The 55,331-nt window shown below is 65.8% G+C and carries 58 protein-coding genes and 2 pseudogenes (1 of these 60 running past the window's edge); 42 read left to right on the top strand and 18 right to left on the bottom strand.

Annotation, left to right across the window (positions count from 1 at the left end; genetic code table 11):
• On the top strand, window positions 1-889 hold the 3' portion of the coding sequence (gene zapE / locus VIR62_RS09695) for a cell division protein ZapE (RefSeq protein ID WP_431870788.1). Its footprint begins 242 nt before the window's first position; the window shows 889 of its 1,131 coding nt (coding positions 243-1,131); its start codon lies off the left edge, out of view; the stop codon is at window positions 887-889.
• Window positions 890-931: 42 nt separating this feature from the next.
• On the top strand, window positions 932-1,429 hold the full coding sequence (locus VIR62_RS09690; RefSeq protein ID WP_431870786.1) for a hypothetical protein: 498 nt from the start codon (window positions 932-934) through the stop codon (window positions 1,427-1,429).
• Here the strand turns inward: VIR62_RS09690 and VIR62_RS09685 are convergent.
• On the bottom strand, window positions 1,330-1,731 hold the full coding sequence (locus VIR62_RS09685) for a helix-turn-helix domain-containing protein (protein ID WP_431870858.1): 402 nt from the start codon (window positions 1,729-1,731) through the stop codon (window positions 1,330-1,332). The two genes, VIR62_RS09690 and VIR62_RS09685, sit on opposite strands and share 100 nt — an antisense overlap.
• Before the next feature lie 423 nt (window positions 1,732-2,154).
• Here VIR62_RS09685 and VIR62_RS09680 point away from each other — a divergent pair, with 423 nt between their 5' ends.
• The 5 genes from VIR62_RS09680 (at window position 2,155) to odhB (ending at window position 8,771) form a co-directional block, all read left to right on the top strand.
• A complete protein-coding gene (locus tag VIR62_RS09680; protein WP_431870784.1) occupies window positions 2,155-2,334 on the top strand; it encodes a hypothetical protein in 180 nt (59 codons plus the stop codon).
• Window positions 2,335-2,471: 137 nt separating this feature from the next.
• Complete coding sequence (mdh, locus tag VIR62_RS09675; RefSeq protein ID WP_431870782.1) at window positions 2,472-3,437, top strand: malate dehydrogenase; 966 nt, start codon at window positions 2,472-2,474, stop codon at window positions 3,435-3,437.
• A 308-nt stretch (window positions 3,438-3,745) separates the two neighbouring features.
• On the top strand, window positions 3,746-4,630 hold the full coding sequence (gene sucD / locus VIR62_RS09670) for a succinate--CoA ligase subunit alpha (RefSeq protein WP_431870780.1): 885 nt from the start codon (window positions 3,746-3,748) through the stop codon (window positions 4,628-4,630).
• Between the two features lie 57 nt (window positions 4,631-4,687).
• Window positions 4,688-7,489 carry a 2-oxoglutarate dehydrogenase E1 component gene (locus VIR62_RS09665; protein WP_431870778.1) on the top strand — a complete coding sequence of 934 codons (2,802 nt, stop codon included), beginning with the start codon at window positions 4,688-4,690 and terminating at the stop codon, window positions 7,487-7,489.
• Between the two features lie 13 nt (window positions 7,490-7,502).
• On the top strand, window positions 7,503-8,771 hold the full coding sequence (gene odhB, locus VIR62_RS09660; protein ID WP_431870776.1) for a 2-oxoglutarate dehydrogenase complex dihydrolipoyllysine-residue succinyltransferase: 1,269 nt from the start codon (window positions 7,503-7,505) through the stop codon (window positions 8,769-8,771).
• Here the strand turns inward: odhB and VIR62_RS09655 are convergent.
• Window positions 8,707-9,714, bottom strand: a complete 1,008-nt coding sequence (locus tag VIR62_RS09655; RefSeq protein ID WP_431870774.1) for a S41 family peptidase — start codon at window positions 9,712-9,714, stop codon at window positions 8,707-8,709. The genes odhB and VIR62_RS09655 overlap by 65 nt on opposite strands.
• Complete coding sequence (locus tag VIR62_RS09650; RefSeq protein WP_431870772.1) at window positions 9,711-10,172, bottom strand: MarR family winged helix-turn-helix transcriptional regulator; 462 nt, start codon at window positions 10,170-10,172, stop codon at window positions 9,711-9,713. The genes VIR62_RS09655 and VIR62_RS09650 overlap by 4 nt, the downstream gene beginning before the upstream one ends.
• 106 nt (window positions 10,173-10,278) lie before the next feature.
• Here VIR62_RS09650 and lpdA point away from each other — a divergent pair, with 106 nt between their 5' ends.
• From lpdA to VIR62_RS09635, 3 genes are all read left to right on the top strand, one after another.
• Window positions 10,279-11,673 carry a dihydrolipoyl dehydrogenase gene (gene lpdA, locus VIR62_RS09645; RefSeq protein WP_431870770.1) on the top strand — a complete coding sequence of 465 codons (1,395 nt, stop codon included), beginning with the start codon at window positions 10,279-10,281 and terminating at the stop codon, window positions 11,671-11,673.
• Between the two features lie 66 nt (window positions 11,674-11,739).
• Window positions 11,740-12,378: a hypothetical protein gene (locus VIR62_RS09640; RefSeq protein ID WP_431870768.1), complete on the top strand. Its 639-nt coding sequence runs from the start codon at window positions 11,740-11,742 to the stop codon at window positions 12,376-12,378.
• 23 nt (window positions 12,379-12,401) lie between these two features.
• Entirely contained in the window at window positions 12,402-13,025 is a 624-nt protein-coding gene (locus VIR62_RS09635) for a trimeric intracellular cation channel family protein (RefSeq protein ID WP_431870766.1), read from the top strand.
• On the opposite strand, the gene VIR62_RS09630 is transcribed toward VIR62_RS09635, so the two are convergent.
• Both VIR62_RS09630 and sppA read right to left on the bottom strand, forming a co-directional pair.
• On the bottom strand, window positions 13,022-13,564 hold the full coding sequence (locus tag VIR62_RS09630) for an N-acetyltransferase family protein (protein ID WP_431870764.1): 543 nt from the start codon (window positions 13,562-13,564) through the stop codon (window positions 13,022-13,024). The genes VIR62_RS09635 and VIR62_RS09630 overlap by 4 nt on opposite strands.
• Window positions 13,564-15,438, bottom strand: coding sequence for a signal peptide peptidase SppA (gene sppA, locus VIR62_RS09625; RefSeq protein ID WP_431870762.1), 1,875 nt, complete (start codon window positions 15,436-15,438; stop codon window positions 13,564-13,566). The genes VIR62_RS09630 and sppA overlap by 1 nt, the downstream gene beginning before the upstream one ends.
• 247 nt (window positions 15,439-15,685) lie before the next feature.
• Between sppA and groES the strand changes: the two genes are divergently transcribed.
• Both groES and groL read left to right on the top strand, forming a co-directional pair.
• On the top strand, window positions 15,686-15,973 hold the full coding sequence (groES, locus tag VIR62_RS09620; RefSeq protein ID WP_431870760.1) for a co-chaperone GroES: 288 nt from the start codon (window positions 15,686-15,688) through the stop codon (window positions 15,971-15,973).
• A gap of 97 nt (window positions 15,974-16,070) precedes the next feature.
• Entirely contained in the window at window positions 16,071-17,714 is a 1,644-nt protein-coding gene (gene groL / locus VIR62_RS09615) for a chaperonin GroEL (protein ID WP_431870758.1), read from the top strand.
• 76 nt (window positions 17,715-17,790) lie between these two features.
• On the opposite strand, the gene VIR62_RS09610 is transcribed toward groL, so the two are convergent.
• The 3 genes from VIR62_RS09610 to VIR62_RS09600 form a co-directional block, all read right to left on the bottom strand.
• Window positions 17,791-18,027, bottom strand: coding sequence for a hypothetical protein (locus VIR62_RS09610; RefSeq protein WP_431870756.1), 237 nt, complete (start codon window positions 18,025-18,027; stop codon window positions 17,791-17,793).
• 109 nt (window positions 18,028-18,136) lie between these two features.
• On the bottom strand, window positions 18,137-18,412 hold the full coding sequence (locus VIR62_RS09605; protein ID WP_431870754.1) for a hypothetical protein: 276 nt from the start codon (window positions 18,410-18,412) through the stop codon (window positions 18,137-18,139).
• Between the two features lie 127 nt (window positions 18,413-18,539).
• Window positions 18,540-19,451, bottom strand: a complete 912-nt coding sequence (locus VIR62_RS09600) for an MlaA family lipoprotein (protein WP_431870752.1) — start codon at window positions 19,449-19,451, stop codon at window positions 18,540-18,542.
• A gap of 128 nt (window positions 19,452-19,579) precedes the next feature.
• Here VIR62_RS09600 and VIR62_RS09595 point away from each other — a divergent pair, with 128 nt between their 5' ends.
• The 7 genes and pseudogenes from VIR62_RS09595 to VIR62_RS09565 all read left to right on the top strand — a co-directional run bounded on the left by VIR62_RS09595 (window position 19,580) and on the right by VIR62_RS09565 (window position 27,656).
• Window positions 19,580-20,536 (top strand): ArsR/SmtB family transcription factor, encoded by a 957-nt coding sequence (locus VIR62_RS09595; RefSeq protein ID WP_431870750.1) that lies wholly within the window; start codon window positions 19,580-19,582, stop codon window positions 20,534-20,536.
• A complete protein-coding gene (metF, locus tag VIR62_RS09590) occupies window positions 20,533-21,462 on the top strand; it encodes a methylenetetrahydrofolate reductase (RefSeq protein WP_431870748.1) in 930 nt (309 codons plus the stop codon). Before VIR62_RS09595 ends, metF begins: the two co-directional genes overlap by 4 nt.
• Complete coding sequence (locus VIR62_RS09585; RefSeq protein ID WP_431870746.1) at window positions 21,459-22,505, top strand: homocysteine S-methyltransferase family protein; 1,047 nt, start codon at window positions 21,459-21,461, stop codon at window positions 22,503-22,505. The genes metF and VIR62_RS09585 overlap by 4 nt, the downstream gene beginning before the upstream one ends.
• A gap of 40 nt (window positions 22,506-22,545) precedes the next feature.
• Window positions 22,546-25,152: a methionine synthase gene (metH, locus tag VIR62_RS09580; RefSeq protein ID WP_431870744.1), complete on the top strand. Its 2,607-nt coding sequence runs from the start codon at window positions 22,546-22,548 to the stop codon at window positions 25,150-25,152.
• A 103-nt stretch (window positions 25,153-25,255) separates the two neighbouring features.
• Window positions 25,256-25,606 (top strand): annotated as a pseudogene (locus VIR62_RS09575) (YciI family protein); the annotation flags it as partial.
• 104 nt (window positions 25,607-25,710) lie between these two features.
• Entirely contained in the window at window positions 25,711-26,370 is a 660-nt protein-coding gene (locus tag VIR62_RS09570) for a dihydrofolate reductase family protein (protein ID WP_431870742.1), read from the top strand.
• A 41-nt stretch (window positions 26,371-26,411) separates the two neighbouring features.
• Window positions 26,412-27,656, top strand: coding sequence for an RNA polymerase sigma factor (locus VIR62_RS09565; RefSeq protein ID WP_431870740.1), 1,245 nt, complete (start codon window positions 26,412-26,414; stop codon window positions 27,654-27,656).
• A 200-nt stretch (window positions 27,657-27,856) separates the two neighbouring features.
• Here the strand turns inward: VIR62_RS09565 and VIR62_RS09560 are convergent, their stop codons facing one another.
• The 3 genes from VIR62_RS09560 to VIR62_RS09550 all read right to left on the bottom strand — a co-directional run bounded on the left by VIR62_RS09560 (window position 27,857) and on the right by VIR62_RS09550 (window position 30,275).
• Window positions 27,857-28,507: a hypothetical protein gene (locus VIR62_RS09560; protein WP_431870738.1), complete on the bottom strand. Its 651-nt coding sequence runs from the start codon at window positions 28,505-28,507 to the stop codon at window positions 27,857-27,859.
• Between the two features lie 257 nt (window positions 28,508-28,764).
• Window positions 28,765-29,070 carry a hypothetical protein gene (locus VIR62_RS09555; RefSeq protein WP_431870736.1) on the bottom strand — a complete coding sequence of 102 codons (306 nt, stop codon included), beginning with the start codon at window positions 29,068-29,070 and terminating at the stop codon, window positions 28,765-28,767.
• 302 nt (window positions 29,071-29,372) lie between these two features.
• Window positions 29,373-30,275: an IS1595 family transposase gene (locus tag VIR62_RS09550; RefSeq protein WP_431870734.1), complete on the bottom strand. Its 903-nt coding sequence runs from the start codon at window positions 30,273-30,275 to the stop codon at window positions 29,373-29,375.
• Window positions 30,276-30,400: 125 nt separating this feature from the next.
• Here VIR62_RS09550 and VIR62_RS09545 point away from each other — a divergent pair, with 125 nt between their 5' ends.
• The 5 genes and pseudogenes from VIR62_RS09545 (at window position 30,401) to VIR62_RS09525 (ending at window position 33,220) form a co-directional block, all read left to right on the top strand.
• The gene (locus VIR62_RS09545) at window positions 30,401-30,940 is read left to right on the top strand and encodes a glycoside hydrolase family 108 protein (protein ID WP_431870732.1); all 540 of its coding nucleotides are present in this window, start codon (window positions 30,401-30,403) and stop codon (window positions 30,938-30,940) included.
• Between the two features lie 62 nt (window positions 30,941-31,002).
• Window positions 31,003-31,416, top strand: a complete 414-nt coding sequence (locus tag VIR62_RS09540; RefSeq protein WP_431870730.1) for a holin family protein — start codon at window positions 31,003-31,005, stop codon at window positions 31,414-31,416.
• A 139-nt stretch (window positions 31,417-31,555) separates the two neighbouring features.
• Complete coding sequence (locus VIR62_RS09535) at window positions 31,556-31,864, top strand: ArsR/SmtB family transcription factor (protein WP_431870729.1); 309 nt, start codon at window positions 31,556-31,558, stop codon at window positions 31,862-31,864.
• Entirely contained in the window at window positions 31,861-32,409 is a 549-nt protein-coding gene (locus VIR62_RS09530; protein WP_431870727.1) for an SRPBCC family protein, read from the top strand. Before VIR62_RS09535 ends, VIR62_RS09530 begins: the two co-directional genes overlap by 4 nt.
• 26 nt (window positions 32,410-32,435) lie before the next feature.
• A pseudogene (locus tag VIR62_RS09525) lies at window positions 32,436-33,220 on the top strand (DUF899 domain-containing protein).
• A gap of 296 nt (window positions 33,221-33,516) precedes the next feature.
• Here VIR62_RS09525 and VIR62_RS09520 read toward each other — a convergent pair.
• Together VIR62_RS09520 and VIR62_RS09515 are read right to left on the bottom strand one after the other, a co-directional pair.
• Window positions 33,517-35,400: an autotransporter domain-containing protein gene (locus VIR62_RS09520; protein ID WP_431870725.1), complete on the bottom strand. Its 1,884-nt coding sequence runs from the start codon at window positions 35,398-35,400 to the stop codon at window positions 33,517-33,519.
• Between the two features lie 92 nt (window positions 35,401-35,492).
• Window positions 35,493-36,689 (bottom strand): Yip1 family protein, encoded by a 1,197-nt coding sequence (locus VIR62_RS09515; protein ID WP_431870723.1) that lies wholly within the window; start codon window positions 36,687-36,689, stop codon window positions 35,493-35,495.
• Between the two features lie 120 nt (window positions 36,690-36,809).
• Here VIR62_RS09515 and hslV point away from each other — a divergent pair, with 120 nt between their 5' ends.
• The 4 genes from hslV to VIR62_RS09495 all read left to right on the top strand — a co-directional run bounded on the left by hslV (window position 36,810) and on the right by VIR62_RS09495 (window position 40,447).
• Window positions 36,810-37,352 carry an ATP-dependent protease subunit HslV gene (gene hslV / locus VIR62_RS09510; protein ID WP_431870721.1) on the top strand — a complete coding sequence of 181 codons (543 nt, stop codon included), beginning with the start codon at window positions 36,810-36,812 and terminating at the stop codon, window positions 37,350-37,352.
• A 35-nt stretch (window positions 37,353-37,387) separates the two neighbouring features.
• The gene (locus tag VIR62_RS09505) at window positions 37,388-38,482 is read left to right on the top strand and encodes an FAD-dependent oxidoreductase (RefSeq protein ID WP_431870719.1); all 1,095 of its coding nucleotides are present in this window, start codon (window positions 37,388-37,390) and stop codon (window positions 38,480-38,482) included.
• Between the two features lie 56 nt (window positions 38,483-38,538).
• A complete protein-coding gene (gene hslU, locus VIR62_RS09500) occupies window positions 38,539-39,840 on the top strand; it encodes an ATP-dependent protease ATPase subunit HslU (protein ID WP_431870717.1) in 1,302 nt (433 codons plus the stop codon).
• 127 nt (window positions 39,841-39,967) lie between these two features.
• Window positions 39,968-40,447, top strand: a complete 480-nt coding sequence (locus tag VIR62_RS09495) for a hypothetical protein (RefSeq protein ID WP_431870716.1) — start codon at window positions 39,968-39,970, stop codon at window positions 40,445-40,447.
• A 66-nt stretch (window positions 40,448-40,513) separates the two neighbouring features.
• Here the strand turns inward: VIR62_RS09495 and VIR62_RS09490 are convergent, their stop codons facing one another.
• A complete protein-coding gene (locus VIR62_RS09490) occupies window positions 40,514-40,732 on the bottom strand; it encodes a hypothetical protein (RefSeq protein WP_431870714.1) in 219 nt (72 codons plus the stop codon).
• Window positions 40,733-40,882: 150 nt separating this feature from the next.
• On the opposite strand from VIR62_RS09490, the gene VIR62_RS09485 reads away from it, so the two are divergent.
• From VIR62_RS09485 to VIR62_RS09460, 6 genes are all read left to right on the top strand, one after another.
• On the top strand, window positions 40,883-41,458 hold the full coding sequence (locus VIR62_RS09485; protein WP_431870712.1) for a hypothetical protein: 576 nt from the start codon (window positions 40,883-40,885) through the stop codon (window positions 41,456-41,458).
• A 63-nt stretch (window positions 41,459-41,521) separates the two neighbouring features.
• Entirely contained in the window at window positions 41,522-41,911 is a 390-nt protein-coding gene (locus VIR62_RS09480) for a hypothetical protein (protein ID WP_431870711.1), read from the top strand.
• Window positions 41,912-41,972: 61 nt separating this feature from the next.
• Entirely contained in the window at window positions 41,973-42,353 is a 381-nt protein-coding gene (locus VIR62_RS09475; RefSeq protein WP_431870709.1) for a hypothetical protein, read from the top strand.
• Window positions 42,354-42,395: 42 nt separating this feature from the next.
• Entirely contained in the window at window positions 42,396-42,569 is a 174-nt protein-coding gene (locus VIR62_RS09470; RefSeq protein ID WP_431870707.1) for a peptide ABC transporter permease, read from the top strand.
• A gap of 20 nt (window positions 42,570-42,589) precedes the next feature.
• On the top strand, window positions 42,590-43,489 hold the full coding sequence (locus tag VIR62_RS09465; RefSeq protein ID WP_431870705.1) for a hypothetical protein: 900 nt from the start codon (window positions 42,590-42,592) through the stop codon (window positions 43,487-43,489).
• Between the two features lie 70 nt (window positions 43,490-43,559).
• Window positions 43,560-44,480: a hypothetical protein gene (locus VIR62_RS09460; RefSeq protein ID WP_431870703.1), complete on the top strand. Its 921-nt coding sequence runs from the start codon at window positions 43,560-43,562 to the stop codon at window positions 44,478-44,480.
• Here the strand turns inward: VIR62_RS09460 and VIR62_RS09455 are convergent.
• Window positions 44,477-45,460, bottom strand: coding sequence for a cytochrome D1 domain-containing protein (locus tag VIR62_RS09455; RefSeq protein WP_431870702.1), 984 nt, complete (start codon window positions 45,458-45,460; stop codon window positions 44,477-44,479). The genes VIR62_RS09460 and VIR62_RS09455 overlap by 4 nt on opposite strands.
• Before the next feature lie 200 nt (window positions 45,461-45,660).
• Between VIR62_RS09455 and VIR62_RS09450 the strand changes: the two genes are divergently transcribed.
• The 3 genes from VIR62_RS09450 (at window position 45,661) to VIR62_RS09440 (ending at window position 47,584) form a co-directional block, all read left to right on the top strand.
• Entirely contained in the window at window positions 45,661-46,284 is a 624-nt protein-coding gene (locus VIR62_RS09450) for a D-Ala-D-Ala carboxypeptidase family metallohydrolase (protein ID WP_431870700.1), read from the top strand.
• Window positions 46,285-46,355: 71 nt separating this feature from the next.
• Window positions 46,356-46,874 (top strand): hypothetical protein, encoded by a 519-nt coding sequence (locus VIR62_RS09445; protein WP_431870699.1) that lies wholly within the window; start codon window positions 46,356-46,358, stop codon window positions 46,872-46,874.
• 2 nt (window positions 46,875-46,876) lie between these two features.
• Window positions 46,877-47,584 carry a hypothetical protein gene (locus tag VIR62_RS09440; protein ID WP_431870697.1) on the top strand — a complete coding sequence of 236 codons (708 nt, stop codon included), beginning with the start codon at window positions 46,877-46,879 and terminating at the stop codon, window positions 47,582-47,584.
• Between the two features lie 11 nt (window positions 47,585-47,595).
• Here the strand turns inward: VIR62_RS09440 and VIR62_RS09435 are convergent, their stop codons facing one another.
• A complete protein-coding gene (locus VIR62_RS09435) occupies window positions 47,596-50,019 on the bottom strand; it encodes a DUF305 domain-containing protein (RefSeq protein ID WP_431870695.1) in 2,424 nt (807 codons plus the stop codon).
• 188 nt (window positions 50,020-50,207) lie between these two features.
• On the opposite strand from VIR62_RS09435, the gene lepA reads away from it, so the two are divergent.
• Both lepA and VIR62_RS09425 read left to right on the top strand, forming a co-directional pair.
• A complete protein-coding gene (lepA, locus tag VIR62_RS09430; RefSeq protein ID WP_431870693.1) occupies window positions 50,208-52,028 on the top strand; it encodes a translation elongation factor 4 in 1,821 nt (606 codons plus the stop codon).
• 150 nt (window positions 52,029-52,178) lie between these two features.
• The gene (locus VIR62_RS09425; protein ID WP_431870691.1) at window positions 52,179-52,619 is read left to right on the top strand and encodes an NIPSNAP family protein; all 441 of its coding nucleotides are present in this window, start codon (window positions 52,179-52,181) and stop codon (window positions 52,617-52,619) included.
• Window positions 52,620-52,906: 287 nt separating this feature from the next.
• Here VIR62_RS09425 and VIR62_RS09420 read toward each other — a convergent pair whose 3' ends face one another.
• Window positions 52,907-53,110: a hypothetical protein gene (locus tag VIR62_RS09420; RefSeq protein WP_431870689.1), complete on the bottom strand. Its 204-nt coding sequence runs from the start codon at window positions 53,108-53,110 to the stop codon at window positions 52,907-52,909.
• A 237-nt stretch (window positions 53,111-53,347) separates the two neighbouring features.
• Here VIR62_RS09420 and VIR62_RS09415 point away from each other — a divergent pair, with 237 nt between their 5' ends.
• Window positions 53,348-53,578, top strand: a complete 231-nt coding sequence (locus tag VIR62_RS09415; RefSeq protein ID WP_431870687.1) for a hypothetical protein — start codon at window positions 53,348-53,350, stop codon at window positions 53,576-53,578.
• Between the two features lie 11 nt (window positions 53,579-53,589).
• On the opposite strand, the gene VIR62_RS09410 is transcribed toward VIR62_RS09415, so the two are convergent.
• Window positions 53,590-54,093, bottom strand: coding sequence for a DUF4440 domain-containing protein (locus tag VIR62_RS09410; protein ID WP_431870685.1), 504 nt, complete (start codon window positions 54,091-54,093; stop codon window positions 53,590-53,592).
• A gap of 129 nt (window positions 54,094-54,222) precedes the next feature.
• Here VIR62_RS09410 and VIR62_RS09405 point away from each other — a divergent pair, with 129 nt between their 5' ends.
• Both VIR62_RS09405 and VIR62_RS09400 read left to right on the top strand, forming a co-directional pair.
• On the top strand, window positions 54,223-54,597 hold the full coding sequence (locus VIR62_RS09405) for a hypothetical protein (protein WP_431870683.1): 375 nt from the start codon (window positions 54,223-54,225) through the stop codon (window positions 54,595-54,597).
• Window positions 54,598-54,992: 395 nt separating this feature from the next.
• Window positions 54,993-55,226, top strand: coding sequence for a hypothetical protein (locus VIR62_RS09400; RefSeq protein WP_431870681.1), 234 nt, complete (start codon window positions 54,993-54,995; stop codon window positions 55,224-55,226).
• Window positions 55,227-55,331: the final 105 nt, after the last annotated feature.

Raw genomic sequence — 55,331 nt, 5'->3', positions numbered from 1 at the left:
CGACATCTCGCCCAAGCGCCGCGTCCATTTCCACGAATTCATGATCGAGGTGCACGATCGCCTACGGGTGGAGCGGGCGAAGGAGAGCGGCGATCCGATCGCTCCGGTGGCGGAAGCCATCGCGGCTGAGGCCAAGCTGCTCGCCTTCGACGAGATGGTGATCAACAACAGCGCCGACGCGATGATCCTGTCGCGGCTCTTCTCCAGGCTGCTGGAGGAGGGCGTGACCGTCGTGACCACCTCCAACCGGCCGCCGCGCGACCTCTACAAACACGGCCTCAACCGCGAGCTGTTTCTGCCTTTCATCGACCTGATCGAGAAGGAGATGGACGTGGTGCCTTTGAACGGGCCGACCGACTACCGGCTGGAGCGCCTTGGCGGCATGCCAACCTGGTATGTGCCGAACGGTCCGATCGCGACGGTGGCGCTCCGCGACGCCTTCTTCCGCCTCACCGACTTCCCGCCGGAGGACCGGGCGCATGTTCCGTCCGAGGATATTCCGGTCCACGGCGGCCGCACCCTGCACGTGCCCAAGAGCCTGAAGGGCGTCGCAGTCTTCTCCTTCAAGCGCCTCTGCGGCGAAGCGCGAGGGGCGCCGGACTATCTCGCCGCCGCGCGGCGCTATCACACGATGATCGTGGTCGGCATCCCCAGGCTCGGCCCCGAGAACCGCAACGAGGCGGCGCGGTTCGTGACGCTGATCGATGCGCTTTACGAGTATAAGGTGAAGCTGCTCGCCGCCGCCGACGCGGCGCCGACGGAGCTTTACGCCGCGGGCGACGGCGTTTTCGAGTTTGAGCGCACCGCATCCCGCCTGATAGAGATGCAGGGCGCCGAATATCTCGCCCGTGGTCACGGCAAGCAAATCGAAGGCGAAGGCCACGGGTAAGCGGCCCGGCGGGCAGGGAAGAATTCTCGACAGGGGGAAGCCATGGGCCAACCGCGAAAACGACTCATTGCCTTCGGCATCGCCATATTCAGCGGCGTGGCCGCCTTATCGATGCTGCACGGTGGCTGGCGCGACTACAGTCTGGCGGTCGAGCTCAGGGACCGGGGCGCGCTTGCCGAAGGGCGATATCTTGGCGCCGAAATCTTTACGTCACGCGAAAGAACCTCCGCGGGACGGATAAACGCATACGAAACGGTCGAACGCGAACATGGAAGATGGTCTTATACGGTGGACGGGCGCGTCTATGGGGTTCTGGACCGGGGCCCCAACTTCACCGGCAACATGACCGTCGACCGGCTGGGCCCGGTGCGGCCGGGCCAGATCGTCTACCTGCCGGAATCGCCGGATGTGGCACAGATGCGAAATCAGATCGGTGTGGATTATCCGATGCTGTTCGGGTTCGGCGGCTTCCTCCTGCTGGTCGCGCTGGCGAGCGGCGGGATCGGAGCGTTCGTGCTCAAGCCGCGCCACGAGACCTGAGGCTCCGACCGTAGCGCCTCCTCGGCTAGGCTGTTCCTGCGCCATGTCGCGGGCGGGACGCCAAATTCGCGCTTGAACGCGCGGTTGAATGCGGCTTCCGAATTGAAGCCGACCGAATAGGCGACGCCGGAGGCGTTCCGGCCCGGTTCGCGCAGCAGGTGCGCGGCGGGCGGTGCGCATGCGCCAGCCCGCCAGATATTGCATCGGCGGCGCTCCCACCAATTGGCGGAACCGCTCGTTGAGCACCGTCTTAGACATTCCGGCTTCGCGGGCGAGGCTGTCGGCGGTCCAACTCTTCGCATAACGTTCGTGAATGACGGCCAGAGCCTTGCCGACAGCCGGATCGCCGAGGCCGGCCAGCCATCCGCCCTCGCCGGGAGCGAGGTCGCGACGTAGCGACGGATCGACTCGGCGAACAGGGCTTCGGCGACCTTGCCCACCATTTTCCGCCGAACGCGCGCGCGATCCCTGTGCCGCAAATGCAGAGACTCAGCGATCCAGCGGTCTTCCCCCTCGGCCGCCACCTCTGCCGACTCGGCAGGCTCTGGATCAGCGAATTGTCCGGCGAGGCACTGCCAAGGAAGCCGCAGTAGATTTCGGTGCGCGAGCCTTCGCCGCCCGCCCGGACCCGGGCAAGGCCGCCATCGGCCGCCACCTGGACGAGGCTGTTCGCATCGACCGGCGCGCAGGCTGCCTCGCTGAACAGGAGAAGAGGAGAGTCCAAGATGACGACTCGAGATATCGGCGCGATCGTCCACGGCCTTTGCATCGTCGCGGCCGTCATGGCCTGCTCGTCCTGGACGGTTCCGCTGTCCGAAGCCGGCATCGTGGCGATGCCGGGAAGCCCGGCCGGTCAACCATCGGCCACCCGCCCGGCTGTGCAACGAAACTATGTTCTCGCCTGACTGCGGCCAGCCGCGGCCCCGCAAATTTCCGCGCTACAGCGGTTGCCCCTCCTGCGCCTTGGGGCTAAGCGGACGCCACTATTCTCGCGGCCGTGCGCGGCCGACCCCGCTTGTAGAGAAGAAAGGCTACACTCCGCATGGCTCGGAAGAAAATCGCGCTGATCGGCGCCGGCATGATCGGCGGCACGCTGGCCCACCTCGCCGCCGTCCGCGAGATGGGCGACATCGTCCTGTTCGACATCGCCGAGGGCATTCCCGAGGGCAAGGCGCTGGACCTGGCGCAGGCCGGACCCGTCGAGGGCTATGACGTGAAGCTCAAGGGCACCAGCGACTATGCCGACATCGCCGGCGCGGATGTGTGCATCGTCACCGCCGGCATCGCCCGCAAGCCCGGCATGAGCCGCGACGATCTGCTCGGCATCAACCTCAAGGTCATGAAGTCGGTCGGCGAGGGCATCAAGCGCCACGCGCCCGACAGCTTCGTCATCTGCATCACCAACCCGCTCGACGCGATGGTCTGGGCGCTGCGCGAATTTTCCGGCCTTCCCCACGAGCGCGTGGTCGGCATGGCCGGCGTGCTCGATTCCGCGCGCTTCCGCCACTTCCTCGCCGAGGAGTTCAACGTCTCGGTCGAGGACGTCACCGCCTTCGTGCTTGGCGGCCATGGCGACACGATGGTCCCGGTCCCCGCCTACTCGACCGTCGGCGGCATCCCCATTCCCGACCTCATCAAGATGGGCTGGTCGACCCAGGAGAAGATCGATGCCATCGTCCAGCGCACCCGCTCCGGCGGTGGCGAGATCGTCGCGCTCCTGAAGACCGGCTCCGCTTATTACGCCCCCGCCACCAGCGCGATCATGATGGCCGAAAGCTATCTGAAGGACAAAAAGCGCGTCCTCCCCGCCGCCGCCCACCTCACCGGCCAGTACGGTGTCGATAACCTCTATGTCGGTGTGCCGGTGGTGATCGGCGCCAAGGGCGTCGAGCGCATCGTCGAGATCGAGCTGGACGAGACGGCCAAGCAGAATTTCCAGGTCTCGGTCGACGCGGTGAAAGAACTGCTCGTCGCCTGCAAGGGCATCGATAGTAGCCTTGATCGATGAGAGATGAATCTCGGCGCCTTAGAGCTGTTGATTTGTGCGCTCCTAATAGCCTGGATCGCGTGTGCCTTCATGTTGGCAGCATTCAGGCGAACTTGGCTGTGAGTTTTGAGTCTCGTCGTATTTGCGCCACTCGCCCTCTTCATGCTCATCGCCATAACGCGCGCCGAGCCGGAGAGCGGAGGACAGGTTTTTATAAGCCCCTTAATTGTTCCGCTCGGGCTGCTGTTATGGGGAGCCGTATTCGTGGTCTCCTTCGCAGTGTTGCTCATCAGCAAGCACATAGCCCGTCGCAAAACTAGAGAGTTGAAATGAGCATTCTCGTCAACGCGAACACTAAAGTCATTACCCAAGGCATGACCGGCGAGACCGGCACTTTCCATACGCAGCAGGCGCTCGATTACGGCACCCAGATGGTCGCCGGGGTGACGCCGGGCAAAGGCGGGCAGACGCATATCGGGCTGCCGGTGTTCAACACTGTTGCCGAGGCGGTGGAGAAGACGGGAGCGGACGCTTCCGTCATCTATGTGCCGCCGCCCTTTGCCGCCGACTCCATCCTGGAGGCGATCGATGCCGGGGTGCCGCTGATCGTCGCCATTACCGAGGGCATTCCGGTGCTCGACATGGTGCGGGTGAAGCGGGCGCTGACGGGCTCCAGGTCGCGGCTGATCGGGCCGAACTGCCCGGGCGTGCTGACACCCGATGAGTGCAAGATCGGCATCATGCCGGGCAACATCTTCTCCAAGGGCTCGGTCGGCGTCGTCAGCCGGTCGGGCACGCTCACTTATGAGGCGGTGTTCCAGACCACCAATGCGGGGTTGGGCCAGACGACGGCGGTCGGGATCGGCGGCGATCCGGTGAACGGTACCAACTTCATCGACGTGCTCGAGCTGTTCATGGCCGACGACGAGACGAAGTCGATCATCATGATTGGCGAGATCGGCGGATCGGCCGAAGAGGAAGCAGCCCAGTTCATCGCCGACGAGGCGAAGCGCGGGCGCAAGAAGCCGATGGTCGGCTTCATCGCCGGTCTGACCGCGCCTCCCGGTCGGCGCATGGGCCATGCCGGCGCGATCGTCGCCGGCGGCAAGGGCGGCGCCGAGGACAAGATCGAGGCGATGGAACGGGCTGGTATTCGCGTATCTCCGAGCCCATCTGAGCTCGGCAAGACGCTGGCCGAGCTTTTGCAGGCTTAGGCAATCGGATAAGTGAGCGCGGCCGGGGGCGGGCGCGGGCGAAGAGAGCGAGCGATCGTGGACGGTTCAGGCGAGATCGAGCGGAAGGAAGGCCCGAGCTGGGCGCGGGATAACTGGCCCTTGAGCGTGCTGGACGAGGTCAATGCCGGCCTCGATCCCACGCTGATGACGATCGAGAAGATCGCCGCCAGGGCGCGGGATAGCGCCGCCGCCGCCGGCCAATCCGAAGAGGCCATACGCCAGGCGGCCGACGATTCGATCTGCGCGATGATGCTGATCCGCACCTACCGGGTGCGGGGCCATCTCGCCGCCGACCTTGATCCCCTGGGGCTCGCCAAGCGCGATCTTCCGGACGATCTCACGCCCGAATTCCACGGCTTTACCGGCGACGCGCTCGACCGCCCCGTCTATCTGGGCGGCGCGCTGGGGCTGGAGCAGGGGACCGTGCGCGAGGTCGTGGAGATACTGCGCGCCAATTATTGCGGCCATGTCGGCCTCGAATATATGCACATCAACGACCTGGAGGAGCGCCGCTTCCTCCAGGAGCGGATGGAGGGCCGCGACGCCGCCATCCATTTCACGCCCGAGGGCAAGCAGGCTATCCTCTCCAAGGTCATCGAGGCCGAGCAGTGGGAGAAGTTCCTGGCGAAAAAGTATGTCGGGACCAAGCGCTTCGGCCTCGACGGCGGCGAATCGATGATTCCGGCGCTCGAAAGTGTCATCAAATATGGCGGCCAGTACGGCGTGAAGGAAATCGTCTTCGGCATGTCCCATCGCGGCCGCCTCAACGTTCTCGCCAACGTCCTGGGCAAGCCCTATCGCGTCATCTTCAGCGAATTCGCCGGCGGCTCGGCCAATCCGGAGGATGTCGGCGGCTCGGGCGACGTAAAATATCACCTCGGCACCTCGTCGGACCGGGAGTTCGAGGGCATCAGCGTCCATATGTCGCTGGTCGCCAACCCCAGTCACCTGGAAGCGGTCGACCCCGTCGTCCTCGGCAAGGTCCGCGCGCAGCAGACCCAGCGCGGCGACAAGGACGGCAGCGAGGTCCTGCCAGTCCTCCTTCACGGCGACGCGGCGTTCGCGGGGCAGGGCATCGTGTCGGAATGCTTCGGCTTTTCCGACCTCCCGGGCTACGACACGGGCGGCTGCCTCCATTTCATCATCAACAACCAGGTCGGCTTCACCACCAGCCCGCAATTCGGCCGCTCATCGCCTTATCCCTCCGACGTCGCCAAGGCCGTCCAGGCGCCGATCCTGCACGTCAACGGCGACGATCCCGAAGCTGTGACCTTCGCCTGCAAGCTCGCCATCGATTACCGCCACACCTTCAAGCGCGACATCGTCATCGATATGTGGTGCTACCGCCGCTTCGGCCACAATGAGGGCGACGAGCCGAGCTTCACCCAGCCGCTCATGTATGCCGAGATCAGGAAGCACCCGCCGGTCTCCGAGCTGTACGGCGCACGCCTGACCGAGGAGGGCGAGGTCGACCAGGCCTGGATCGAGGCGCACGTCGCGCAGTTCACCGAGCTGCTGGAGGGCGAGTTCGAGGCCGCCAAATCCTACTTGCCCAACAAGGCGGACTGGTTCGGGGGCCGCTGGTCGGGCCTCAGCAAGCCGGCCGGGCCGGAAACCGAGCGGCGCAACGTCGAGACCGCGATCGGCAAGGACGAGCTGCAGGCGATCGGCCGAACGTTGACGACGGTTCCCGAGGACGTCCAGATCCACAAGACGCTGGGCCGAATCCTCGACGCCAAGCGCGCCATGTTCGAGGACGGCGAAGGCTTCGACTGGGCGACGGCCGAGGCGCTCGCCTTCGGCTCCCTGCTCGCCGAAGGCTATGGCGTGCGCCTGTCGGGCCAGGACAGCGGCCGCGGCACCTTCAGCCAACGCCACTCGGTCTGGGTCGACCAGCGCGACGGCTCCCCCTATGTCCCGCTCGCCCATATCGACGGCGGGCGCTTCGAGGTGCGCGATTCGCCCTTGAGCGAATTCGGCGTGCTCGGCTTCGAATATGGCTATTCGATCGCCGACCCGAAGACCCTGGTGCTGTGGGAAGCGCAGTTCGGCGATTTCGCCAACGGAGCGCAGGTGATGATCGACCAGTTCATCGCGTCGGGCGAGGCCAAGTGGCTGCGCGCCAGCGGCCTCGTGATGCTGCTCCCCCATGGCTATGAAGGGCAGGGGCCGGAGCACAGCTCGGCGCGGCCGGAGCGCTATCTCCAGCTTTGCGCGCAGGACAATATGCAGGTCGCCAACTGCACCACGCCGGCCAATTATTTCCACCTGCTCCGCCGGCAGATGCACCGGGATTTCCGCAAGCCGCTGGTGATCATGACGCCGAAGTCGCTGCTGCGGCACAAGATGGCCGTGTCGAGCGCCGGGGACTTCACCGGCGACAGCCACTTCCGCCGCATCCTGTCCGATCCGTCGGCGCCGGCGGACAAGGACGTCAAGCGGCTCGTCCTCTGCTCGGGCAAGGTCGCCTACGACCTGATCGAAGCGCGCGACAAGGCGGGCGACAAGCACACCGCCATCGTCCGCATCGAGCAGCTCTATCCGTTCCCGTCCGATCCGCTCGTCGAGCGTCTCAGGAAGATGCCCCATCTGGAGCAGGTCGTCTGGTCGCAGGAGGAGCCGAAGAACAACGGCTACTGGACCTTCGTCGAGCCGTTCGTCGAGCATTGCATGGGCGAGGCCGGCGTGAAGGCGAAGCGGCCGGCTTATGCGGGCCGCGCGCCGTCGGCTTCGCCCGCCACCGGCCTTGCCAAGCGGCACGTCGCCGAACAGGCGGCCTTGATCGCGGAGGCGTTGGGCCATAGCAGCGAGGCCGAACCGCGGCGCAAGGCGAGCTGAAAAGAGGAAAAGAATGGCCACCGACGTAGTTGTGCCCACGCTGGGCGAGTCCATCACCGAAGCGACCCTGGGCCAGTGGCTGAAGAAGCCGGGGGACGCGGTGAAGGCCGACGAGCCCATCGCCAGCCTCGAAACCGACAAGGTCGCCGTCGAAGTGCCGTCGCCCGTGGCGGGGACGATGGGCGAGCAGGTCGTGAGCGAAGGCGATACCGTCGAGGTCGGCGCGCTCATCGCTCGCATCGAGGAAGGTGGCGCGGCACCGGCGAAGGAAAAGACCAAAGAGCCGCCGGCGAAGAAGGCGGATGCCTCGGTCAATCCCGCCGGTCCGGGCGAGACGCCCACTCCCAAGGAGGACGAAACCGCCCCTCACCCCGAGGAGCATCCGGACATGGCGCTCACCTTGTCGCCGGCGGTGCGCCGCGTGGTGCTGGAGCACGGCCTCGATCCGTCGAAGATCAAGGGCACGGGCAAGGACGGGCGGCTGACCAAGGACGACGTCCTCGCCGCGGCCAAGGCGGAGAAGGCCGAGAAGGCCGCTCCCGCCGAGGCGCCGCAACAGGCGCGGCCCGCCGTCGCGGGCGAGCGGCGCGAGGAGCGGGTGCGGATGACGCGCCTTCGCCAGACCATCGCCCGGCGTCTGAAGGAAGCGCAGAACACGGCCGCTCTCCTCACCACCTTCAACGACGTCGACATGAGCGCGGTCATGGAGGCGCGGAGCCGCTACAAGGACCTGTTCGAGAAGAAGCACGGCATCCGCCTCGGCTTCATGGGTTTCTTCGTGAAGGCCGCGTGCCTGGCGCTGAAGGATATTCCCTCGGTCAACGGCTCGATCGAGGGCGACGAGATCGTCTATCGCGACTATGTCGACGTCTCGATCGCCGTGTCGGCGCCCAACGGCCTCGTCGTGCCGGTGCTGCGCGACGCCCAGGCGCTCTCCTTCGCCGAGATCGAGAAGACGATCGCCGACTTCGGCAAGCGCGCCAAGGAAGGTACGCTCACCCTGGAGGACATGAAGGGCGGCACCTTCACCATCTCCAACGGCGGCGTCTTCGGCTCGCTCCTCTCCACCCCGATCGTCAACCCGCCCCAGTCGGCGGTGCTCGGCATGCACCGGATCGAGGAGCGGCCGGTGGTGAAGGACGGCCAGATCGTCGCCCGCCCGATGATGTATCTCGCTTTGTCCTACGATCACCGCCTGGTCGACGGCCGCGAGGCGGTCACTTTCCTAGTGCGGATGAAGGAAGCGCTGGAGGACCCGACGCGGCTGCTGATCGATCTTTGAGTGCCTTTCGCGCCAGATCGATGGCCGTGTCGAGCGCCTGACCGGCCGGGACTTCGACGTCCGGCTTGACGCCGGTGCCTTGCCAGTTCGTTCCGGTGACTGGGTTGATCGACTTGCCCTCGGGCAGGTCCACCGCGAAATGCTCGTGCACCCGTCGATATTCGAACGGATGGGCGCCGCCGCCGGTCGTCTCGCCGACGATCGTGGCGCGCCCCAGCGCTTGCAGGCTGTAGGCGACCGCTTCGGCGGCCGAAAAGGTCCTGGCCGACGTCAAGACGTAGAGCGGCTTGCTTGCCCCGAAGCGCCGTCCCGGCACCCATGAGGGCGAGGAAATGTATCGTCGCGTGTCGCTCGGCCGGTCATAGCTTCCCGTGAGCGGGCTTCCGCCTTCGAGAAGATAGCCCATCAGCAATTCCGCGGTCTCGGCGCCCCCGCCATTCTTTCGAAGGTCGATGATCAGCGCATCGCCCTGCGCCACGACGGTCATGGCGGCGGCAAACACATCGCCCGCCATTTGCGGCGGCGGGAAGACCCGGATGTCCAGCAGCATGATATTGCCGGGCAGCCGCTCGATCTTCTCGATCCCGTGGTTCAGATGGGCGCCATACCATTTTTCCATCTCGGCGGCGGTGAATCCGGCAGGATCGCCCTTAGCTATCGGCTCCTCGCTATAGCTGAGGCCGAGATGGCCGTCGCTGGAGACGCTTCGAAGCCAGCGGGTCACTTGCTCCGCGAACTGCTTCGGGTCCGTGACATCCGCCCATTTTCCGCGGGCGTTGAGAAGCGCCGCCGCGATGCGCGCGCCGTTGGCGGGATCGACATAACGCGTCTCGATGAGGCGCGCGGCATTGGTCAGAATTTCCGTCCTGCCCGCCTGGTCGAGCGGCGCCGCCGCGACGGCCCCACTCGACAGGAGGAGCATCAGCACCAGCAATCGTTTCACAAGGTATCTCCCAACTCTTTCAGGATGCGGGCGCGGAATCGCCGGCGCCGGAGCGCGGACAAGGCGGCGTCCAGAATCGCTTCCAGGCCGAGGGGCAGGTCTGCGTCCAGGTCCGCCGCAGCCCGATGCACTGCTGCCCACACGGGTCTCAATCGATCGGCCAGCTGTCGCCCGTCCTTCGTCAGCCGGACGGTCCGGGACCGCCGGTCCGGACCGGATTCGACTTCAAGAAGCCCCCGCCGCTTCATCTCGTTGATGGTTTGGGTGGCCGCGGGCTGTGTAACGCCGATCGCTTCGGCGATGCCGCCCACGCTCGCTTCCTTGTCTTCGAGCAAGAGACGCACGATCGGGTAGAATCGAGGGCGAAAAGGCGTGTCGAGTTCCTCGTACACAGCCTGGACATCGCCATCGAGCTCGGCGAGGAGCTGCCGCAGCTTGGTACCCAGTCCGATATTCATATAAGCACTTATATGTTTGAGGGGTCGTCTACGCAACGGGTTGTTTTAGTCGCGCCCCTCTTTATGTGTCCGGCAACCCATCAACGGCGGCATCTGCGAGGCGAGAGTGGCTGAATTCGACTATGACGTTCTGGTGATCGGCGCCGGCCCCGGCGGCTATGTCGCCGCGATCCGCGCCGCGCAACTCGGGCTCAGGACCGCCTGCGCCGATAGCCGCGAGACGCTGGGCGGAACCTGCCTCAACGTCGGCTGCATTCCGTCCAAGGCCTTGCTCCACGCCTCCGAGCTTTACGAGGAAGCCGCGCACGGCACGCTCGCCAAATGGGGCGTGAAGACGGGCAAGGTCGAGCTAGATCTCGGCGCCATGCACGACACGCGGCTGGAGGCGATAAAGGGGCTCACCGGCGGCATCGAGTTCCTGTTCAAGAAGAACAAGGTCGAGTGGCTGAAGGGCCATGCTGCCTTCACCGGCAAGAACAGCGTCGATGTCGGTGGCAAGAAGGTGACGGCGAAGAATATCGTCATCGCGACCGGTTCGTCGGTGACGCCCCTTCTCGGCGTCGAGATCGATCATGAGGCGATCGTCGATTCGACCAGCGCACTGGAGCTGAAGAAGGTGCCCGACCACATGGTCGTGATCGGCGGCGGCGTGATCGGGCTGGAATTGGGCTCGGTCTGGCGGCGGCTCGGCGCCAAGGTGACGGTCGTCGAGTTCCTCGACCAGATCCTGCCGGGCATGGACGGCGAGGTCCGCAAGGAAGCGGCCAAGATCTTCAAGAAGCAGGGTTTCGACATCAAGACCGGCACCAAGGTCACCAAGGCCGAACGCACCAAGAAGGGCGTTGTGCTCACCGTCGAACCCGCCAAGGGCGGCGAGGCGACAATGATCGAGGCAGATACCGTGCTCGTTTCCATCGGTCGGCGGCCGAACACCGAGGGGCTGGCGCTCGACAAGGCGGGCCTTGCCACCAACAAGCACGGTCAGGTCGAGATCGACCATGATTTCCAAACCAAGGTGCCCGGCATCTGGGCGATCGGCGACGTCGCGCCCGGCCCGATGCTCGCCCACAAGGCCGAGGATGAAGGTATCGCGGTCGCCGAGAATATCGCCGGCCAGACCGGCATCGTGAACCACGACGTCATTCCGAGCGTCGTCTACACCATGCCCGAGATTGCCGCGGTCGGCCTCACCGAGGAGGAGGCCAAGGAGCGGGGCGAAGTGAAGGTCGGCAAGTTCCCGATGATGGCCAACAGCCGCGCCAAGACCAACCGCGAGCCCGACGGCTTCGTGAAGGTTGTCGCCGATGCCAAGACCGATCGAGTGCTCGGCGTCCATATCGTCGCCTCGGTCGCAGGCACGATGATCGCCCAGGCCGCCCAGGCGATGGAATTCGGCGCGACATCGGAAGACATCGCCTACACTTGCCACGCCCATCCGACCCATTCGGAGGCGGTCAAGGAAGCGGCGATGGCGGTGACGGGCAAGCCGATCCACATCTGAGTCCGGCGGAACAGCGGCGTCCATTGCTCGTTGGCAGGCCGAAACGGTCTGAACGAGGCTAATGACATGAGGATTTCCGTTACCGCGGCCGGCGCGGCCCTTTTGTTCTCGGCTTGCGGGCCCAAGGCATTGACGCTCCCCGAGCAGCCGGTCGACCGCGCCGCCACCTGCGGCGTGGTCGCGGCGACCGAAGCGCGGGCAGCGACCCCCGACATCAAGCAGCCTCTGCCCTTCACCGCGCAGGGCCGCATCCTTCACTATGCCTTGCTCGCGGGCGCCGAGGGCGAGGAATTCTCCGCCGAAACCGCGACGGCGGTCAATCAGCGCATGTCCGATCTCCAGGAGGAAATCACCAGCGGCGAATGGCAGTCGCTGGTCCCCGCTTGCGCCGCCGCCTTCCCCGCGGCCGAGAAGACCGACGTGACGTTGCCGGCCGACGATTTCGAGGCGGGGCTCGCCTGCGACGAGCTCGGCGATTTCATGAGCATGGCGCTTGGCAGCCAGGAGGCGGAATATGCGAGCCAGCTCGGCGACTATCGCGGTCTGGCGCGCGAGTTCGACGCCACGCTCGGGCCAGGGCTTCGCAGCCGCACCGGCGCCGGGCTCCCCGCGCAGCAGCAGGCGCGCAGGGTAGCGCTCGCCGAAGCGGCGAAGCTCGGTCCACCGGTCACGGTGATGCGGCAGTGCGTCGAACGCTTCGGCTAGGCGGCGAGGGGGCGTAAGGGGAAATGAACGAAACCGTCGCCGCGGTCGGACCGTGGCTCGAATATCTCGATCTCGCCGGCATCGCGTTTTTCGCCTTGTCCGGCGCGCTCGTCGCGGCGGCGAAGCGGCAGACGCTCGTCACCTTCATCTTCTTCGCGGTCATCACCGGCGTTGGCGGCGGTACGGTGCGCGATCTCCTCATCGGCGCGCCGGTCTTCTGGATCGAGACCAATGTCATCCTCTTCATCTGCCTCGCCGCCGGCCTCATCGTCTGGTTCCTGCCCGATCGCGTGTGGCGGGGCAGCGCGATGCTGTGGCTCGATGCCTTCGGCCTCGCCGCCTACGCGACGTTCGGCGCGGCCAAGGGGCTGGCCTATGGCGTGGCGCCGTTGCCGGCGCTCGGCATGGGCGTGCTTACCGCCTGCCTCGGCGGCATCATCCGCGACGTGCTGAGCGGCGAGCCGTCGATCCTGATGCGACCCGAGCTCTATGTCACCGCCGCCGCCCTATCGGCCGCGCTGATGGTGGGGCTGCTCCTGATCGGCCTGCCCGGCCCGATCGCCGGCGCCATCGCCGCGCTCGCCGGCTTCGCGCTGCGTGGCGCCGCGATCCGGAAAGGCTGGTCGCTTCCGGCCTACCAGCGCTAGCGATCCCACACCGACGCGAAAGGTTTGGGTTCTTCCGGCGGCTCCCGCATCGGTGCCAGCGGCCGCTGCCAGAGGCCAACGCTCAGCCACTGGCCCAGCTTGTAGCCGACGTCCCGATAGACGCCGGCCTGCTCGAAGCCGATCGCCTCGTGCAGCCGGACGCTGGACTCATTGGGGAGCGTGATCGCCGCGATGGACTGAGTGAAGCCCTGCGCTTCGAGCGTCTCAAGCAAGGCGAAGTAGAGCGTCCGGCCGATGCCCTGCCGCCGCGCCTGGCGGTCGACATAGACGCTGGTCTCCACCGTGAAGCGGTATGCCGGGCGCGGACGGTAGGCGCTGGCGGAGGCATAGCCGAGAACCGCCCTGCTTTCGTCGGTCGCCACTAGCCAGGGATAGAGGTCTCCGCACGCCTCTATCCTCGACCGCATGGCGCTGGCATCCGGAGGATTCGTTTCAAACGAAATCGCGCTCGCCGTCACATAAGGCGCGTAGATGTCCGCTATCGCCGCTGCGTCTTCCGGCGTGGCGGGCCGAAGCATCACCCCGCGACGAGACCCGTGAGCCAGGCGCCGAGCGTCGCCTTCTCGCGGGGCGCAAGCGGCATCGCCGTTGACGGGCATTCGAGGCAGCGCGCCTGGATGGCGGAGCCGGTGAGGATCTGCCGCGCGTCATGAACGGCGCGGGCCAGCATCCATTCGGGCTTCGCGGCGAACCGGCTGAACAGGTCGCGCGGGGCGACGGCGACCTCTCCGGAGCCGGTGGCGCTGCTGAACAATCGCTCCAGGAAGGTCGGCTGCTTCTCAAGCCACACCGCTTCGGCCGTCTCCGGGTCGAGCTTGGCGCGCCGCGCCGCTTCGGCGATGGCGTCGTCCAGCGAGCCGAAGCCGTCGATCAGGCCGAGCTGCCGGGCGGTGCCGCCGTCCCAGACCCGTCCCTCGGCGATTTCGCCGACGCGCTCCACCGGCATGTCGCGGGCCTCGGCGACGAGGCCGACGAAACGGCGATAGATGCTCTCAACGCTGAGCTGGATCAGCCGGTCGACATTGTCCGAGGGACCACGCAGCAGGTCGGGCTCGCCGGTAAGCGGCGTCGTCGCGACGCCATCGACCCCCAGGCCCAGCTTTTCGAGCGTCCCTTCGAAGCTCGGCAAGATGCCGAAGACGCCGATCGAGCCGGTGATCGTCTCCGGCTCGGCGAAGATATGGTCGCCCGCCGTCGCCACCCAATAGCCGCCGCTCGCCGCCACCGACCCCATCGAGATCACGACCGGAAGGCCACGCGACTTTGCATCGAGCACCGCCTGGCGAATGCGCTCCGACGCCAGGGTCGAGCCGCCCGGCGAATCGACCCGCACCACCAGCGCCTTCAGGTCCTTTTCGCTGAGGCCCTCATGGATATTCTCGACGACCGTCTCCGCGCCGGCGGTGCCGAGCGCCGCCGGGCCGTCGACGATGTTGCCGGCGACGGTGACGACGCCGATCTTTCCGGAAGGGTCGCCGGCCGGTTTGGCGCTGACCCAGGCGTCATAGGGGATCGCCTTGTAGCTGCCGGGAAGGTCCTCCTCGTCGGCGCCGACGAGCTCCACCAGCCTCTTCTCGAAGGCGGTGCGGTCGCCGATCTTGTCGATCAGCCCGGCGGCGAGCGCGGCCCGGGCGGTGTCGCCATTGGCAGCCGCGATCCGGTCGACCGGGGCGCTCACATAGTCGGCGATCTTCGCCTGGGGTCGGGCCCGACGTACATCGTCCAGCCAGTTCTCCCAGAGGGCGGCGGCGAGCGCCTCATTGGCCTCGCGGGCTTCGGGCGACATGTCGCTGCGGATATAGGGCTCGACCGCAGCCTTGTAGTTTCCCGCCTTGTAGACGTTGGCGGTGACGCCGAGCTTGTCGAGCAGGCCCTTGTAGTAGAGAATCGATCCGCCCGGGCCGGTGATCAGCACGCCGCCCATCGGATTGAGCCAGATTTCGGAAGCATGGGCGGCGAGCTGATAGGCATCGTCGCTATAGCCGGTCGCATAGGCGATCACCGGCTTGTTCGCGCGCCGCACCATGTCGATCGCCTCGCCGACGCGGGACAGGGCCGCCTGGCCGCCGCCGACGAAGACGTCGAGGTCGAGCGCCACCGCCTTCACCCGATTGTCCTTGGCCGCCGTCTCCAGCGCGTGGACGACGTCGCGCAGCCGATATTCGCGGATCACGGACGCACCGGATATGAGCTCCAGTGGGTCGGCGTCGGCGGGCTGCTCGACGATCGAGCCGCCGATATCCAGCACCAGCGCGCCTTCATCCGCGGCTCCGGCATAGGGCGTGGCCGAGAGGATGGCATAGAGAAGGCCGAAGAAGAGCAGCATCAGGATGAGCACCAGCCCGTCCTTGACCCCGACCAACAGCCGCCAGACCTTGCCCAGAAAACGCATGCCTACTCCCGTCGCTTAGCGTGCCCAAGCCGCTAGTCCACTCACGGGAGCCTGTAAATGCATCGCTCCGGCGAGTGCCGGTTGAAAGCCACCACAAAAACTTGTCGGGGAGGCTTGACCCCTGGTGCCAGGCGCCTACATCCGCGCCATTGGCACTCGCATCGCGTGAGTGCTAACACAGGCTCAACCAGCAGCGATCGGTTCTACCGCCATGGGCGGCCGACGCCATTTTAGAGAAAGGTGACGCATGAACTTTCGTCCGCTCCATGATCGGGTGCTTGTGCGCCGCGTAGAGGCCGAGGAAAAGACGGCCGGCGGCATCATCATCCCCGATACCGCCAAGGAAAAGCCGCAGGAGGGCGAAGTGATCGCCGCGGGCACCGGCATCAAGTCGGAAGACGGCAAGGTGACGCCGCTCGACGTCAAGGCCGGCGACCGCATCCTGTTCGGCAAGTGGTCGGGCACCGAGGTCCGCGTCAATGGCGAAGACCTGCTCATCATGAAGGAATCCGACATCCTGGGGATCGTCGGCTGATTCATCGCCTGTTTCCCGGCGAAAGCCGGGGCCCAGATTTTTCTTGTTTGGCTGGACCTCGGCTTTCGCCGGGGCACAATAAAAGGAACTAAGCAACATGGCAGCGAAAGACGTACGCTTTTCGCGTGACGCCCGCGAGCGCATCCTCAAGGGCGTCGACATCCTCGCCGACGCGGTGAAGGTCACTCTCGGCCCCAAGGGCCGCAACGTCGTCCTCGACAAGAGCTATGGCGCCCCCCGCATCACCAAGGACGGCGTCACCGTCGCCAAGGAGATCGAGCTTAAGGACAAGTTCGAGAATATGGGCGCGCAGATGATCCGCGAGGTCGCGTCCAAGACCAACGACCTCGCCGGCGACGGCACTACCACCGCCACCGTGCTCGCCCAGTCGATCGTTCGTGAGGGCATGAAGTCGGTCGCGGCCGGCATGAACCCGATGGACCTGAAGCGCGGCATCGATCTCGCCGTCACCAAGGTCGTCGAGAACCTCAAGGGCCGCTCCAAGGCCGTCTCCGGTTCCAACGAGATCGCCCAGGTCGGCATCATCTCGGCCAACGGCGACACCGTCGTCGGCGAGAAGATCGCCGAGGCGATGGACAAGGTCGGCAAGGAAGGCGTGATCACGGTCGAGGAGGCCAAGGGCCTCGAGTTCGAGCTCGACGTCGTCGAAGGCATGCAGTTCGATCGCGGTTATCTTTCGCCCTACTTCATCACCAACCCGGAGAAGATGCAGGTTGAGCTTCAGGATCCCTACATCCTGATCCACGAGAAGAAGCTGTCGAACCTTCAGGCGATGCTGCCGATCCTCGAAGCCGTGGTGCAGAGCGGCCGTCCGCTCCTCATCATCGCCGAGGACATCGAGGGCGAGGCTCTGGCCACGCTCGTCGTCAACAAGCTGCGCGGCGGCCTCAAGGTCGCGGCCGTCAAGGCGCCGGGCTTCGGCGATCGCCGCAAGGCGATGCTCGAGGACATCGCGATCCTGACCAAGGGCGAGATGATCTCCGAGGATCTCGGCATTAAGCTCGAGACCGTCACGGTTGGCATGTTGGGCGAGGCCAAGCGCATCACCATCGACAAGGACAACACGACCATCGTCGACGGTGCCGGCGACGCCGATGCCATCAAGGGCCGCGTCGAGGCGATCCGCCAGCAGATCGAGAACACCACCAGCGACTATGACCGCGAGAAGCTCCAGGAGCGTCTCGCCAAGCTCGCCGGCGGCGTAGCCGTGATCAAGGTCGGCGGCGCTTCCGAGATCGAGGTGAAGGAGCGCAAGGACCGCGTCGACGACGCCCTCCACGCCACCCGCGCGGCGGTCGAGGAAGGCATCGTCCCCGGCGGCGGCGTTGCCCTTCTCTACGCCACCAAGGCCCTGGAAGGCATGAAGGGCGTCAACGACGACCAGACCCGCGGCATCGATATCGTCCGCCGCGCGCTCCAGTCGCCGCTTCGCCAGATCGCCGAGAATGCGGGCTGGGACGGCGCGGTCGTCGCCGGCAAGCTGATCGACGGCAATGACGAGACGCTGGGCTTCAACGCCCAGACCGAGGTTTACGAGAACCTCGTCCAGGCCGGCGTCATCGACCCGACCAAGGTCGTCCGCGCCGCGCTCCAGGACGCCGCCAGCGTCGCGGGCCTGCTCATCACCACCGAAGCGGCGGTGAGCGAGCTGCCCGAGGACAAGCCGGCCATGCCGATGGGCGGTGGCGGAATGGGTGGCATGGGCGGCATGGATTTCTAAGTCCGGCGCTCATCCGCACGAAGAAGGGCCGGGGAGGCGACTCCTCGGCCCTTTCCTTTGTCCGCTTGCATGGCTGCTACTGGTCGTTAGTCGCGGCCTCTTCGGTAACCGGAAGGGCGCCCGTCTCGGCGGGCTCCATTTCATTGTCGAGACCTGTCTCATCGGCGGGCGCGAGGGTCTCCGGCGCGGAGTCGAGCATCGCGGCAGCCTCGTTGAGTTGCTGCGATTCCTCCGTCGTAAGGCCTCCGGCGCCTTCCTCCTGACCGCAGGCGGCGAGCAACGCCAGCGCGGTGAGCCCGATCACGATCTTCATGTCGTCCCTTTCCAAAGATGAGGCGAAAGACTAGCCGGCCCGCGTGCAAAAGAAAGGGGCCGCGTGCCCTGCGGCGCGCGACCCCAAATCTTGTTCCGAAGGGAACCGCTTATTCGGCGGCGTTCTCTTCGACGGTCTCGGCGGCATTCTCGACTGCTTCGCCGGCGTTCTCGACAGCCTCACCGGCGTTGTCGAGCGCGGCGTCGGCCGCGTTCATCGCGTCGGTGGCGGCGGCGTTGACGTCGGTCAGGGCCTCGTCGGTCGTCGCTTCCATATCGGTCACGGCGGCGTTGGTGTCATTGGCGATTTCGTCCTGGGCCGGCTCGGAGCAGGCAGCAAGGCCGAGCGTCGCAACGGCGGCAATGGTCAAGGCAATTTTGTTCACGGGCACTTTCCCTCCCTATTGGAGCAACTGTTTACGCTGGGCGAGGCGCTGAAGGACAATCCTCCATACAAATCCAGCGGTGGCACGGATTAGTGGAGGCACAGCAGTATGTCTACTGTTTTAGTTGTTATTCTCCTCCGCTCACCGCGTCCTCCCTAAGCACATTATACGGAAGCCTGTCCAGTAAGGCCGTTTCGGGCCCGGAAGGGGTGTCCTCCTCCGGCACGGTGGCGTCCGGCTCCGGCTCCGGCTCGACGGCAGGAGGGTCGGCGGGGATCGCGTTGTCCTCAAGTGCCTCGTCGAGCAGTCGATTCTCCTCTTCGACCGAAAGCGTCGCGGCACCGGTCTCCTCATCGCGAATTTCCGCCTGGCGGCGCTGGAAATAGGCGGAGCGGGCGGTGGCGTAGGGATCGGCGCTGGTTTCGAGCACCGAATCGGCTCCGCTCTCGATCAGTCCCGACCGGGCATCGAGCACCCGCGTGCCCGTGACGACATATTCCTCGCTGGTCGACAACTCGCCGCCGAGAACGATTCGGGCGGGATCTCCAACGAGCTCCACGGCCGTCCCGACGGCATCCCGAACCGTCGAGGGGCCCAGCAGCGGCAGCACCAGATAGGGGCTGTTCCTGGCTCCGGCGACCGCCAGCGTCTGTCCGAAATCTTCGCTGGTGGGCGGCAGCCCGAGATCGGTGGCATGGTCGGCGAGGCCGCCGACGCCGATCGTCGAGTTGATGACGAAACGGCCCAACGCGTTGAACGCGCGCTTCGGCTTGCCCTGAAGGAGGTTGTTGATGAAGGAGAAGGGTTCTGACAGGTTGGCGAGCATGCCCCTGATCCCGCGCCGCGCGGGCACCGGCGTCACCGTCCGGTATACCGCCGTCGCCGGCTTGATCGCGACCGTATCTATCGCCTGGTTGAACTCCCACATGCCCCGATTGAAGCCTTCGTAGGGATCGTTCTCGGCCATCGGGCCGCCCGTGCCCGTCGTAGCGCAGCCTCCGAGCATCGCCGCCAATAGGAGAGCCAGAATCAAACGCATATTCGGCACCTTGTCGTCGGAGGGCCAGAGGGCAAGTCCGTGCCACAGCAGGCAAAGCCCCACAAGGCGTCAGCGGCGGGCATTAGCGTCTTGACCCAAATATAAAGATATCTTTATATCCTTATCTGATGTTCAACGCCCCCGAACTCTTCCGGTCGCTCGCCGATCCCACGCGTCTCCGCATCCTGGGCCTCCTGCGCGCGATGGAATTGTCGGTGGGCGAGTTGGCGCAGGTGCTGGGGCAGAGCCAGCCGCGCGTCTCCCGTCACGTGAAGATATTGATCGACGCCGGGCTCGCCGAGCGCCGCAAGGAAGGAAGCTGGGTTTTCCTCAGCCTCGGCCGGCCGGAGCGTATCGAGCCGCTGTTCGCGCTGCTCGACGAATGGGAGGAGTTGGACGGCGAGGATCCCTGGGCGGTGGCCGACAAGGCGCGGCTTGCCGCGGTCAAGGCCGATCGCGCCGCCGCAGCCGAACGCTATTTCGCCCAGCATGCCTCGGAATGGGACGAGCTTCGCTCGCTCCACATCGCCGAGAGCGAGGTCGAGGCGGCGATCGCCCGCGCTCTCGGAGACCGGCCGGTCGGCCGGCTCGTCGACATCGGCACCGGCACCGGCCGTATGATCGAGCTGTTCGGCCCCGCCGCCAACAGCGCGCTCGGCATCGACCGCTCGCCCGAGATGCTGCGCCTGGCCCGGGTCAAGCTGACCGAGGCCGGCATTCCCGCCACCGAGCTTCGCCAGGGCGACATGTATGCGCTGCCGTTACAGTCGCGGAGCGCCGATACCGTCATCATCCATCAGGTGCTGCATTATGCGCAACAGCCCGCCGCCGCCATCGCCGAGGCGACTCGGCTGCTCGTCGCCGGCGGGAGGCTGCTCGTTATCGATTTCGCGCCCCATGAGCGCGAGGAGCTGCGCACCCGCGATGCCCATGCCCGGCTCGGCTTCGCCGACGAGGCCGTTCTCAAGTGGATGGATGCGGCCGGCCTGGACGCGCATGTCGTCGAGCATCTAGAGGGCGGCGAGCTCACCGTCACCCTGTGGTCCGGCGAACGTGCCGAGGCCCGGCTGAAGGTGGTCGCGTGAACGGCCTCGCGCCCGCCCTCGATCGCGCCGGCAGGCCGCTCTTCGCCGACGTCGCGGGCGATATCGAAGTCTCGTTCGAATTCTTCCCGCCCAGGACGGAGAAGATGGAGCAGACCTTGTGGGAGTCGGTGAAGACGCTGGAGCCGCTCGCGCCGCGCTTCGTCTCTGTCACCTATGGCGCCGGCGGCTCGACCCGCGAGCGCACCCACGCCACGGTCGAACGCATCGCTCGCGAGACGTCGCTTCAGGCCGCCGCGCATCTTACCTGCGTCGAGGCGACTCGCGAGGAGATCGATGACGTCGCCCGTTCCTATTGGGCGGCCGGTATCCGCCATGTCGTGGCGCTGCGCGGCGATCCGCCGGAGCAGGGGGCGTCATTCCGGCCGCATCCGGAGGGCTACGCCAACGCGGTCGCGCTGGTGAACGGTCTGAAAGCCATCGCGCCCTTCGAGATCTCGGTCGCCGCCTATCCCGAATGTCATCCCGAATCGCGCAACAAGGCCGCCGATCTCGACAATCTGTGGCGCAAGATCGACGCCGGCGCCGACCGGGCGATCACGCAGTTCTTCTTCTCGCCCGAATGTTTCTTCCGGTTCCGCGACCAGGCGGCGGCGATGGGCATTGAGGCCGAGATCGTGCCCGGTATCCTCCCCGTCTCCAACGTCGCCCAGACGCGCAAGTTCGCCGGCCAGTGCGGCGCGGCGATCCCCGACTGGATGGACCGGCTGTTCGAGGGCCTGGACAATCTCCCCGCCGCCCGCCAGCTCGTCGCCGCCACCGTCGCCGCCGAGCTCTGCGGTCAGCTTTACGCCGGCGGCGTCCGTCATTTCCACTTCTACACCTTGAACCGGGCCGAGCTCTCCTACGCGATTTGTCATCTGCTGGGGCTGAGGCCGAAGACCAACATACAGGAACAGGCGGCATGAGTGCGCGAGAGAGGCTGATTCGGGCTGCGGCGGAGCGGATCCTCATCAAGGACGGCCCGTTCGGCACCGAGATCCAGAACCGCAAGTTGGGCGCTGCCGACTATGCCGGCACGCTCGGCCTTCAACGCGACCAGAAGGGCAATAACGACATTCTCGCGCTCGGCCGGCCGGCGGTCGTCGAGGAGATCACGCGCGCCTATCTGGAGGCGGGAGCGGATATCATCGCCACCAACACGTTCAGCGCCAACGCCATCAGCCAGGCCGATTATGGCGCCGAAAGCCTCGTCGCCGAGATCAACATCGCTTCGGCGCGTATCGCGCGCAAAGCCGCGGACGATTTCGAGGCGAAGGACGGCAAGGCCCGTTTCGTCGCCGGCGCCATCGGCCCAACCAACAAGACGCTGTCGCTGTCGCCAGACGTCAACGATCCCGGTTATCGCGAGATCGATTTCGATGGTCTGAAGGGCGTCTATCGCGAGCAATGCGACGCGCTGATCGCGGGCGGCATCGACTTCATCCTGATCGAGACGATTTTCGACACCTTGAATGCCAAGGCGGGCATCATGGCTGCGGTGGACGCCGCCAAGGCGCACGGCCGGGATATTCCGCTGATGATCTCCATGACCATCACCGACCTCGCCGGCCGCAACCTTTCCGGCCATACGGTCGAGGCCTTCTGGCACGCCGTGCGCCACGCCCGGCCGGTGACGGTCGGGCTCAACTGCTCGTTCGGCGCCCAGCAGCTCCGGCCGCACATCCAGGCGCTGGCCCATTCCGCCGACACCTTGATCATGGCCTATCCCAATGCCGGCCTTCCCAACGACCTCGGCGAATATGACGAGCTGCCGCACCAGACCGCCGGCCTCGTCGAGGAATGGGCGAAAGAGGGGCTGGTCAACATTCTCGGCGGTTGCTGCGGATCGACGCCCGCCCATATCGCGGCAATCGCGAAGGCGGTGGAGGGCCTCGCGCCGCGCAGGCTTCCCGCGGCGCCGGTCACCACCCGCCTCGCCGGCCTCGAAACCATGACCCTCGCCGCCTGATTCACCCGGGCCGCGCGCTCGCTTTCACATCCAGAGTAAAATGACCCAGCAGACCGCTTCCTTCGTCAATATCGGCGAGCGCACCAACGTTACCGGTTCGGCCCGCTTCAAGAAGCTGATCATGGCGGGCGATTATGCCGCAGCCGTCGAGGTCGCGCGCCAGCAGGTCGAGAACGGCGCCCAGATCATCGACATCAACATGGACGAGGGCCTGCTCGACTCGGAAGAGGCGATGGTCACCTTCCTGAAGCTGATCGCCGCCGAGCCCGACATCGCCCGCGTGCCCTTCATGATAGACAGCTCGAAATGGAGCGTGATCGAGGCGGGCCTCAAATGCGTGTCGGGCAAGCCGATCGTCAATTCGATCAGCATGAAGGAAGGCGAATCGGAGTTCCTCGACCACGCCCGAAAATGCCGCGACTATGGCGCCGCCGTCGTCGTGATGGCGTTCGACGAGGTCGGCCAGGCCGACACGAAGGAACGCAAGGTCGAGATTTGCGAGCGAGCCTACAAGCTGCTCGTCGCCGACGGCTTTCCGCCCGAGGACATCATCTTCGATCCCAATATCTTCGCCGTCGCCACCGGCATCGATGAGCATCGCCGTTATGCGCTCGATTTCATCGAGGCCATCCAGGAGATACGCGCACGCTGTCCGCACGTCCATATTTCGGGCGGGCTCTCCAACCTCAGTTTCTCGTTCCGCGGCAACGAGCCGGTGCGCCGCGCCATGCATTCGGTCTTCCTCTTCCACGCCATCCCCGCCGGGCTCGACATGGCGATCGTCAATGCCGGCCAACTGGACGTCTACGACACGATCGATCCGGAGCTGCGTGACGCATGCGAGGACGTCATCCTCGACCGCCGGGACGATGCGACCGAGCGGCTGGTCGCGCTCGCCGAGAAATATCGCGGCACCGACGCCGCGCAGGAGAAGGCGGCGGCGGAATGGCGCGGCTGGGCGGTCGAGAAGCGGCTGGAGCACGCGCTGGTGAAAGGCATCGACGCCCATGTCGTCGAAGACACCGAGGAATGCCGCCTCCGGGCCAAGCGCCCGATCGACGTCATCGAAGGGCCGCTGATGGACGGCATGAACGTGGTCGGCGACCCGTTCGGCTCCGGCAAGATGTTCCTGCCGCAGGTGGTGAAATCCGCCCGCGTGATGAAGAAGGCGGTCGCCCACCTCTTCCCCTATATCGAGGCCGAGAAGGACGAGAAGGCCAAGGGCAAGGGCCGGATCGTGATGGCCACCGTTAAGGGCGACGTCCACGATATCGGCAAGAACATCGTCGGCGTGGTCCTGCAGTGCAACGGCTTCGAGGTGATCGACCTCGGCGTGATGGTGCCGTGGCAAACGATCCTCGACACGGCCAACGACAACCAGGCCGACATGATCGGCCTCTCCGGCCTCATCACCCCTTCGCTCGACGAGATGGTGACGGTCGCCTCGGAAATGCAGCGCACCGGGATGAGCCTGCCGCTCCTCATTGGCGGCGCCACGACCAGCAAGGTCCACACCGCGATTCGCATCGCCCCGGCTTATGAAGGGCCGGTGATCCACGTCCTCGACGCCAGCCGGGCCGTCGGCGTCGCCTCCGCGCTCGTCTCCGACAACCAGCGCGACGGCCTGGTCGCCCGCACCGCCGAGGATTATGAGGCGGTCCGCATTGCCCGCGCCAGCAAGGGGCAGAATGAGCTTTCCAGCCTCCAGGAAGCCCGCGCCAATGCCTTCCCGTTCGACCCTGAGGGTGTCGCCCCGGCGCCGAAGCAGCCGGGCATCCACCGCTTCGACGACTGGTCTCTCGACGATCTGCGCGAGACGATCGACTGGACCCCCTTCTTCCGCGCCTGGGAGTTGGCCGGCACCTATCCCACGATCCTCGACGACAAGGTCGTGGGCGAAAGCGCGCGTGGCCTGTTCAAGGACGCCCAGGCGATGCTCGACAAGCTCATCGCCGAGAAATGGCTGGTGGCGCGGGGCGTCGCCGGCCTGTGGCGATGCCGCCGCGAGGAAGACGATGTGCTCGTCACCGCCCGCAACGAGGAAACGAAGCTCGCCTTCCTCCGCCAGCAGATCAAAAAGCGCGAGGGGCGGGCCAATATGTGCCTCGCCGATTTCATTGCGCCGGAGGGTGAGGACTGGATCGGCGGCTTCGCGGTCGCGATCCACGGTATCGATCCGCACCTCGCACGCTTCAAGGCGGATATGGACGATTATTCCGACATCCTCCTGAAGGCGCTCGCCGACCGCCTCGCCGAAGCCTTCGCCGAGCGCCTCCACCAGCATGTCCGCATCACCTTGTGGGGCTACGCCGCGGACGAGAAGCTTTCCAACGAGGATCTGATCCGGGAACGCTATACCGGCATCCGTCCGGCGCCGGGTTATCCAGCCTGCCCCGATCACAGCCTGAAGCCGATCCTGTTCGATATGCTTGGCGGCAATGGCGACGAAGGCCCGGCCGGCATCACGCTCAGCAGCGGCCTCGCCATGGTGCCGACCTCGGCCGTCTCGGGCTTCTATTTCGGTCACCGCGACAGCCAGTATTTCGGAGTCGCCCGCATCGGCCGCGACCAGCTTGAGGACTATGCCGACCGCCGCGGGATCGGTCTCGAGGAAGCGGAGCGTTGGCTTCGTCCTAATCTGGACTGACGCCGACCCGAAAAAATTTCATCTCGTCTGTCGATTTCGTCGAACCTCGTTCGACGTCGCTATAGGAGCCCCAATTCCGGCGCTCTTTGGAAGGAGACGAGAGATGAAAGTCATGGTGTTCGTGAAGGCGACCGAGGACAGCGAAGCCGGCCGGATGCCGGGCGAGGAGCTGATGACCGCGATGATGCGCTACAATGAGGAGCTGGTGAAGGCGGGCGTCATGCTCGCCGGCGACGGCCTGAAGCCGAGCAGCCAGGGCGCGCGCGTCCAGTTCAACGGCAAGGACCGCACCGTGGTCGACGGCCCGTTCGCCGAGACCAAGGAGCTCGTCGCCGGCTACTGGATCTGGCAGGTGAAGTCGCTCGACGAAGCGATCGAATGGGTGAAGCGCTGCCCGAACCCGATGTTCGGCCCCAGCGAGATCGAGATCCGCCCGCTCTACGGCATGGAGGATTTCGAGGAGATCACCACCGACGAGACGCGCGAGCGTGAGGCACGTATCCGCCAACAGCTCGAAGGCCAGCAATAAGACCCGCGCCATCCGGAAAGGAATTCGATATGCGTAATTTGATCGCGGGTGCGTTCGTCAGCCTCGACGGCGTCATGCAGGCGCCGGGCGGGCCGGAGGAGGACCCCACCGGCGGCTTCGACCTCGGCGGCTGGACGACGACCTATTGGGACGACGTGATGGATGAGGCCGCTGGCGAGATTTACGGCCGGCCGTTCGACCTGCTGCTCGGACGCAAGACCTATGAGATCTTCGCCGCCCACTGGCCCTATTCGGACGAGCAGCCGATCGCCGACCAGCTGAACGGGGCGAGGAAATATGTCGCGACACGCGGCTCCGAGCCGCTCACCTGGGCGAATTCAGTGGCGATCCACGACGCCGCGAAGGACGTCGCGCGGCTGAAGCGGGAGGACGGGCCGGACCTGATGACGCAGGGGAGCAGCGATCTCCTGCGGACCTTGTTCGCGCACGATCTGGTCGATCAGCTCAACCTGCTGATCTTCCCGGTGGTGCTCGGCAAGGGCAAGCGGTTGTTCGAATCCGGCGCCGCGCCGGGCGCGTTCACGCTCAGCGAGAGCAAGGTCGCGACTACCGGCGTCATCATCGCGGCCTATCGCCGCGCGGGCGAGGTCCCGACCGGATCGTTCGCGCTCGACGAGCCGACCGAGGCCGAGCTCAAGCGGCGGGAAAAGTTGCAGGCCGAAGCCTGATCGGCTTGCCGGAAGCACCCGGCGGTGGTTAGTCGGTGGTCGTGGCGGCCACCGACATCCATCGCGCCATCGACGCCCTCTGGCGGATCGAATCGCCCCGGCTGATCGGGGCTCTGGCCCGGCTGACGCGCGATGTCGGCCGGGCCGAGGAGCTGGCCCAGGATGCGCTCGAGGCGGCGCTGCGCCAGTGGCCGGAAAGCGGCGTTCCCGATCGCCCGGGCGCCTGGCTGATGGCGACCGCCAGGCGCCGCGCCATCGACGGCTTCCGCCGCGACAGCATGATCGAGCGCAAGCATCGGCAGATCGCGCACGAGGAGGAAGGGTTCGATCCCAAGATCGAGGAGGCGATCGACGACGACCTCGGCGACGATCTGCTGCCTTTGCTCTTCGTCTCCTGCCATCCGCTGCTGTCGCCCGAGGCACGCGTCGCGCTGACGCTGCGGCTGCTGGGCGGTCTCGCCACCGACGAGATCGCCCGCGCCTTTCTGGTCCCGGAACCCACAGTGGCGCAGCGGATCGTTCGCGCCAAGCGCACGCTCGCCGATGCCAACGTCCCTTTCGAGGTGCCGCACGGCGCCGAACGCGCGGAACGGCTCGCCTCGGTGCTGTCGGTGATCTACCTCATCTTCAACGAAGGCTATTCCGCGACGGCCGGCGAGGATTGGGTGCGCCCGGCCCTGTGCGAGGACGCGCTGCGCCTCGGCCGCATCCTGGCCGGGCGCCTGGCCGAAGAGGCCGAGGTCCATGGCCTCGTCGCGCTGATGGAGCTGCAAGCCTCCCGTCTCAAGGCCCGCACGAGACCGAACGGCGAGACCGTCCTGCTCCTCGACCAGAACCGCGCCCAGTGGGGCCGGATGCTGATCGGCCGCGGCCTCGCAGCCCTCGATCGCGCGGAGAAAGCGGGACCGCGCGGCCCCTACACGCTCCAGGCCGCCATCGCCGCTTGCCACGCACGGGCCCGCACGGCGGAGGAAACCGACTGGATCCGCATCGCCGCCCTCTATGCGGCGCTGGCCGAGGCCATGCCCTCGCCAGTGGTGGAGCTCAACCGCGCGGTCGCCCTCGGAATGGCGCTTGGGCCCGGCGCCGGGCTGGAGCATCTCGACGGTATCGCCGACGCCCCGTCGCTCAAATCCTATCATTTCCTGCCGGCGGCGCGCGGCGACCTGCTGGCCAGGCTCGGACGGTCGGAAGAGGCGAGGGCGGAATTCGAGCGAGCGGCCGCGCTCGCCCGCAACGACCGGGAGCGAAAGCAACTGCTGGACAGGGCGGCGGCGCTTCGCTGAGGGGGCGGCACGTCCAATCGGATAAACAACGGCAATTGTATACTTGAGAAAGCAGATGTCTCATTCTACATTGGCCGATGACAGGCCGGCGCTAACCGATGTGGAGATAACCCCCGCCATGATTGAGGCGGGGCTTCATGAGTTGCGCGAGCATAACTTTGGCGATGATATGTCCTACGTCATCGAGGCTGTGTTTCGAGCTATGGCTTACAAAAGCCCCATGCTTCGGCGAGCAATCCCGTAAGGTATTTGACCATCAAGTCAGCGACGATTGGTGGCGTGGGCTCGATGCTCACTCCCAAATGCGATCTGGGAGGCGTGTAGACGCGCCCGGCTCGATCCCGAACGTTGATCAGCCTAGCTGTGGGCGGCGTAAAACGGTTTTCTATCGGCTTGCCGTCCAAAGAGCGAAGCTGAGGCACCTTAACTGGTCCCGAGGCGCCTGTGACACGATAAGCGGTGCCACAATTCATGAACACGTTTCCATATTCGTCGATCATTTTCCCACTGGAGGTTGGCGTTTTCACTCCCAAGGCTAAGGTGGCGGGGGCATATTCGGTTATGGGCTCAATGCCGTGCTCATCGTCGTTACGGGCTTCGGTTACGTAACGGAGAAGGGGGTCGTCCTTCCGCTCCTGATTCTTTCCCCCAAACCATTGACGACCTTGGGGAGTGGGCTTTGATCCCTGCTCAAGCATGGTGTAAATGCCCTTGGCGGCGTGCAGGAAGATATACCAGGCATCGCTGAAGTCGCCGTAGGTCTTGCAGTCTTTCAGATCTGCTGCGGTCTTACTCGCAACTCGCAAGCGAAGCTGGGCTTTGTGGAGGGCTTTTGGGTTCATGTCAGACACCGATCATATCAAAGAGGATGACGTGTTGCGGCGGATGTTGAACACCCCGCCGAAGCCGCACAAGCCCTTAGGCCGCGACGCAGCTGTAAAGCCCGATAATAAGGGCAAGGACGCCAAGGGCGAGTAGGACGCCGAACTCGATTTTGAGGCGCATGTCTGCCCCGTTAACCTAGGAGGATCGGAATGCGTCACCTTCGATTGCGCGCCTTGATGGCGCTAGCTCGGCTGCTCCGCATTCCGATCCAAGTTCACCAGTCCTATTTCTGAACTAGCTTCGGCAGCATGCCCTTGAGAGTGTGCGGATAAAGCACCGGCCCTCGTATCACGGCATCTCCGGTCGATAGATTGATCACCATGAACGTGTCGCGGCTCGTATCGATCTTAGACTTAAAGTAGAGCCGATCCGCTAGTTGAGATGCTGTCTCCGGCGTGCTGACCAGTGCGAACGATGTGGTCTCTTCCCAATGTCGTTCGCATTTACGGATTTGCTCAACCAGGCTGGCATACCTGGCTCCGTAATCTAGGCTGGAGTCGATCCTGTAGGTTATAACAAGTGTTGCCATTGCTTTGGTTCCTTCTTTGCGGAAGGTCCTTGCAAAACGGCGAAAAATGTGGCATCCAGAATTGTCAAGACGGGACCACAGGTTCCACAGTTTTGGGGTCGGCGGACCTTCCAGGGTGATTGCCAACCTCAAAGAGCGAGGGCTTCCAGAGATGGGAGCCCTCGACTCGTTTCGCCCCTAGCACAAAATGCCAGAAAAATCTAGTGTGGCCGCACGGTTACACTGTTTGTTCCGCTAGAACGGATTAGGAACGGGTCCAGCGCTTGCGGCGCTCGCCGATAAGTTTCGGCGGCTCGTAAAACTCAGGCGGCGAGTTTGTCAGTCCGCCGATAGGTGAGACGCTTGCCATAGATGCCGCGAAGGGACTGTTCGGCGCGTTCCGTGTCCGTGTCGCCCTTCGTGGAATAGCGGAAATCGAACTCCACCAGATAGCGGTGCATGTGCGCCTCGCTCCAGTGGTGATAGGTGCCGATCACGCCGCGCTTGAGGATGGAAAAGAAGTTCTCGGCGCTGTTGGAGTGGGTTTCGCCTTTGCCGAACTTGCGGCTCGCGTGAAGCGTGTGGCCGTGATTGGCGAACTCGCGGCCGACGGCCATGTAGACATGGGCTTCGTCTGTCATGAGCGTGGAAGCGCGATCGATGTTCGTAACGAGCGCCGAGCGGACGGTGTTGGCGTGGATATTGGCGACGTGGAACGAGCGGGCGCGGCCACCGCGCTCGACGAGTGCGACAACTTTTTTCTTCTTGGCGGTCTTGCCGCTAAGGCGGTTGCGCTTCTTGCCGCCGACAAAGGCTTCGTCGGACTCGACAACCTTGCCGGGGCCGCCGAGCGGACCTTCGCCGGTGGACTTCATGGCCTCGCGGATGCGGTGGCACATGAACCACGCGGTTTTGTAGCTGACGCCGATCATGCGGCCGATCTGATGGGCGGACATGCCCTTCTTGGACGCGCACAGGAGATGATTGACCAGGAGCCACTTGTTCAGCGGCACCTTGGAGCGCTCGAACACGGTCCCGACCGTGACGGTGAATTGCTGGCGGCAGTCGTTGCACTGGATGGCCCCGGCGCGATGCTTGCTGCCCTGTAGGCGGGTGGCGTTGAACGAACCACAGTGGGGGCAGAACGGACCTTCCGGCCAACGGATGGCTTCAAGCCTTTCGCGGGCCTTATCCTCGTTGGTGAAATGGGGCTGGAAAATGTCCATCTGTCCTCTCCTGTCAGAAAACAGTGTCATTTCAAGCCTGCTTTGTCAAGTATATAATTGCCTAAACAACTTTCCTACATCTATCCTATCTGGTTATCGTTCCGCGACTCGGAAGGAGTGGGGCGATGGATGTGGACGAATTGATCGACGAGGTAATCGGCCGGGAGGGCGGCTATGTGAATCATCCGGTCGACAGGGGAGGGCCTACCCGCTGGGGCATCACCGGGGCGGCCGCGCGGGCGCAGGGGTGGTGCGGCGACATGCGCCGTTTTCCGCGTGATGAAGCGGTCGCCATCTACCGCCGCCTCTATTGGCTGCGGCCGGGCTTCGACCAGGTGGCCGAGCAGGCGCCCGCCCTTGCGGCCGAGCTGTTCGACACCGGCGTCAACATGGGCCCGCCCGTCGCCGCCGGCTTCCTCCAGCGCGCGCTCAACGCCCTCAACCGAGGTGCCCGCGACTATGCCGACATCGCCGTCGATCGCCGGCTCGGGCCCCGGACCCTGGCGGCGCTCAGAGGCTTCCTCGACCGTCGCGGATCCGCGGGCGAGACGGTGCTGCTGAAGGCCGTCGAGGCGCTCCAAGGCGAGCGCTACCTGGCGCTCGCCGAACAGCGCCCGGCCAACGAAGCCTTTCTCTACGGCTGGCTCGCCAATCGGCTCGACTGAATTTCCTGGGTCTTTTCGTCCGAAGCACGTGATTTTCGTAAACTTTGAAAAAGGAGCAATCCATGACCCTCATCGCCGGAATCATCGGCCCGGTGGCCAATCTCATCGACAAGATCATCCCGGACCCGGAAGCGCGCGACCGCGCCAAGCTGGAGCTCTTGAAGGTCCAGGGCAGCCAGGAAATGCAGGCCGTGGAAGCGCGGATGAGCGCGATCGTCGCCGAGGCCAGGAGCCTCGACCCCTGGACCAGCCGCGCCCGCCCAAGCTTCCTCTATGTCATGTATGCGCTGTTGCTCTGGTCGATCCCGATGGGCCTCATCGCCGCCGTCAATCCCGGCATGGCCGAAGGCATCGGCCGCGGCATGACCGCCTATCTCGCCGGCATCCCGGAGGAGCTCTACGCCCTCTTCGGCACCGGCTATCTCGGCTACACCGCCGCCCGCGCGTGGGGAAAGGCCAAGGGCGTGGAACCGTGAGGCGGCTGCCGCTCTTCGTCATTATAGCGACGACGATCCAAACAGACACGGAGCGCGTCCCGCTGAAGCAAGAGAGGCCATCGAGGCAAACACGTAATTTGTAATTGACGTAATTAAGTAAGACCTTAATAATCGTGACATGAACCGATTCGCCGCCCTCGCCGATCCGACCCGCCGCCATATCGTGGAGCTGCTTGGCTCGGGCGAGCAGGCGGCGGGAGCGATCGTCGCCAATTTCAGCATGAGCGCCCCGGCCGTTTCCCAGCATTTGAAGACGCTGCGCGAGGCGGGGTTGGTGCGTGTCCGGGTCGACGGACAGCGCCGCCTCTATAGCCTCGACCCGGACGGCTTCGCCGAAATGGAGGCCTGGTTCAAAAAAATGCGCCGCTTCTGGAGCGGCAGGCTCGATGCACTCGAACGCGAACTAAAAAAAGGAGAGAAGAAATGACGACGGCCGCCGCGGAATATGGCGTGATCACCGAAGCGGGCGCGATCCGGTTCGAGCGGCTCCTCCCGGGTCCGATCGAGCGGGTCTGGGAATATCTTGTCGATCCTGACAAGCGCCGGACCTGGCTTGCCGACGGGCCGATGGACGCCCGTGCGGGCGGCCAGTTCGAATATATTTGGCGCAACTCGGAGCTCAGTGATGAGGTCGATCCGGCGCCGGAGAAATATGCCGCCTATGCCGAGCACCGGATGAAGGGGCACGTCATTGAGGCCGATCCGCCGCGCCGTCTGGTGCATAGCTGGGACGAAAGCGGCGATACGCCGAATGAAGTGATCTTCGAGCTCGCCGAGATGGGCGACAAGGTCCTTTTCACCCTCGTCCACCGGCGGCTTTCCGGCCGCGCCGGAATGCTCAGCGTCGGGGCCGGCTGGCACGCGCATCTCGACATTCTCCAGGCCCGCCTCGAAGGCCGCGACCCGCCGCCGTTCTGGGCGACGCACACGCGGGCCGAGCAGGAGTATGAGCGCCGCATTCCCGCCGAGTAAGACCCTCATTTGGAGGCTTGATAGCCATGATCACATTATCTGAGAACGATCGAAAAAACCGACAGAGCGCGATGCACACACCGCCGGTCGTGTCACCTGAGGAGTGGAAGGCGGCGTGGGAGCGGCTGCTCGTGAAGGAGAAGGCCCTGAGCCGGTCCCGCGATGCGCTCGCTGCCGAGCGCCGGCGCATGCCGTGGCTGGCCGTGGAAAAGACGTACGAGTTCATCGGGCCCGAAGGCAAGGCGAGCCTGCTCGACCTGTTCGACGGCCGCCGTCAATTGATCGTCTACCGCGCCTTCTTCGAGCCCGGCGTGTTCGGTTGGCCCGACCATGCCTGCCGCGGCTGCTCAATGGTGGCCGACCAGGTCGCCCACGTCGCCCATCTGAACGCTCGCGATACCAGCCTCGTGTTCGTCTCGCGCGCGCCGCAGGCGGACATCGCGCGCGTGAAGGCGCGGATGGGCTGGGAGATGCCCTGGTACACCCTGACGGACAGCTTCGATGCCGACTTCGACGTGGAAGAGTGGCATGGGACGAACGCGTTCATCCACGACGAAACCCAAGTGTTCCGCACTACTTCGTCAACAACCGCGGCGACGAGCAGATGGGCAGCACCTGGAACTACCTCGATGTCACCGCGCTCGGGCGCCAGGAGACGTGGGAGGACTCGCCGGAGGGCTATCCCCAGACCCCGACGTACAAGTGGTGGAACTGGCACGACAACTACGTCGCCGGCGCCGCGCCCGATAAGAAATGGGTCGAGGTGTCGGATGCCGGAGAGGCGGCGTTCCGGGACCGCGACGACGTGTAGCCGTGGGAGGGAAACATGAGCGAGGCTCGTACCGGCGAATTCATTCGCCGCGCAGCCGACTGGCTAAGACTCGCGGCCGCGCCGACCTTCGCAGCCATGGCGCTGTATACGAGTGTTTCTGATAGCGGTCCCACGGCTATGCTCTGCTCAGTCGCGCAACATCCGTCATCGCTGAGCGGAATGGTCCCGATGTACTTGCTGATGGGCGCTTTCCATTTCCCGCCCTGGCTGAGACTGATCTCCAGCCGACGAAGCAATAGCGCCGATCATAACGCGTCCGCACATTCGGCCGCAGGTTAAAACCCGACGTTCAGACCCAGCATGCCGAACAGGTCCTCGCCGCCGTCGCGGGCGAAGGAGGTGGCGGCGGTGAGCTGGAGGGAAAGGGAGCCGACCAGTTCGATGTCGGCGCCGCCCGTGATGCGGCCGTAGGTGTCGTCGGGGCGGTCCTGGAGGACGAAGCTGTTGACGATGGTCGGGGACGCGGTTCCCGCGTAGCGGACGACGCGGCCGTCGCCTTCGAAGTCCCGCTCGGCGGTGAGCGAAGCATAGGGACGGATGGCGAGGCCGCCCACGTCCCAGTCGCCCCGGGCTTCGACGCCGGCGCTGCCGACCAAGGCTGCCGCTTCCTGGTCGCTGACCGTGAGGGTCAGAACGGGATCGCCGGTCTCGGTGTATCCGTCGAGCTCGGCGCGGGCATATTGGAGCCCGATCACCGGACCGACCCGCCAGTCGCCGAGGCCGAACAGATAGCCGGCCTTGGCGCCGGCGGTGAGGGCGGTGCCGTCGGTCTCGCCCTCGATCTCGTCGATGAGGGCGGCGCGCTCATTTTCGAAATCGAGCCAGCCATAGCCGGCATAGCCTTCGACGAAGGCGGCGGGGCCGGCCCAGCCGCCGTAAAGGCCGAGCTGGATCGCGTCCGCCTCGGCCGAGCCCAGGCCGCGGTCGAAATCGGCCTTGGGCATCGAATAGTTGAGCGCCGCACCCACCACCGCGTCGGGGCCCATGCCATATTCGGCGCCGAGGGTGGCGCCCGCGCCGTCGAGGTCGTAGGCGAGGCTGGTCGAGGTGGCGGCGACGTCGCGCCCGGCGAAGCTGCCGGTGACGTAGACATTCAGGCCGTCGCCGTCGGCGCCATTGCGGGCGTCCGACGTGTCGAGCCGGCCGAGCAGCGTCGAGCTGAAGGTCTGGGCGGCGTGGAGGCCGACATCGGTCTGAGCCTGGAAGTGGAGCGGCGCCTCGAGCTGGCGCACGGCATAGCGGCCGACGATGGCGAAGCCGGCCGAGGTCAGGTGCACCTGATCGACATAGAAGAGATACTGGCTCTGCAGCGAAGCGTCGGCGATGCAGGCTGGGACGGGGCAGGCGCCGGCGCTGGTGAGGCCGAAGGCGGCGAGATTGTTCTCCACCACGTCGCCGACCGTGTTGAGATTGAGATAATTGACGATCACGCCGTCGGCCGCGAGGTCGGCCAGCTCGGTCTGGACGCCGCTATTGAAGGCGCTGGCGAAGGCGCTGCCCACCTCGGCGATCGCCAGTCCGTCGACCTCCGGCAGGCGACCGACGTCGCCAGCGAGGAAGGTGATGTTGCGTGCGCCGGCGCCGACCAGCGCGTTGAGGCCGGCGCTGGCCTCGGCGACGCTGACCTGCGCGAGTCCCGGGGCGGCCGCGACGAGCGCGTCGATCTGTGCCGGGGTCGGATTGAGACCGAGGCTGCGCTCATGAAAACGGGCGTCGTTGCCGCCGATCGAGACGACGACGAGGTCGTTGGCGTCGAAGGTTCCGTCCACCCGCGGGAAGGCGGCCGGGCCGCCGCCGGCGAGGAAGGCGCCGACCTCGGTCGGAAAGCCCGGAATGCCCTGCGGCGCGGCGGGATTGTCGTTGATGTTGGCGATGCCGAAATTGCTCGTGCCGGTGAAGGCGCCGCCGATCGCGAAATTATCGACCGGCGCGTTCAGCAGCGTCGACATGGTGTCGACGAAATTGGTGCCGCCGCTGAAGCGTCCGGTGGGGTAGACGAAGGGCGGGTCGATGCCGATCAGCTCGAAAAGATTGCCGTCGTCGGCATAGCTGTCGCCGAACGCGACGATTCGATCGACGCTCTGCGCCGAAGCGGGCGCGGACCAGAGCAGCGCCGATGACGCTACGGCACACAAAAGCTTTGCGGAAAAACGCGGCATTACTTCCCTCCCCTTGTCGCACGCTGCGCTTCCCGGCGCGGCTGCTATGGGACGGGAATGCCGTGCTTTTCCGCCGAAAACAAGGGCTCGGGTCAGCCGCCCAGCGCTTCGATCCGGTCGAGGCCGACGGCGCCCACCGCCTGCTTGAGGACGTCCACGCCGGGCACCGTGCCGCTCGCCTCGACCATGAACCGGTCGGCGACGACCACGCCGTAGCGGCCCTCGCTCGCCGCATTGTCCCATTCCTCGGTGACCAGGCGGCCGTCGACCGTCTCGGTCTTCTCGTAGCCGGTCTCCGTTTCGCGGCTAGCCTCCATGTTGAAGGCGCTTCCCATCGCGGCGAGGGCGCCGGCCGCGGCCATGTCGGACAGCTGCAGGGTGAAGCCGCTCTCGCCATTCTCGTAGCGGGCCTCGGCCTGGGATCCGCCGAAGCCGCCGGCATTGGCGCCGGCGCTCGACAGCTCGACCCGGCGATAGTCGCCGAGGCTCGCCGGGAGCAACGCCTGCAGCGCGGCCGGCTCGACGGCCATCACGTCGCCGCCGGCTCCCATCCGAGCCGTCGCCGCCTCCATCCGCTGCGACGCCGCCTCGAGCTTGCCGAGGTCGAGCGTGCCGCCGCCCGGAACGGTCACCTTGCCCGAAAGATCGCCCGAGGCGAGGCTGGGCGTGCCGCCGGAGAGCATCGCCGTGACGGGGGCGGTGACCGCGCCGATGATGACGGCGAGCACGATCGCGGCCACGATGGTCACGGCTGTGTAGGCAAGGGCCTTCTCCTCGGGCGCCTTCATCAGCCGGGGCAGCCCGAGATAGAGCAGATAGAGGCTGTACAGGCCGAGGATGCTCAGCATCGCGAGCGAGGGGACGATCGCGAAGATGCCGGCGACCCAGGCCGCCGTCGCCGAATAGGCGGCGACCTTCATCGCCTGGACGCGGCTGCGGGTGCCGCCGAAATGCGGCGCGAGCCAGTCGATGATCAGCGCCAGCACGAAGACGCCGACCAGGGTCAGCACATATTGAGTGATCGCCGATCCAGCCGTCTCGATCACCGACGGCCGATAGGTGACGCCGAACGCGCTGTAGCCGAACAGCAGCCCGCCGATGGCGCCCGCGACGGCCGGGATGGCGGCGAAGATCAGGACCCATCCGCGGAATATCTCGCCGACGCTGGTCTGCTCCGCGTCGATCCGCCCCCATTCGACCTTCGGTTCGATGAGGATGCGCTTCACGCGATCAACGAGGCCCGAACGATCGCCCGCCGGTGGGCCGGCCTTCTCTGTATCTATTGCCATTTTGAACCCCTCCTGTTGCGACGGCGAATGAAGCACGTTCCGGGGGCTCGCTCAATACACGTTGGTTGCAGCCCCGGAGCCGCCTTCCCACATAGCCGCGGAACCAGAGCGGGAGCGGACATGGAAAGCTGGCACGGCACGACGATTCTCGGCGTGCGCAAGAATGGCAAGGTCGTGGTGGCGGGCGACGGGCAGGTGTCGCTCGGCCAGACGGTGATCAAGCCCAATGCGAAGAAGGTCCGGCGTCTGCACGACGGCTCGGTGATCGGCGGCTTCGCCGGCGCCACGGCCGACGCCTTCACGCTGTTCGAGCGGCTGGAGCGAAAGCTCGAGCAGCATCATGGGGCCTTGATGCGCGCCGCCGTCGAGCTCGCCAAGGACTGGCGGACCGACAAGTATCTGAGGAACCTCGAAGCGATGATGATCGTCGCCGACAAGGACGTGACGCTCATACTCACCGGCAATGGCGACGTGCTGGAGCCTGCCGCCGGCATCGCCGCGATCGGCTCGGGCGGCAATTTCGCCCTCTCCGCCGCCACGGCGCTTTTCGACTATGAGGAGGACGCCGAAACCGTCGCCCGCAAGGCGATGAAGATCGCCGCCGAGGTCTGCGTCTACACCAACGAAAACCTGACCGTGGAAACGATCGAAAACGCGGCGTGAGTTGCGCCGCGCGGTGCTCGCGCTAACGTGGGGCGATGTTGCTCGATCGCCGTCGCTTCGTCAGTTTCTCCGCGCTCGCGCTCGGCGGCATCACCGTTTCCGGTTGCGCGACGACGATGGCCCGGCCGACTGCGTCGCTGCCGACCGGATGCCTGCCGCCCGTCAAGGTCTCGGCCGGTCGCGTGATCCGCACCATGGCGGGTCTCCGCCCCTATCGCGCGTCCGGATTCGTCGTTCGCTCCGAGGCGCTCGGCGATCAGCGCCTCGTCCACAATTACGGCCATGGCGGCGCCGGCATCACCCTTTCCTGGGGCACGTCGAAGCTGGCGACGGAGCTCGGGCTTCCCGGCCATCAAGGCCCGGTCGCGGTGATCGGCGCCGGCATCATGGGCCTCACCACCGCCCGTCTCGTGCAGGAAGCGGGTTATCCCGTCACGCTCTACACGGCGGCCCTGCCGCCCGACACCACCTCCAACATCGCCGGCGGCCAGTGGAGCCCCTTCGGCCACTATCGCGACAGCGAGGTGACGCCCGAATGGCGCGCCCAGTTCGCCGCCGCGCTCGACTATAGCTGGCGCCGCTTCCAGATCATGGTCGGAGAGGATTACGGGATAAGGTGGCTGACGACTTACACGGAGGGCGATGTCGACTCGGACGCCTATCATCCAGCAGGTCGTATGCTCTCGCCGGAGGAGCATCCGTTTCCGGTTGGCGGCGTCAGCCGTTTCGACACCCTGTATGTCGAGACCGGCCGCTTCCTCCGCCAGCTGATGCGCGACATCCAGATCGCCGGCGGCCGCTTCGCTATCCGCAGCTTTGCCGCGCCGGCCGAGATCGCCGCCCTGCCCGAGCGCCTCGTTTTCAACTGCACCGGCCTTGGCGCCCGCGCCCTGTTCGGCGACACCGAGCTGCAACCCGTCCGCGGCCAGCTCGCCATCCTGCTGCCCCAGCCGGAGGTGCAATATGCCTTCACAGGGGAAGCCGGTTACATGTTCCCCCGCCCCGACGGCATCATCCTCGGCGGCACTTTCGAGCGGGACGAATGGCTGGCCGAGCCGCGGCCGGAAGACATCGCCCGCATCGTCGCCTCCCACCGCCGCCTGTTCGAAGGCTTCCGCTGCACCGCTTGATTCCGCGCCCGCGGCGGCCATCTAGGGCGCAGTAATTTCCTGACGAGCTTTCATCAATGAACGACTCTCTCACTCCCAAGGCGGTCGTTGCCGCCCTTGACGCCCATATCGTCGGCCAGACCGAGGCCAAGCGCGCGGTCGCGGTCGCGCTCCGCAACCGTTGGCGCCGCCAGCGCCTGTCGGACGATCTTCGCGAGGAGGTGACGCCCAAGAACATCCTGATGATCGGCCCGACCGGCTGCGGCAAGACCGAGATCAGCCGGCGGTTGGCGAAGCTCGCCGACGCGCCGTTCGTGAAGGTGGAGGCGACCAAGTTCACCGAGGTCGGCTATGTCGGCCGCGACGTCGAGCAGATCGCCCGCGACCTGGTCGAGGAAGCGGTGCGGCTGGAGAAGGAGCGTCGCCGCGAGGCGGTGCGCGAGGCCGCGTCGGAGGCGGCGATGGAGCGGCTGCTCGACGCTCTGACCGGCAAGGACGCCAGCCAGGCGACCCGCGAAGCCTTCCGCCAGCGCCTCCAGGACAATCACCTCAACGACAAGGAGGTGGAGATCGAGGTTGTGCAGGAACCGGCCACGCCCTTCGAGATACCCGGCATGGGCGGCCAGGTCGGCATGATTAATCTCTCCGACATGATGGGGAAGGCCTTCGGCCAGCAGCCGAGGAAGAAGCGCAAGATGCGCGTCGCCGACGCGTGGGACAAGCTCATCGAGGAGGAATCAGACAAGCGGCTCGACACCGACGACGTCAACCGCACCGCGCTCAAGGACGCGGAAGCCAATGGCATCGTCTTCCTCGACGAGATCGACAAGATCGCCGTCTCGGACGTGCGCGGCGGCTCGGTCAGCCGCGAGGGCGTCCAGCGCGACCTCCTGCCGCTGATCGAAGGCACCACGGTCGCCACCAAATACGGGCCGATGAAGACCGACCATATCCTCTTCATCGCGTCGGGAGCCTTCCATGTCGCCAAGCCGAGCGATCTTCTCCCCGAACTCCAGGGCCGCCTTCCCATCCGTGTCGAGCTGAAGGCGCTCACCGAGGAGGACTTCGTCCGCATCCTCAAGGAGACCGACGCGAGCCTCACCGAGCAATATACGGCGCTGATCGCCACCGAGGGCGTCACGGTGAACTTCACCGACGACGGCGTGAGCGCCATCGCCCGCATCGCCGCCGAGGTAAACGGCCAGGTCGAGAATATCGGCGCCCGCCGCCTCCAGACCGTGATGGAGAAGCTACTGGAGGACGTCAGCTTCGATGCCGAGGAGCGCCGGGGCGAGACGGTGACGGTCGATGCCGCCTATGTCGAAGGCCAGCTCGCCGAAGTCGCGCGGAACACCGATCTCAGCAAATACGTTCTGTAGGATTCGATCCTCACCGGAGATTCGGCACGGCCCATCGCCGCGCGTGGGTCCGTTTGCGCACGCGAACGGTTAACCCATCCCACAAGCACGGGAGGTCCTTAGCCCGATGCAATGGAGAAGATTGAAAATGCGTAATAAATTGTTTCTGACTGCCGCGGCTGCGGCCTTCGCGGTTCCCGCCATGGCCCAGGTCGGCGTCGATGTCGGCGCGACCACCAATGCGGGCGTAGAGGCCCAGGCGCCGGCCTCCGGCACCCTCGATACGGTGCAGGATACCGTCGATACCGCCGGCGATACCGTTCAGGATACGGTGAGCACGGCCACCGACACGGCGGCTGGCGTCGCCGACCAGGCGACGGACACCGCCGCCGGCGCCGAGGTCGCTGCCGCCGCCGATGTGAAGGCTGGGGCCGAGGTGCGCGATACCGAAGGCAATCTTGTCGGCACGATCGAAACGGTCGACGCCAATGGCGCCGTGATCGCGACCGGCGAGGCCCGGGTTCAGATTCCCGTTACCTCGTTCGCCAAGAACGATCAGGGCCTGGTCATCGCGATGAGCAAGGCCGAGCTCGAAGCCGCCGCCGAGGCGGCCGCCACGCCCAGCTGATCTGATCCAGCCTCGCAAATCGAAGGGCCGCGCCGGGAGGCGCGGCCCTTCTTCATCGGGGCCAGCCTATTTGTTGGTCCGTCCCAGATCCTTGCCGGCGACGCCTCCGCCGATCCCGGCGTCGTTCTCGACGTCGCCCTCGATCGTATTTTCGCCTTCGATCAGGTCCGCGTCCTCGGAGCCGGCGCGCGAGAATAGTCCCTTGGACTGGCCGATGCCGGGATTCTCGTCCAGATCGTCGGGCTTCTTGCGGTTCGTGTCGCTTCGCTTCTTTCCAGTCATCATGGCCTCTCCTTCCACGGCGACCAACGTCCCTGGGGAGCAGGCGTTCATCCTTCGGCCGCACCGACGGACCGCGTGACCGGTGAGCGCCTCTGGAACCGCGCCGCCCGGACAGGCATTGATGGGCGAGCCGCCTCAAGGGATTTATCGATAATGAAGCTTTCCGCCATGCTTCCGCTCGCCCTCCTCGCCGCCGCCTGTTCGGAAGGCGGGACTGAAGGGAATGGGGCCATGACCGCCGAGAGGACCGGGGCGCCCGCTCCGGCGCCGGCCGTCTCGGCGCCTGCCGCGGAAGAACCCCTCGATCCACCGGATCCGGGCGAGGCGGGCGGCCTTCCCAACGATCGCACGCCAGGGTCGGAAGCGCCGTTCACGCCGGAGAGCGCCCAGGGCGCGGCCAATGTCCTCCAGAACTATTATGCGCTGATCGAGCAGGGCGACTATGAACAAGCCTGGGCGCTGCGCTCGCCCAGTGCCGATGGCCCCTCCCCGGAGGAGTTCGCGGCGAGCTTCGATGAATATGCCGAATATCATGCGCAGATCGGCGCTCCCTCGGACATCGAAGGGGCGGCAGGCTCGCTCTATGTCGAGGTTCCGGTCCAGACCTATGGCCGGATGAAGGACGGCAAACCCTTCAGCAGCGCGGGCACCGTCACATTGCGGCGTTCCAACAACATTCCCGGCTCGACGCCCGAGCAGCGGCGCTGGCGGATCTATACGAGCGGCTGATGGAAACTTGGGCAGCGCCCGCCGTTGTCCCTGAAACCCGGCGCGGATGAAAGGAGATAGGGAATGTCGAGACTGATGACGGGGACGACTCTGGCCCTGATGCTGGCGCTGGCCAGCTGCGGCGAAGGCGCGCCGGAAACCGACCGGGCCGAAACCGCCGCGCCCGAGTCGGCGACCAATTATCAGCAGGAAATCCTGTCGCTCGACGAGGGCCAGCGCAACGCCGTCTTCATCCGCGCCATTCGCGACGCCGATATCGAGGGCACCTGCCAGGGCGTCGAAAGCTCCGCCTATGTCGGCGAGTATCAGGATGCGCCCATGTGGACCGCGCGCTGCTCGGACGGCACCGACTGGGCCATTGTCCTTGGCCCCACCGGCACCGCCCAGGTCATGGCCTGCGCGGCGGCCGAGCAGGCGGGGCTCCCCTCCTGCGCCACCCGCCCGACCGCCTGACCTTGCGTCCGAAGCGTGGATTGGCGAGACGCGTCTTTCGATAATCGTTAAGGAGAGGGTGATGCGAGGAGCCATGGCCGTGTCGGCCGCGTTCATGCTGGTTCTGGCCGGCTGCGACGGCGCCGGCGAGACCGGGGCCAGGAAGACCATCGAGGTCACCGGCGAGGCGCCCTATGTCGAGCAGTTGAAGGCGCTCGGCGAGATGAACCGGGGCCTCGCGCTCCGCCGCGCTATCCAGGACAGCGGCGAGCGCTGCAAGCGGGTCGACAGCTCCGGCTACCAGCAGGACTATCGCAACCTCTCGATGTGGACGGCACGCTGCTCCGACAGCGGCGACTGGGCTCTGTTCGTCGCCCCCAACGGCGATGTGCAGGTGAGGCGTTGCGAGGATGCCGCGTCTCTTGAGCTTCCCACCTGCCGCTTCGAGGAAACCACCGGCTGACGCGCGGGAACGGACCTCCGCTCGCCTCGTTGACGAGCCGTGGTGGAACCTGAAAAGCCGACCGCGAAGCAAGACGAGGCGCCGCATATCTCGGCCGAGGATGCGCGCGGCGGCGAGATCATCCTTCGCACCCGCCGGCGCCGCATCATCTTCATCGCCGGTCTGGTCGGATTCGTGGTTCTCGCCCTGCTCCTCAAATTCTACGGTTTCATCTGACGCTTGCCGCGGAGGGCACGATGCTGAGCGATGTCGATTATGTACTCGCCAAGCTCGACTGGATGCGACGCGAGGGCATCTGGCCGAACGGGCCGCGCTACCTCTGGACCGATGCGTTTGGAATCGTGCTTTACGTCTCGCTGTTCCGCCAAACCGGCGAAGAAAGTTGGCTCGATGAGGCGGAGCGGCTGGTCGCCGACGTCGAGCGCGTGCTCGGCCGACCGCGGGGCCTGCGCATCGGCGAGGCGCCGGATCGCGACGGCCAATATTATCATTACCTCGCCATGTGGATGTTCGCGCTCGCCCGCCTGGGCGAGCATCGGCCGGACTATCTCGCGCGCGGGATCAAGGTGGCGCGGGATATCCACCGAAGCTTCGTCCATCCCGGCCTCGGCGTCATCTGGAAGATGAAGGAGGATCTGAGCGAGCCCTATCCCGGCTACGGCCTCGGCGCGATGGACGCGTTCGACGGCTACGTGTCCTACCGGCTGCTGGGCGAAGAGGCGCTGGCCGAGGAGATCGCCGAGATGAAGCGGCTGATCGACGATCAATATGAGGACCTCCGCATCGACCAGGACCTCGGCCTCGGCATGATGCTCTGGCTCGCTCATTTCTTCCCGCACGAGGAATGGGCGAAGGTTCAGCACCGCCGCGCGCTGATGGCGCTCGATCATCTCTGGACCGACCCGCCCGGCTTCTTCGCCCGCGCCAGCTACGCCCCCGACATGCGGATCGCCTTCGCCAATTACGGAGTCTCCTTGGGGCTCCAGGCCACCGGGGTCTGGCCCGACCGGGTGGACGCCCTCAACGCCTATTTCGAACGCTACCGCTCCGGCGACGCCTACGACCGGGAAGCCATTACCCACGTCATGGCCTGCACCAGCCACCTCCCTGGCGCCTTCCTGGCCAGGAGTGGCTGAAGCTCGGCGCGAACTTGCCAGCACCGCCCTTGTCCCACATCATGGGCGGATACCATCGAGGAGAGGGGGCGTGACGCGACAGACCACCCGTTCGATGCCGCTGGCGCGATACGCGGCGATGACGCTCGCCCTCCTGCCAGTCGCCGTCTTGGAGGCGCAGCCGCCGGAAACCGTTGAGGCAAATGAGATCATCGTCACCGGCGAGCGCGACGGCGAGAAGACGATCCATGATTTCATCGATACGGTCACCATCGAGACCAGCGACCAGATGGCGACGTTCCGCGCCGATGTCTGTCCCGCCGGCTTCGGCCTTCCGGCCGCCTATAACGATATCGTTATCAGCCGCATTCGCGAGGTGGCGAAACAGGCGGACATTCCAGTCGCCGCGCCCGATTGCGATCCCAATCTCGTCGTCATCATCGCCGACGACGGCCGAGAATTCTTCGACGCATTCCGCAAGGATCGCCCGACATTGTTCCACGCGCTGGAGCTGTCGGAGATCAGGGACGTGAGGAAATCCGAAGGACCTGTTCGGGCGTGGCAAATCGTTGAACTCCGCGGCTCCGATGGCCGCAAGCCTCGGCGTATCGGCTTCATCTCGATTCCCGGTGATCCGCCAAGGCATGTGGTAAACGGTCATGAGCTGACCGGCGTGCTGCCCTCGCGCATTCTGAAGTCGACGCGAAGGGATTTGGCGATTTCCTTCGTGGTATTCGACCTGGCGGCGACGGAGGGCCTGACGTTGACGCAGATCGCAGATCACGCAGCGATGCGCGCGTTGGCGAGGACCAAGGGCGCCAGCCTCGCAGCGCCTACGATCCTGGCACTTTTCGAGGAAGGCGGCTATCGCGCCGATGGCCTCACCACCTGGGATGCGGCGTATCTCAAGTCGCTCTATGCGACCAGCAACACCGTTTCGGCGTCGCAGCAGCAGTCGAACATGGCGCGGCTGATCGGCGAGCAGCTCAAGGGCCCGGCCAGCGCCGACTAGGGCGCGATGGCGAGGCCGTCGCCATTTTCGCCGGCGTCGAGGCGGCGCAGCACCTTGCCGCTGGCGAAGTCCACTTCCGCGACCTGGTTGCGGCCCGTCTCGGCGGCATAGAGGCGCCTGCCGTCCGCCGAGAAGAGCATCGTCACCTGCTGGGCATCCTCGCTCCCGCTCACCGGCACCTCGCGCACCTTTTCCCGCGTCGCCGCGTCGATCACCGTGAGGCTGCCGGACCCCAGGTTCGACGTGACGACCCAACGCCCGTCGGGGCTCACCGCCACGCGGATCGGCGTCGGCCCGGTCTTCACCTCCGCCAGCCGCTCGAAGCTCGCCGTGTCGAACGCCTGCACCCGCGCGCCCTGAAGGTCGCCGACCCACAGCTCGCGACCGCCCTTGGCCAGCGCGATCCCCTCCGGTTCGCCGCCGACCGCGATATCGCGCAGCTTTCGCCCCGCCGCGAGGTCGATCACGCTCACCGTCCCGTCCGGGATGTTCGCCGTATAAGCTCGGCTCTTGTCCGGAGAGATCGCGACCATATGGCCTCGCTGCCCGGTCGGGATGGCGCTCACCGTATCGCCGTTCCTCGTATCGACGAGGGTGAGCGTCCGGCTCCGTTCCGTGGTCGCCACCAGCCGTCCGTCGTCCAGCCAGACCAGCCCGTGCGGCCCGTCATTCTCTCCCAGATCGAGGGTCCGGACCTTTGCCCGCGAGGCGACGTCGAAAATGTCGATCGTCTTGCCGCCATAGGCGACCACGGCCGCTTGCTTGCCGTCCGGCGAGATGGCGATCTCGTGCGGCATATGGCCGGTCTGGGCGCGCCCCAGTTCCTTGCCCGTCGCGAGGTCGATGAAGCTCAGCGTATCCTCGCCCTTGTTGCCGACGAGCAGCGTTTCCGACGTCCCCGCCGCCGGCTCGGGCGCCTGGTCCGGCCCACAGGCCGCCAGCATCGCCGCCACCATCCCGATCGCAAGCTTGAGACCCATCGCGCGGCTCCTCTCCGTCGTGTGCCGCGATGCTAGCGCGCCCGCGGCGCGCCGGAAAGCATCGATGATCGATCGAGAGGCAACGTCATTGCGAGGAGCGGAGCGACGCGGCAATCCACTCCGTACGCTGGATTGCGTCGCCACGCTCGCAATGACGAGCCGGGGTGGAAAAGTGCGTCACGATATGCTATATACTTGACATGCTTAACTTATTTCGTGCCGCTGCGCTTGCGCTGCTGGCCCTCTTCGCTTCCCCGGCGCTGGTCGAGGGGCCCGACGGGCAGTCGCGCGCCGATTATCATGCATGGCTCGCCCGCGAACCGGCCGCCCGCGCCGAGGTCATGTCCTTCAAGCAGTTCCTCGACATGGACGGCGTGGGCGGCGTCATTCCCACCTGGCAGCTGGTCCGCACCGCCAGCATGTGGCGCGACTGTTCCGGTCCGCGTTTCGAGGTCGCGCCGGTCGCCGAATGGGGCCACATCGCCCAGACGCTCAAATTCGTCTCGACCGAGGTCGAGCCCGCGATCGGCGACGTCGAGGCCGTCTCCGGCTACCGCAATGGCGAGCTCAACCGCTGCTCGGGCGGCGCTCCCGCCAGTGCCCACCGCCATTTCTTCGCGCTCGATCTGACGCCGGTCGCCGCAACCGTGACCCGCGATAGCATGATCGGCGACCTCTGCCGCATCCACGGTCATCGCGGCCAGGTTTTCGACGTCGGCCTCGGTTTCTATTCAGGCCTGCGCTTCCACGTCGATTCCAAGGGATTCCGCCGCTGGGGCAGCGACGGCAGCGGCGCTACCTCGCCCTGCAACACCATTGCCTGAACCAGGGGTTGATTGACCGCCCCGGCGGAGGGGTTTAGGCTCCTTGCTCTAGAGCCGGGAGTATCTGCCTGATGTTCCGCGTAATTCTCTTCGCCATACCGCTCATCGTCGCGTCGCTTCAGGCGCCCGCCTTGGCCCAGCCCGCTCCGGACGGCGCCGAAGCCGCGCCCTGCGAGCTCTCCGCGCCCAAGAAGCGCGGCTCCTCGATCCTGGGCGGCCTCCTGGGCGGGTTCGCGAGCCGGGCGTTGGGGAGCACTGGCACGTCGATCGCCGGCTACGTGCCCGTTCAGGAATTCGCCACCGTCCTCACCGACGCCATCGCCTGCCGACTCGACGCCCAGGAGCAGAAGCAGGCGGCCGACGCGACCACGGAAGCCGTGCGCGGCGGCGTCGGCACGACATCCAGCTGGACCAGCACCACGCGCGCCGACGTCTCGGGTTCCTCGACCGTCACAGCCCAGACCGCCAGCGCCGACGGCACCTCGTGCATGACCGTCAACGACGTGATCATCGTCAGCGGCGAGGAGACGACGGTCGCCAAGCGCATGTGCCGGGCGCCGGGCGCGAGCGGCTACATCGTCGCGGTCTGACCGTGCGGACGCGCGGCCCCCATTGGATCGCTGCGCTGGCGCTGCTCCTTGCCTCGGCCGCCGCAGCCCAGGTCGATTCCAAGAATCCGAGCTGTCCGACCAGGCCCGACTGGGGCCCCACGTCGCCGATGCAGTTCACCGCCAGGAAAGAGGGTGCCAAGACGATCCTCCTCGCCGAGGGCGCGATCGACGACGCTCTCATCCCGCGCCTCAAGGCCGCGCTCGCTGAGCACCAGCCGGTCGACGAGATATGGTTCCGCTCGCCCGGCGGCAATGCCGAGATCGGCAACCAAGCCGGCCTCATGATCCGCGCCGCCGGCATCCCGACCCGCATCCCCGCCGGCTGGGCCTGCTTCAGCGCCTGCAACTTCGTCTACATGGGCGGCCCCATCCGGATGATCGATCCGGGCGGCCTGTTCATCGTCCATATGTTCACCCACACCGGCAACCGCATCCTGATCGAGAGCGAGGTGGCCGAAGGGCAGGACAGCACCCTCGGCCTCATCGGCGAGATCGAGCAGGGATCGGCGCTGCTGGCGAGCCAGGACAACGACTTCCTCATCCGCATGGGCGTTTCGCGCAAGCTGCTGACCGAGGTCATGTACCAGCAAAAGGCCGTCTCCAGCCAGGGCGAGGACCTCTCGACCCGGCGCTGCCTGACGCAGGACGAAGTCTACAAGTACAACGTCGCCAACGTCCTCCCCGGCTAAGCTTTCGGCGCTTAGCGTAGCTTTGCCGCTACTCCCGCCAAGGTTTCCCGAAGCGCGGTCGTCCGCCGGCTCGCTCCGTTCGTGCCAGCTGCTTTCAATCCATCCGCCAGCGTTTCCAACCGTGCCGCCAATGCCGCGTCCCGGTTTCCGGCATCGATACACGATTTGGCCTGATCCAGCGCAGCGGTGAGCTCCGCAATCATTCCGGGCGATAGCGCCTGCCCGCGGGCGAGTTGATCTACATAGGCGAGCGCCACCACGGGATGATCGGGCCAGGTCACCGGGAATTGCTGCTGCGGATTGAACATCCCGCCCTGGTTGGCGAGCGCCGCCGCGGCGATCTCGTTCTCGGTCAGATATTCACTCTGCTTCAGCGCCAGCACGTCGAGCCCGCGTGTGATCTCCGAGCCATAGAGCTTGCCGTCATACCAATAGACCGACCAATATCCGCCGAGGATCAGATGCTCTTCATCGACAGGTCCGCGGTCGAAATAGGCGATCTCGACGGGATTGGCGGAATCGGTGAAATCGATCACAGAGAGCCCGCCCTGGTACCAGGCCTGGGCGAAGATATCGCGGCCCGGAATCGGGATGATGGAGCCGTTATGCGCGACGCAATTCTCCTCGTCTGTCTGCGCCGCCGGCAGCTTGTAATGACCGCGGTAGACGAGCTCGCCGTCTACGATGTCGTAGATGGCGTTGGCGCCCCAGTTCCTCGGATCCTGTGCGCGGCAGCGCGGCCGCGATCCGCCGCCCCATTCGTCGGTGAACAGCACCTTCGTCCCGTCATTGTTGAACGTCGCCGAGTGCCAATAGGCGAAGCCTTCGTCGACCACCGCGTCGATCCGCTTCGGCTTGCGCGGGTCGGAGATGTCGAAGATGATGCCGTTGCCCGAACACGCGCCCGCGGCGAGATCGCGGGACGGAAAGACGGTGATGTCGTGGCACTGGTCGGTCCGGCGCGTCTCCTGGGTGTCCTCGCCATGGTCCCCGCCTTCCCACAGGCCCGCGAGGCTCCCGGTCTCGCTGTCCGCGAATACGGCGGGGCTGTCGATGATGCGCGCCTTCGACGGGTCGGCGAGCGGAATCTCGATGACGTCGATGCGGAACAGGGCGGTGCGAACGTCGCCCGGGACGTCGCCGACGCAGCCTTCCAGCTCGTCTTCATCACGCACCGAAGACGTGCCAGAAACGTAGACGATGATCGCGTCCCTGGCCTTGGGATCGGACACGACCGAGTGCGTGTGCGAGCCGCGGCAGGTCTGGACCTGGCCGACCTGGACCGGCCGCGTAGGATCGCCGATGTCGAAGATGCGCAGGCCCCGGAACCGCTCTGGGCTCGCATCCTTGGTTACACCCCCAAGGCCGCAATCGACCCGGCCGCGGGTCTGCTCGACCGACATGATGAGGATGTCGCCGGCGATCGACACGTCCCCCTGTCCGCCCGGGCAGACGACAGAGCTGATCAGGCGGGGCTTGTCCCCACCAAGGCGGTAGAGGTTGAAGCCGTGATAATTGCCGAGCGCGAGCAGGTCGCCGGCAAAGGCCATGTCGGTATTGGCGAAATTGAGAAGCGGCGAGCGTTCGCCGAACTCCGCGTCGCTTTCGTCGTCGCGCCCGGTTTCCGCCACATCTTCCTCGTCCTGCTTCTTCGCCTCTTCCTCGGGATCGACCGGCTTGGGCGGCGGCAGCCCGGCAGGGTTGTCGGAATCGAAAAAGCCCGCCGGCTTGGGCAGCGAGGCGAGGAGGGTGAGGTTGCGGATCGCCTCCCCGGCATCCCCGAGCCCGGCCGCGAGGTTCGACCTGGGATCGCTGGAAAGCTCCACCAGCAGCGCGCTCATCCGCTCGATCTCGGCTTCCTGCTCGTTGGTGACGTCGCTGGTGAATTCGAACAGGACGGGGTCATAGGCCGAGCCCGGCTGCTCCAGCAGGTTCTCGACCATCGTTACCGCGCCCTCATGATGATCGATCATGAGCTCAAGGAAGAGCTTGTCGAACGCCGCCCCCTTCGCCGCGGCGAGCGCCGCCATCTGTTCGGGCGTCGCCATGCCCTCCATCGTTTCGGAGGCATGCATCGCATGAGCGCCGCCGGGTTCGGGCGCCGCCTGGCCCCGTTCGCGAAGCCATGTCTGCATGAAGGCGATTTCGTCCGCCTGCGAGGCGTCGATCCGCCCCGCCGCGTCGATCAGCACCTTCTGGTTGGTCCGGTCCTCCACCAGCGCCGCCATCCGGACGGCCTGATGATGATGCCGGATCATGTCCTGCATGAACCGGACGTCGTCCGGCGAAAAACGGGTGTCGGCGATCTGCACCGCTTCCTGGGCGCTCAGCGCCTTCGACGGCTGGCCGGGCGCGCCGGGCTGAACGATCGGCACCTCCTGCGCCATCCCGCCGCAGGCCGCGGCGCCGAGACCGACAACAATGGCACAACGCACGACGAATCGACCGGAAAATCCAAAATCAGAGAACAACAGCCCCGCTCCCCTAAATCAGCATCGACGCGGCGGTAGCATGGCCGGCGGCGAATAATAAAGAAAAGCTGCCCGCCCGGCTCCACCGCCGCCCTTTGCCTCCCCCACCGCCTCTGCTAGGGCCCGCGCCTACCCCCGCAGAAAAGCCCGCAATGACCGACCTTTCCCGCATCCGCAATTTTTCGATCATCGCCCATATCGACCACGGCAAGTCGACCCTCGCGGACCGTCTGATTCAGAAGACGGGGGGGCTGACAGATCGCGAGATGTCGAGCCAGGTGCTCGACAACATGGATATCGAGAAGGAGCGGGGGATCACCATCAAGGCGCAGACGGTGCGCCTCGAATATAAGGCGAAGGACGGCGAGACCTATGTCCTCAACCTCATGGACACGCCGGGCCATGTCGACTTCGCTTACGAAGTCTCGCGCAGCCTCGCCGCGTGCGAGGGGGCGCTGCTGGTCGTGGACGCCGCGCAGGGGGTGGAGGCGCAGACGCTCGCCAACGTCTATCAGTCGATCGAGCACGACCATGAGATCGTGCCGGTCATCAACAAGATCGACCTACCCGCCGCCGAGCCCGAGCAGGTCAAGAAGGAGATCGAGGACATAGTCGGCCTCCCCGCCGACGACGCGGTGCTGACCAGCGCCAAGTCCGGCATCGGCATCGACGAGGTGCTGGAAGCGATCGTCACCCGCATCCCGCCCCCCAAGGGAGACCGCGACGCGCCCTTGAAGGCCATGCTCGTCGACTCCTGGTACGACCCCTATCTCGGCGTCGTCATCCTCATCCGCGTCATCGACGGCGCGATCAGGAAGGGCCAGAGCGTCAAGTTCATGGCCGGCGGCACTACCCACCTGGTCGACCGCGTCGGCGCCTTCCGCCCGAAGATCGAGCAACTCCCGGAGCTCGGCCCCGGCGAGATCGGCTTCATAACCGCCCAGATAAAGGACATCACCGAGACCCGGGTCGGCGACACGATCACCGACGTGAGGAAGCCCACCGCGCACGCCTTGCCTGGCTTCAAGCTGGTCCAGCCGGTTGTCTTCTGCGGCCTCTTCCCGGTCGACGCCGCCGATTTCGAGAAGCTCCGCGACTCCATCTCCAAGCTCCGCCTCAACGATGCGAGCTTCAGCTTCGAGATGGAGACCTCGGCCGCCTTGGGCTTCGGCTTTCGCTGCGGCTTCCTCGGCCTCCTCCACCTCGAGATCATCCAGGAGCGCCTGACCCGCGAATATGATCTCGATCTCATCACCACCGCGCCGAGCGTCGTCTACAACATCCACCTCGCCCGATCGAAGGATGGCACCGGCGAGCGCACCATCGAGCTCCACAACCCGGCCGACATGCCCGATCCCAATCGGATCGAGAGCATCGAGGAGCCGTGGATCGAGGCGACCATCTACGTCCCCGACGAATATCTCGGCCCCATATTGAAGCTCTGCCAGGACCGCCGCGGCATCCAGAAGAATTTGACCTACGTCGCCGGCCGCGCCCAGCTCACCTACGAGCTGCCGCTGAACGAGGTCGTGTTCGACTTCTACGATCGCCTGAAGAGCATCAGCCGCGGCTATGCCAGCTTCGACTATCACCAGATCGGGCACCGCGAGGGCGATCTCGTCAAGATGAACATCCTGGTCAACGGCGAGCCGGTCGACGCCCTCTCGATGATCGTTCACCGCGCCGCCGCCGAAGCGAGAGGCCGCCACATGTGCGAGCGGCTCAAGGACCTCATCCCCCGCCACCTCTTCAAGATCCCCATCCAGGCCGCGATCGGCGGCAAAGTCATCGCCCGCGAAACCATCGCCGCGCTGAGAAAAGACGTGACGGCGAAGTGCTACGGCGGCGACATCACGCGGAAGAAGAAGCTGCTGGAGAAGCAAAAAGAAGGGAAGAAGCGGATGCGCGAGTACGGCTCGGTGAGTATTCCGCAGGAGGCGTTTATTGCTGCCCTAAGGATGGGAGAAGAATGATGGTTAGGCTCAGTGCGGCGCACTGAGCAACGAACGCTCATGCCGCCCAGCGCCCATCCGACGACGCGGCTTTGCCACGGCGCGATTTGCCTATCGGCTCCAACCCCGTTTATTGTCGGAAAGCGCAACCACCGAAAAAGGGAGCGCCCCATGCACAGGAAAACGCTCGCGGTCTTCGCCATGGCGGCCGCCACACTAGGCTTGGCTGCCACACTCCTTCCCGCCACCACCGCCCTGGCCGCGCCGGCGGAAGCTCAATGCGAGACGGTCCACCAGCTCCGCATCTACGACGTCCCCATTGAAAACGGCGACGCCTTCCACGACCGCTTCCGCGACCATGCCGTCCGCATCATGGCCCGCCACGGCTTCAACATCCGCGCCATGTGGGAGTCGCGTTCCGAGGGAAAGCTCGAATTCGTCTACCTGCTGGAATGGCCCGACGCCGAGACGCTGAAGGCGCGCTGGGCCGCCTTCATGGCCGACGAGGAATGGTCCGAAATCAAACGCCAAACCGCCGCCCGCCACGGCACCTTTGTCAATGATATCGAGGATCGGACGCTGTGCCTGACGGATTATTCGCCGAAACTCTGAGGGCGACATGATCGAGCGCCTTGGGGTTTCGATTTCGGAGACTTGACGCCCGTCTCTCACTTTTCGCTAACGTGTTATTTCGGAGCCATCACAAAGACAGGTAGCGTTCGTCCTCGACCCGTTCAGGGCAGTGATAAGCTCGAAAGTAATGCCGACGGCGGCGAGTTCCTGAGCGGCTGCATCTAGTTCCGACCGAGGCCCGGTCCCAGCCTCCATAATAGCTCGAATGGCACGGTCCGGCCGGAGGCGCTTCGCAAGTTCAGCAAGGTCGGCAATATCACGATGCCTCACGGCGCCGGCGCGGCGGACGTCCAGGCGGAGGCGACTGCTTTGGAGAAGGACACGGCCTCGCGGCTGAATTCGAGGATGATGACGCCCTTCTGGAACGACAGCGTCGCATCGTCGCAGCCGGTCTCGAAGCGGTCCTCGAAATCCTCGGCCTCGGGATCGAGCCCGGAGGCGATGAGGGTGAATTCATGAAGCTTCATCATTCTGCTCCTTCGCCTGGCGATAATATTGACGTTTGTCAGCCGCGCCCTTGCCAGTCGACCAAGCGCCATATGGACAGGGCCCGGGACGTCGCTAATCCCCGAATAAATTTGCGCTTTCGCCTCAAAGCGCCCACGCGCGTGTCTCACTTCGGCTCCGCGCGAAAGCACCACCATCGTGGGAAAGGCTCGGGCCCCTCCGCAAAGGCATGCCCTTCGCCGGATCGAAAGGAACATCCTATGAGCACATCCGAAGATTATAAGGCGAAGGCCGCCGAGGCGCTGGTGCAGCTGGCCGAGGCCAAGACCGAGGCGGAGCGGACGCGGCTCAGGCGAGCGCATGGCGTCTATCTGAAGCTCTCCAACCACGGCGCCGAAGCGGCGGCGCGGGCCGAGGCGCGGCCGCCGAAGCGGATCGTGCCGGAAAAGCCGGCGGCGGCGAAGGCGGGACCGAGCTTCCGGCTGAGCTGAAGCGGTCGCCGCTATTCCCAGGCGGCGCCGTGATCGTAGCTGTAGCTGGTGAGAAGCCGCGGGCCGGCGGGCGTCCACTGCCAAAGGTGCATGTAGCGCGCGCCGCCGACCAGCTCCCAGTGCGCCGGCTCCCCTTCCCCGCCGGCGCGCCATTCGTAGAAGATATGGCTGGCCTCTTCCAGCGCGCCCCAGTCGCCCAGGCGCCGCACGACACGGCTGCCCGGCACCAGCTCGCGCCGATTGCGATAGCCCTCGTTGACCCCGCCGGGCGCCCGCGCCTCGCACTGCTCGGCGATGATGGCGACGAAGGCGTCCCGGCTGCCCGCCACCTTGCCGTTCCGGTCGTGATACATGGCGAAACCGGGCGCCAGCACCTCGGCCAGCATGTCCGGCGCACAGCCTTCGAAACCGGCGTGGAAGAGCCGCGCGTCCGCGGTGGCGATGGCGCGCTCCAGCTCGGGCGCGGGCGGAAGGGCGGCGGCCTGCACGGCAGCCACGAGAAGGGCTGCTGTCATCATGACCTCGGTGTGTCATAGCAGACTAATACAGTCAATATCGCCCGAACGGGCAAAGGTGCGCGCGCCGCAAGACGGATCGCCGCCTTTTAGGAAATTGGTAGGCGCTTGGCGGTACGAGTAGCCCCCATGAACGCCACCTATTCCTTCGAGATAGACCGGGCGCGCTCGCTGGTCAGGATCACTATGAGCGGGCTGTTCACGCTCGCCGACGTCGACGGGTTCGTCCGCGACCGGCGGGAGGCGCATGCGGCGCTGGGCTGTGCGCCCAACCGGCACCTGACCTTGAACGACGTCACCGGCATGAAAATCCAGCACCAGGAGGTCGTCACAGCGTTTCGCGAGATGCTGGCGGCGCCGGAATACCGCTCGCGCCGGCTCGCCTTCGTCGCCGGCCCGACGCTGGCCAAGAGCCAGCTCATGCGCGCCCTGTCTGGCCGCGATGCGCGATGCTTCGAGGATGTGGCGAGCGCCGAACGGTGGTTGTTCGCCCCCGAGGCCTGATCGCCGATCGGGCCTCCTCTAAAGCCATTTTCCTACACGTCCCCGGTCGGCCTAGCCTCGCCCGATGCGACGCTGCCAGGCCCCCGCTTCACGGTCCGCGTTCCTCGATCGGCCTCCCCGTGCGACGGAATTCGCTGTCGCGTGGTCCGCCATGGAAGCGATGGGGGGTGTAATCTTTGTAATCTTCGGCCAAGCCGCCCGGCCGGAGACGGCACAGTGCTCGGACGACGAGGCGGCCAGGCGCCTTGGCCGAACTCGATCGACGGCGCGGCTTTGCCGCGACGCTTCCCAGTCTTGGCCTAACCTTTCCCTCACTTTTGGCCCAGCCTCCCGCCCTTGCCAGCGGGGCGGGGAAGGCGCACGAAGGGCGCTGAAGCAAGAGCGGGAGGCGCGATATGGTGCTGATCGGGATCGGGGCGCTGCTGGTGGTCGCGGGGGTCGTTTGGGCGACGGTGCGCAACACGCGGCGCGGCGGGCGGATGAGCGAGGCGGAGACGCCGGTCTCTCACCAGCCCCGCGACACGCTGGAGCCGACCGGCAAGGGCGACCGCCTCAGCTTCAAGCCCGACCTTCCCGGCCTCGCCCTTATAGTCGTCGGCGTCGTCCTGATGGCGATCGGCGCGGGTTGAAGCGGGCCGGCCTCGACCCCTCGTCAGGCACCGTCAGCGGCAGCGGAGCTCGCCGCGGTCGATCTCGCGGCCGATGAGGGCCCCGGCCGCGCCACCGAGGATGGT

It is taken from the genome of Allosphingosinicella sp. (genome assembly GCF_036570505.1).
Lineage (GTDB): Bacteria > Pseudomonadota > Alphaproteobacteria > Sphingomonadales > Sphingomonadaceae > Allosphingosinicella.
The sequence above is the reverse complement of the archived record's forward strand: the minus strand, read 5'-3'. Positions and strand labels throughout refer to the sequence as shown.

Coding starts and splice junctions, on each gene's coding strand:
- VIR62_RS09610 (WP_431870756.1), bottom strand. CDS start 18,027: ATGAAGATCGTGATCGGGCTCACCGCGCTGGCGTTGCTCGCCGCCTGC.
- VIR62_RS09410 (WP_431870685.1), bottom strand. CDS start 54,093: ATGACAGCAGCCCTTCTCGTGGCTGCCGTGCAGGCCGCCGCCCTTCCG.
- VIR62_RS09425 (WP_431870691.1), top strand. CDS start 52,179: ATGCACAGGAAAACGCTCGCGGTCTTCGCCATGGCGGCCGCCACACTA.
- VIR62_RS09630 (WP_431870764.1), bottom strand. CDS start 13,564: ATGCTTCGGCCCGCCACGCCGGAAGACGCAGCGGCGATAGCGGACATC.
- VIR62_RS09485 (WP_431870712.1), top strand. CDS start 40,883: ATGAAGCTTTCCGCCATGCTTCCGCTCGCCCTCCTCGCCGCCGCCTGT.
- VIR62_RS09455 (WP_431870702.1), bottom strand. CDS start 45,460: ATGGGTCTCAAGCTTGCGATCGGGATGGTGGCGGCGATGCTGGCGGCC.
- VIR62_RS09550 (WP_431870734.1), bottom strand. CDS start 30,275: ATGGACATTTTCCAGCCCCATTTCACCAACGAGGATAAGGCCCGCGAA.
- VIR62_RS09650 (WP_431870772.1), bottom strand. CDS start 10,172: ATGAATATCGGACTGGGTACCAAGCTGCGGCAGCTCCTCGCCGAGCTC.
- VIR62_RS09495 (WP_431870716.1), top strand. CDS start 39,968: ATGCGTAATAAATTGTTTCTGACTGCCGCGGCTGCGGCCTTCGCGGTT.
- VIR62_RS09685 (WP_431870858.1), bottom strand. CDS start 1,731: ATGCGAAGAGTTGGACCGCCGACAGCCTCGCCCGCGAAGCCGGAATGT.
- odhB (WP_431870776.1), top strand. CDS start 7,503: ATGGCCACCGACGTAGTTGTGCCCACGCTGGGCGAGTCCATCACCGAA.
- VIR62_RS09640 (WP_431870768.1), top strand. CDS start 11,740: ATGAGGATTTCCGTTACCGCGGCCGGCGCGGCCCTTTTGTTCTCGGCT.
- VIR62_RS09480 (WP_431870711.1), top strand. CDS start 41,522: ATGTCGAGACTGATGACGGGGACGACTCTGGCCCTGATGCTGGCGCTG.
- VIR62_RS09515 (WP_431870723.1), bottom strand. CDS start 36,689: ATGGCAATAGATACAGAGAAGGCCGGCCCACCGGCGGGCGATCGTTCG.
- VIR62_RS09680 (WP_431870784.1), top strand. CDS start 2,155: ATGACGACTCGAGATATCGGCGCGATCGTCCACGGCCTTTGCATCGTC.
- VIR62_RS09490 (WP_431870714.1), bottom strand. CDS start 40,732: ATGATGACTGGAAAGAAGCGAAGCGACACGAACCGCAAGAAGCCCGAC.
- VIR62_RS09600 (WP_431870752.1), bottom strand. CDS start 19,451: ATGCGTTTGATTCTGGCTCTCCTATTGGCGGCGATGCTCGGAGGCTGC.
- VIR62_RS09555 (WP_431870736.1), bottom strand. CDS start 29,070: ATGGCAACACTTGTTATAACCTACAGGATCGACTCCAGCCTAGATTAC.
- groL (WP_431870758.1), top strand. CDS start 16,071: ATGGCAGCGAAAGACGTACGCTTTTCGCGTGACGCCCGCGAGCGCATC.
- VIR62_RS09400 (WP_431870681.1), top strand. CDS start 54,993: ATGGTGCTGATCGGGATCGGGGCGCTGCTGGTGGTCGCGGGGGTCGTT.
- sucD (WP_431870780.1), top strand. CDS start 3,746: ATGAGCATTCTCGTCAACGCGAACACTAAAGTCATTACCCAAGGCATG.
- VIR62_RS09530 (WP_431870727.1), top strand. CDS start 31,861: ATGACGACGGCCGCCGCGGAATATGGCGTGATCACCGAAGCGGGCGCG.
- VIR62_RS09570 (WP_431870742.1), top strand. CDS start 25,711: ATGCGTAATTTGATCGCGGGTGCGTTCGTCAGCCTCGACGGCGTCATG.
- hslV (WP_431870721.1), top strand. CDS start 36,810: ATGGAAAGCTGGCACGGCACGACGATTCTCGGCGTGCGCAAGAATGGC.
- groES (WP_431870760.1), top strand. CDS start 15,686: ATGAACTTTCGTCCGCTCCATGATCGGGTGCTTGTGCGCCGCGTAGAG.
- VIR62_RS09595 (WP_431870750.1), top strand. CDS start 19,580: ATGTTCAACGCCCCCGAACTCTTCCGGTCGCTCGCCGATCCCACGCGT.
- VIR62_RS09465 (WP_431870705.1), top strand. CDS start 42,590: ATGCTGAGCGATGTCGATTATGTACTCGCCAAGCTCGACTGGATGCGA.
- VIR62_RS09635 (WP_431870766.1), top strand. CDS start 12,402: ATGAACGAAACCGTCGCCGCGGTCGGACCGTGGCTCGAATATCTCGAT.
- VIR62_RS09540 (WP_431870730.1), top strand. CDS start 31,003: ATGACCCTCATCGCCGGAATCATCGGCCCGGTGGCCAATCTCATCGAC.
- VIR62_RS09475 (WP_431870709.1), top strand. CDS start 41,973: ATGCGAGGAGCCATGGCCGTGTCGGCCGCGTTCATGCTGGTTCTGGCC.
- VIR62_RS09545 (WP_431870732.1), top strand. CDS start 30,401: ATGGATGTGGACGAATTGATCGACGAGGTAATCGGCCGGGAGGGCGGC.
- hslU (WP_431870717.1), top strand. CDS start 38,539: ATGAACGACTCTCTCACTCCCAAGGCGGTCGTTGCCGCCCTTGACGCC.
- VIR62_RS09585 (WP_431870746.1), top strand. CDS start 21,459: ATGAGTGCGCGAGAGAGGCTGATTCGGGCTGCGGCGGAGCGGATCCTC.
- VIR62_RS09535 (WP_431870729.1), top strand. CDS start 31,556: ATGAACCGATTCGCCGCCCTCGCCGATCCGACCCGCCGCCATATCGTG.
- VIR62_RS09445 (WP_431870699.1), top strand. CDS start 46,356: ATGTTCCGCGTAATTCTCTTCGCCATACCGCTCATCGTCGCGTCGCTT.
- sppA (WP_431870762.1), bottom strand. CDS start 15,438: ATGCGTTTTCTGGGCAAGGTCTGGCGGCTGTTGGTCGGGGTCAAGGAC.
- VIR62_RS09450 (WP_431870700.1), top strand. CDS start 45,661: ATGCTTAACTTATTTCGTGCCGCTGCGCTTGCGCTGCTGGCCCTCTTC.
- VIR62_RS09690 (WP_431870786.1), top strand. CDS start 932: ATGGGCCAACCGCGAAAACGACTCATTGCCTTCGGCATCGCCATATTC.
- VIR62_RS09520 (WP_431870725.1), bottom strand. CDS start 35,400: ATGCCGCGTTTTTCCGCAAAGCTTTTGTGTGCCGTAGCGTCATCGGCG.
- metH (WP_431870744.1), top strand. CDS start 22,546: ATGACCCAGCAGACCGCTTCCTTCGTCAATATCGGCGAGCGCACCAAC.
- lepA (WP_431870693.1), top strand. CDS start 50,208: ATGACCGACCTTTCCCGCATCCGCAATTTTTCGATCATCGCCCATATC.
- mdh (WP_431870782.1), top strand. CDS start 2,472: ATGGCTCGGAAGAAAATCGCGCTGATCGGCGCCGGCATGATCGGCGGC.
- VIR62_RS09405 (WP_431870683.1), top strand. CDS start 54,223: ATGAACGCCACCTATTCCTTCGAGATAGACCGGGCGCGCTCGCTGGTC.
- VIR62_RS09420 (WP_431870689.1), bottom strand. CDS start 53,110: ATGATGAAGCTTCATGAATTCACCCTCATCGCCTCCGGGCTCGATCCC.
- VIR62_RS09505 (WP_431870719.1), top strand. CDS start 37,388: ATGTTGCTCGATCGCCGTCGCTTCGTCAGTTTCTCCGCGCTCGCGCTC.
- VIR62_RS09415 (WP_431870687.1), top strand. CDS start 53,348: ATGAGCACATCCGAAGATTATAAGGCGAAGGCCGCCGAGGCGCTGGTG.